We start from the raw sequence: 57,671 nt of genomic DNA, 5'->3' as shown, positions 1-57,671 counted from the left end.
AAAGCAGCGTAGCTGAAATAAAAACAGAGATAGCTAAGGAAATCAAGGCGGAAACTCCATTGTTACAACCCAATGCCGGCGATGGAAAAATGACAGTTTCCTCTCTCGTTTTTGCAGTATTGGTCATCTTGCTCTTGTTTTCTTTGGCTTATAACACTTACACATTGTTGAGCAACAATAGGCCTGTAGAGAAAGCGATACCACACACTGTGCCCGATTCGATCGCTAAGCCCGACAGTAGTCCACCGATAATTCAAAAAGAAGATAATACCGATTATCAAAACAAACGAAAACAGGCAGATTCTACTACACAAAGTGCGATTCAGGGTGTTATACGATCAGAGCAAAATAAAGCAGGAAATACGGACAGCACCAATACGGATACAACAAATAATAATCAGAATTAATGGACTCAAAACCTTCTATCTGGCAGCGTATCGGTATCCATGACTGGTTTTTAACCAGTGAAAATACCGGCAAAAATAAAAAGCAGCTTATGCTTAGCCCTGATGATGTTTATAATTATATTATCGACAAGTTTACCGATAGCATTCGCCAATTATCATTCGCGGGCCGCATCGTATTTTACCATGAATACATCATCAGCCTTAATGCTGAAGATTATAAGGAGTTTATTAATAACAAAACAGGCATCCTGGGGCTGATCGTAGATGAAAGTGTAAAAAGATTTTACGAGTTATTAAAGCAATATCGTGAAGCGGGCAAAACAGTTGAGCCTTCAAGTTCTAAATGGGTGTTCCGCTTGGTATCGCATCCTGATTATGCAAGGGGTGATATAGGTTTTATTGGTAAGCTATTGCCCGATAGTAATAAGAAAGAAGACAACCTGCGGGTAACTTTTATACCCAGGCAAACGGGTATAGCGCAAACATTTGATATTAGCGAGGACATACTTAAGGGCTTTAATTATTACAGTGAGGGGTATTATGAAATCCCTTATTTAGCGGACTTGTCATACGACGAAAAAGATGTGGTAAAGAAAAAGGAAAAATACCTGGCAAGGCTGGAAACCATTCTCCCTGAAAAACAGTTAGCCGGTAAAAAAGTAGAGTTCCTGATGAATGACGAGGAAATTATAGTTTCGGGCGGGGAGGAGGAAAGAGAAGAACCATACATCTTTCGGATTCCTTCGGAGTGGGTAAACACCCCGCATCTTTTGATCCGTTTTAATAAGGCGGATAGCAAATTTTACATGGCGTCTGTAGGTGAACAAACTATTTTGAATGAAGAAAGTGTGCCCAGGAGCGATATCAATTCACCCGCATGGCAGGAACTGCCTGTAAATTCTAAAATATTGTTGAACGGCATTGTTGGTATCAATATTTTCAAATCATAAATATGTCACAAGTACTATCCATAGGGTTATTAATTGTTAGCGTGGCATTGCTGGTTTCACATTTTTACGACATAAAAAAATCACGTGAGATAAATGAATGAGCAATTTTTCGGATTATCCGACACCGGCAAACAGCGTGAAAACAACGAGGACCTCTTTATTGCGCAACAGGTTCACGGCAGTAAATTTATACTGGCTTCGGTTATTGATGGTGTAGGCGGTTATGCCGGAGGCGAAATAGCAGCCGAACAGGCACAAACGGCTGTAATTGAGTGTGCCGGGAAACCTTTTAAAGAAGCTATCCCAATGCTTGTCGAATGCTTTCATTTAGCCAATAAACGTGTTATTGCTGAAAAGAAACGCAGTAACAAATACCAGGAAATGAGCTGCGTTGCTACTGTTGCACTGGCCGATATATCGGCTAACCGCTTTTACTATGCGCATGTGGGCGATACCCGGCTATATTTATTCCGTGATGGTTCGTTAGTGAAAATATCCCACGATCAGTCGTTCGTTGGTTTCCTGGAAGAATCCGGGCGTTTAACTGAACAAGCCGCGATGGAACATCCCCGCAGAAACGAAATTAACAAGGCTCTGGGATTTGAAGAAGACTTAAATCAGCATGCTGATTATATAGAAACCGGCCAATCGCCTTTCCTGCCCGGTGACATGTTGCTTTTGTGTAGCGATGGCTTGTCGGACATGTTGAACAGTACTGAAATTGTTTCCATTTTAAGCCGGCTAGGTTCCTTAAAAGAGAAAACCAGGTTGCTTATTGACATGGCCAATGAAAAAGGAGGTCGGGATAATGTTACTGTAGTATTAGTGCAAAATGACAAAACACCTCAACAGTATGCGGCAAATAAAGTCACGGAAAGTGTTACTAAATCGCAACCGGCTGTGCAACAATTCGAACAACCTGTGGCTAGCATAGCTGTTCATCAAAAGAAAAATAATATTGCCGCTATCCTTTTTGCTATCCTGGCATTGATATTCCTGAGTACCAGCATTTATTTATATAGTTTGCCCCCAGTTGTTAAAACAATTACCCCTGCTAAAAAGACCCTCAGCAAAGGGGAAATTAAATTGCAGCAGACGATAAATAATGTAAAAGGGCAATCAATTATACTTATAGATACCGCCTTTACCGGCCCGATTATTATTAGTCAGGCTATCAGGATTGATAAAGACTCATTATTACTTAAAGCAAAAGGAAATATTATACTGCAATGTGATAGCGGTTATAATGGCCCTGCTATTATCTTATCTTCAAAATGCAAACACATTGTGTTAGATAGCTTATCATTCGGCGGTTTTACTACCGCGATTGATGTAACAGGAAATGTCCTGTCGCTTAAAAACGTACGATTCAATAATTGCAAATCAGCAATCAGCCAGTCTTTTACACTGGCAGATAAAAAATACTTTAGCGGCCAGCTACCTGTATTAATGTTAAAGGCCGATTCATTACCTGTTAAAACCAAATAGACCGATGGAGCAGGCAAACACCACATCAGTTTCACGAAAAAAGGAACGTTTGTTCTTGTTGCTTGTGAGCGTGCTTTTGGGGCTGTTATTCCTGCGTTTATACCAGGTTAGCCAGCAGAGCTTTGCCGATGTAGATAAACGCCTGCAGGATGGCACAATGGTTAACCTGAATGCAAAGGACGCTGCGGGCAACTTTGAAAAATTGCTGCAAAAAGGTTTTTACTTTGACGACCCCAAGGACATAGAACTTATCGGGAACGTAGTCGCCAAACAAATAACAAGTACCGCGTTTGATAACATTGGCGATTTAAATAAATCAAGGTATAATATTGATGCCGATGAAGCCTTTGCTGTTGGCGGCCAATCGTTTAAAGACAGAGTTTTGGTATCCCGCGCCTTATTGGGTTATACCGGTAACGATTCTTTACGATTTTTACAGGAGAAAAATAATCCTCCGCAATTGCCGGAGCAAACCGATATAGGTTTAAGCGGTTACAGCATAAAGGGCGAAGTGTTCGATAAAAGATCGCCTGCTGGAGGTGTATTGATACGCCTGCAAATGGTTATTCCACAGGATAGTACATTCACCGATGAGGAAACGGATCAAACCAAAGTAAAAACAATAAGGGGTAAAGGCTACCAGCTAACTTATGTTGCCGATGTGCAGGGACAAAGCCACCTGCAAACTATCATCGCATATGCCCGTACAGGTTCAAATGGCGAATATGCATTTCACGATCTACCGGCGGGTAAAGCATTTGTTATACTGCCGCTTCAGCCCGGTTACCAGTTTGGCAGGTCGATGGGTACCGAAAGTTTGGATAAAGATCAGACTTTTAATTTCAACCGTTCACCACATACCATCAGGTTGTTATCAACTAAAGATTTCAATATCTTAAAAAAAGAAAAGGCGCTTATCATTCGGACGCCGTCCGAATTTAATTTTTGGTATGTAATTATAGTGGCCAGTTTTTTCCTGTGTTTTTTTATCATGCACGGCTTGTTAAGCTTGAAGTTTACTGCCACCGACCAGGTTATACTGCCATTAATAATGATACTTACCGGTATTTCTTTTTTAATGCTGCTTAGCATACAGGACCCTTTGCGTGATCGGTTTTTTGCTAAAGATTCACTTATATACTTAGCGCTTGGGTTTGTAGCTATGATCGCATTATTATGCTGTAATATCAGGCGGTTTAATGCCGATTCAGGTATTTACAGGCTGTTCATATTCAAGAATAATAAAAAAGCAGCAAACGGCTGGCCATGGATAATCGTTGCAATGGCTTTATTGATGCTAACAATTCTTTTTGGCTCAGGCCCTGAAGGCAGTGGTGTAAAAGTGAATCTGTTCGGCGTCCAACCCAGCGAAATAGTTAAATACCTCGTTATTATTTTCCTGGCAGGTTTCTTTGCCATCAATGAAAAATTCATCAGTGAATACGCCACCTGGCGAAAACGATGGTCGTTTTTTTCATTTGCATTAATAGCTATAGGTGCAACGCTTTTCCTGTTCCTGATACTGGGCGATATGGGGCCTGCTATTATTATTTGTTTCACTTTCATTATTCTCTTTTCCTTTTCACGCGGCGATTTTATTTCAATGGCAATGGCAGTGGTGTTTTATGTACTGCTTACCTGGTTATTTAAAAATGTTTGGTTATCTACCTTAATTACGGCTATTATGCTGGTTGTAGTTATGCTGTTTAAAGGCCGGCGATTAAGTGAATCTGCTATTATGGCGCTGATCATCATATCCGGATTTTTAACTATCGATAAAATACCGCACTTGGATAAGCTCATACCCGGCCCGGTAGAACGTTTGTCGGATCGTAAAGCGATATGGGAAGATGCATGGAATAACGAAGTTTACGGCGGCGACCAGGTAGCCAATGGTTTATGGGCCATGTCGGGCGGCGGGATCACCGGGCAGGGCGTAGGCCGGGGTTTTGCAAAAACCATCCCAGAGGCACACACAGATATGATATTGCCTGCCATTGGTGAAGAATTTGGCTGGACGGGCATAGTTGCTATATTTTTATTGTTCCTGTTATACCTGCACCGATCCATCATTATTGGCCGGCGAACCGGTGCGCCTTTTCTCTTTTATTTATGCTCAGGTATAGGTGTTTGCACATTCATCCAGTTTTTATTGATAGCGGGCGGCTCAACCGGGGCGTTACCATTATCGGGAGTAGCATTACCATTTGAAAGCTATGGCGGATCTTCCCTGGTTGCTAATTTTTTAGCCGCCGGATTTTTATTATCGGCATCGAGGGTTAAAGGAACCCCTGTGCAAATGTCGTTTATCACCAAACAACAGGACCATAACCTGGTGCCTGCTTTAATGGCCGCATGTATAGGCATTATATTGCTGGTAATTAATATATCAAGTTACTTGTTTGAAAGTAATAAATGGATAGTGAAGCCCGCGTTAGTAGCAGATAAAAGCGGCGCCCGTATGTTTAGTTATAATCCGCGCATCGCTATACTAATGAATAAACTACAGGCCGGTACCCTCTATGACAGGTTGGGGCTCATATTGGCGACGAGCGATCCTTCACTAATCAGGAAACAACAGAATTTATTAAATACCGCAGGGGCCGGTCAATATGACCTGGATTCGGCCATGCATAAACGGCTTACACGATATTATCCATTTGACGCGCAAATGTTCTTCTGGGTAGGCGATGCCAATACAGGTATTTTCAATGGCAGCATAAACGGCTATTTTGCCGAATATGAACATGCCGCTGAATTGCGTGGTTTTCAAATGCCGGTAACTAATTATAATGTACAGGCCAGTCATTACCAGGAGGATCGCTTTTTGCCACGTGGTGTAAAGGAGATGTCGGTTCAAAAACGGGATTACAGTGCGCTGGCGCCCTTGCTTATTGCAGGTATTAATAGCGATGAAGTAGCGCAATTCAAAAAACGTAATCGTGATGTACAATTGTCGGTTGATGCGGAACTGCAGACCGGTATACAGCAAACTATGGCTGCGGATACATCACTTGCAGATAATCGTGTATCGGTTGTAGTGATGGAAGCTGCAAGCGGTGATGTGCTGGCCTCTGCGGTTTACCCTTTGCCGCCAATACATAATTACGATCAGTTGACCATGCCTGTCCCTGAACAAAATAAGCTGTCGCAATGGATGACCACCAGCGATATTGGCTTTACTTATGCCACACAACCAGGCTCAACCGCTAAGGTGCTTACCGCTATGGCATCATTTAATAAATTTGGTATGGCTGCAGATGACGTTAAGTTTAATGTAAGCATGGCTGAGCGTATCCGGACAAAAGGTGTGGAACCGGATGAAACAGGGCTAATCACCCTTGAGCGCGCAATCGCCAAATCCAACAACGTTTACTTTATTAAGTTAGCTAACCAGGAACACCTGCAAGAACAAATGGGCGACCTTTATTTAAAAACGGGAATGTTCCTGCATGGGGTTGGTGGTTATTTTTACACCAAAGCGCCTGATAATGAACAACAGGAAGAAAAATGGAGAGACTTATGGCGCAAAACAGAATTTAACACCAAACCAAAGTATGACCCTGATAATATCCACCGCACCCGCGCTAAAGGTATATCGGGCATGGCATGGGGGCAGGGAGCGCTGATTGCTACACCTGCCGCGGTTGCGAGGCTGGTATCGGGTGTTGCTAATAATGGGACATTGATAGCTAACCGGTTCGTGTTAAAAGTTAATGGTATTCCGCAACCTGTGAAATCCGGTATAAAACTAGCTAATGATCCGCAGTATACGGCTACTATTACTAAATACATGATTGAGCAGAGTGCCCCTAAAGCTGAAATTTTAGGCATAAGTGTTGCTGGAAAAACAGGTACACCCGAACGCATCTGGAAACAGCAAAGCATAAATGATGGCTGGTATGTATTTTTTGCGCCTATGGCAAACGGTACGGGTAATTTAGTGGTTTGTATACGGATTGAAGCCACCAGAGGATCGTCAGACGCGGTGCACCTTGCCGGGCGAGATATTATACCATTATTGTTAAAAAAGGGTTATATAAAAAGTATTGCAGATAATTGATTTACCATGTTTGATCTATTTAAGAAGAATGAAAATAAAGGCCCGCAAGATGTAAAAAGCCTGCGCGACGCGTTGCTTCGTTTTATAAAAGCCGAATTACAAAAAGCGGAAGGCGGCGAGGGCAGTCACATTAAAGGAGTGAACCTGTTCATCACAGCGAATAGTAATGAAAAACATATTTACGAGGCCGCGATTTATGCCGCTGAACCGGATAAGTTTAAACAGGAAATTCAAAAGATAGCGGATGATTATGCCCTTGACCTGCCGGCAAACTGGGTATTGGAAGTTAGCTTTGATGAACCGATCCCGGCTGAGGCTTTAAAATCAAAAGAATTGGATGCTGCTTTATTTATTCGCACAAAAGAGCATACGCTGCTCAAAACAGGGAGCGCTTATATTGCTGTATTGAGCGGGGAGGCGGAGCAGACGGGCTACCAAATTACTTCCGATGCCGGTAAGATCAATATTGGCAGGGAGAGAAGGGCACAGGTAGCCGGTGGTTTTTTTCGTACCAATTACATTGCTTTCCCCGGCGATAGTGCTAATCCAAGTAATAAATTTATTAGCAGGCAGCACGCGCATATTGAATGGAATAATGACGATGGATATTTTATGCTTTACGCCGATGAGGGAGGGGTGCCCCCAGGTAATAAAATTAAGGTTAAAACATTAAAGGGTGATAACCTCATCAAACTGCACTCGACTGAAATAGGCCATTGTTTGGCTGGCGGAGACCAGATTATCTTAGGCGATTCAGCTGTACTGGAGTTTAGCTACCATTCTGTAAAAGAGGCATGATTCGGTGTTTGACCAGTGTCGGGAACCACCGTCCGTCTAAATCGAACGACTTAACTCAACTCATGAAAATGCAAATTATAGGCAGCCGTATGCTGCCTATTGCCACCATTTTAAAGGAAAGGTGATTTTGTCCACAGAGCTCGCAATCATGTCTGGTTTAAAAGCATGATAGCTCAATTGCTCTTTGCTGGCTATTCCTGACAATACTAAAATGGTTTTATAGCCCATTTGTACCCCTCCCTGTATATCTGTTTCCATCGTGTCGCCAATAACTGTTGTCTCAGCGGTTTCCAGCCCAAGAAATTTACGGGCCGACCGCATCATCACCGGGCTCGGTTTTCCCGTTACAAAAGCTTTTCTTCCTGTAGCTTCCTCTATCATCGCTGTAGTTGCCGCTATTCCTAAGTTATTCCAGCCCGGTTTCTTTGGTGAAGGGTCGCGATTAGTCGTAATAAACTTAGCACCTGCTAAAATCATATCAACGGCACGCTCCACCATTTCAAGTGTGAAATTTCGGCCTTCTCCTAGTACAACGAATTCAGGGTCAGAGTTCACTAATGTGATTCCATTTTCATGTAGACTCGTCAGCAGGCCACCTTCTCCAAGAACATAAGCTGTGCTGTTAGGGCTTTGATCTCCCAGAAATTTTCCGGTCGCCATTGCGCTTGTATAAACGTGACGGGTTTCAACTGTAATCCCAAGCCGCTTTAATTTTCTGACTACCTCAAGGCTTGTTCTTTGACTATTGTTGGTCATGAAGGCAAAAGGAATATCAGATTTGACCAGATCATTGATAAAGCGATCAGCACCTTGTATAAGTTGTTCGCCGCTGTATATGACACCGTCCATGTCAATTAAAAGACCATTTTTCATTTCGATAAGTGTTATAGGCCGCAAATGTATTGAAATATTTTACGGTTAATTGGATATTCAAATTCTTAATCAGAAACTGACTGCGCGATTTCCGATTTAAATCATTTCTATAAATACCTAAAATTGTTTGTAAACAAAAAATGACGCAGACAATTTGTGAATGCAAAATCCGTTTGTTAATTTTAAGCACATCACCTTTAAAATTTACGTTATGACAGATGACCGCAACTCCCTGCTAACTGTAATTTTGAGCAAGTTCAGCCCTGCTGATATTAGCTTGAAAGAGAATCGACTATTAATCGCTGAACGTATTGAAATATTACTGCGTCAGAACAGTTGGTCAAGGCGACATTTCGCCGTTTTGATGCGCCGGGAAATACGGCCGTTAAGAGCCTGGCTCGGTAACACATATACGCATACCTCCGAAAGCCTAAGCGAGTTATGCAGGCTGCTTAATGTGTCCCTGGGTGACCTTGTTGCTGAGTAACGCATACATTAAGAAAGAAAGGAGCACAAACATAGCTCAACAATATGCTATGTGATAATGGGGCAACCGTTTTGCTATTCCGGAACAAGGTAGGTGGTAAAACCTTCCGGAATATTCAAAATGGGAACCTCCATATTGAGAAATAGTATTCATGATTGTTATAATCTATCTTCTTTCTGGTTTTTAATATCTTGCGAAAATTGCGAAGGCGTTTTACCAAATTCTTTTTTAAATGCTTTTGTAAAATACGACTGCGTTTGTATCCCTACACGATACATTACATCAGTTAGCAAAATATCTTCGTGGGTGATAATGTTAGCAGCTTTTTTTAGTCTGAACGATCGTACAAACTCGCCAATTGAATAACCGGTGATGCCCTTTATTTTGTTATATAATTTTGTTTTACTCATGCCCATTTCCTTACATATATAGTCAACATCCAAATCAGAATTACTTAGTTGTAATTCAATAAGGCTTATTAATTGATCAAGAAAAACCTTATCGTTTTCCGAATCAGTGATTTCCTGGGCTTCTGAAAAATAATTTTTCAGATAACGTTCCTTTAAAGTGCTTCGTTGCTCAAAAATATTTTTAACAGAAAGTAATAATAGATGGATACTTACAGGTTTTGGGAAATACAGATCAGCTCCTGAATCTGCACCTTCTATTTTTGATTCAATAGCATCTTTTGCTGAAAGTATAATAAACGGAATCTGGCTGGTTTTTTTATCTTTTTTTAACGCCCTGCAAAAATCTATCCCATTCATCTTTGGCATCATCAGGTCACTGATAATTAAATCAGGCATTTCAGCTCTAGTTATGGCCAAAGCAGCAATTCCATCCGCGGCCTCAATTATTTGATAAAACTCAGCCAAGCTATGATGGATAAAGTTCCGGAGTTCTTCATTATCATCAACAATTAAAATCTTATAGGCCCTGTTATTGTTGCTTATAATATCAGCTTTAGTAAATTCCTGTAATTCTCTGTTTTCATTTTGATACGCAGGTGCGGTTAAGCTTTCTAATTGTATAGCCCCAGTTATTGATTTTGAAACCCAGGTTTCATTAATTGAATAATCGGTTTTATCAACAGGAAATCTTATTATAAAGTCACTTCCCGCATTTTTTTTACTATTAACATATATACTTCCTTTATGCAAAAGTGTAAGGCTTTTTACAAAAGCTAAACCTACGCCCGATCCCATATGTGCATCGGTAATTCGGTAATAGCGTTCAAATAAATGTTGTATCGAATCATTCGATATTCCTATTCCATTATCAGAAACACGTATGTATGCATACTTTTTACCCTTATAATTAGCGTTAATAGCAATTTGATGTTCATATACAGAGGTAAAGTCCCGGTCACTTTCGTAAAGCTCAATAGTGATGCTCCCACCGGTTTGGGTATATTTAAAGGCATTGTTCATCAAATTCAATATTATTTTCTCTATAATTTGACGGTCAAACCAGGTTTCACCTAAATCCTTATCTGTTTTTAAATATAAATTGATGTTTTTTTGTAGGGCCACGCTTTTAAAATCTTCGGCAATCTCTTCAATAAATAAATTTAAGTTTCCGGGCATAACCCTTAGTCTTAATACTCCTGTTTCTGCCTTTCTAAAATCCATCAGCTCATTAATTAATAACAATAGCCTGTTGGCATTACGACGTATAGTTTCATAATATTGATGAAAAATTAAACGGTCATCTTCCTTCATCATTTTTTCAACTGGCCCTAAAATAAGGCTGAGGGGTGTCCTGAATTCGTGAGAAATATTGGTGAAAAACTGCAATTGGATATTGTGCATTTCTTCTCGTTTTTTTTCATCAATCTTTTTAAGATCAAGATTTTTTTTGAAAAGGAGTAAAAAATAAGCCGATGTGAAAAATAACAGGAAAATTAATAATTTACACCACCACGTTTCCCAAAAAGGAGGACGTATATCTATTTCAACATAGGTGAGTTTATTATTCCATACACCATCGTTATTAGCAGCTTTTACATAAAATGTATAATGCCCAGGGTCAAGGTTAGTATAATTAGCATTGCGTTCTGTATGGCTATAATGCCATGTTTTTTCAAAGCCATCTAATTTATAGGCGTATTGATTATTCTCTGGCGCAGTATAATTTAACAGCGCAAACTCAAACGAAATTGATGACTGTTGATAGTTTAAATCAACATGGTGCGTAAAGCTAATATCATTCTGCAATGGAGAGTTTTTCTGGCCGGGTTGTACCGTTTGATTAAATAATTGAAAGTTAGTTATATAAACAGGGGCTATAAATTGATTGATTTTGATGTCACGAGGGTAAAATGTATTAAACCCGTTAATGCCGCCAAAATACATTTCACCATCTTTTGCTTGCATGTATGATCCGGCTTCAAACTCCAAGCCTTGCAAACCATCGGCGATGTTGTATTTTTTTATTGAATAATTATCCGGGTTTAATTTTGTTAATCCATTTGAGGTAGATATCCACAAATGACCTTCTTTATCCTCAGTAATCCCTTTAATAAATTCGGATGATAAGCCACCTTTATCAGTAAACAAATCAAATCGGTTAGCAAATTTATTATACAGATATAGCCCTGCATGGCCAACCCAAACCCTGCCTTTGCTATCAGTAAAAATTGTTCTTATATCTGGTATCTGTTGGCCATTAACAAAATAATGTGTGAACTTATTTTTTATTAGGTTATAGCAATTTAGGCCGCCGTCATCAGTACCTATCCATACATTCTTATCCTTATCTTCATTTAAGGAAACAACGTTGTTTCCAAACATACTGGTTTCCTGTTTCGGGTCACTGGTTACTCGCCTAAATGTATGTGTCTTAAGATCGAAAAGATTTAGTCCGCCGTAATAAGTTGCAACCCAAAAGTTCCCTTCGCTATCATCAAGTGTTGCTTGCACATAATTTGAGCTGATTGAATTTTTGTTGGCCGGGGTATTGGTGAAATGAACGAAAGTATTATTGTTTCTGTCCATTAGGTTTAAACCACCACCCCAGGTACCTACCCATAAATTGTTTTCATGGTCTTCATTAATACTTAAAATGGCATCAGAGCTAATGCTTTTGGTGTTATAAACATTATACTTATAATGCTGAAATGTATTGTTAGCGGTATTATATAAGTTTAAGCCTCCTCCATCAGTACCTACCCATATATTACCCAGATGATCCTGGCAAAAAGATTTAACATCATTATAGCTCAGGCTATTGTTGTTATCAGCTTGCGGTTGTACCAGTTTAAATTTATCAGCTAACGGGGCATAAAAATTAACACCTCCGCGATGTGTACCCACCCAAAGGTCATTCTGGTTATCTTCAAAAATAGCGGATATAGTTTTTTGAGATAAACTAAGTGGGTTGCCCGGTACGTTTTTACAATGGATGAAGGCATTAATGGCAGGGTTAAATAAATCAAGGCTGCCGTTAATTCCCCCCGCCCATATTTTACCTTTTTTATCAATAAATAAACTTCTTACCTGGTCGGTACTCAGGCTAAATGGTTCTTTATCATTATGGCGGAATTGTTTAACGGTCTGAGCTTTCTGATTAATTACAACTATTCCATCATCTAGTGTTCCTATCCAAATATTTCCTTGTTTATCTCTCTGTATTTTAGTTATAGCATAGCTGATATAAGAATTTGATTTTCCGTTTAATTTAAAAGCATTAAAAAAGGTATCGCTTTTTTGGTTATAAACCGATATTCCTTTATCTGTCCCAATCCATAAATTTCTATCGTCGTCTTCATACAAATCATTTATTTCATCATTTGCAGGCTTAAGCGGATCTTTTTTGTATTGAAACTGTTTAAATACGTCATTCTTAACATCGTAGTAGTTCAAATCACTGCTACTTGTGCCAACCCATAATTTACCTTCTTTATCACTATACAAACAATTTATTTCGCTACTCGATAGGCTATTTTTATTTGAAGGATCATGTTTATATACCGTAAATGAATTTTTATATGGATCAAATTTGTTCAGCCCATTTAAGGTGCCTATCCATATATTATGCCGGGCATCTTCACAAATACATTTAATATAATTATCGCTTATGCTTTTTAAATTGGTTGCATTGTTTCTAAATATCCTGATGTTATAACCATCGTATTGGTTTAATCCATCCCTTGTGCCAAACCAAATATATCCTCTGCTATCCTGAAAAATAGTTTCTACCGTATTTCCTGATAGTCCCTCCGTTGTCGTGATGTGCTTAAACCTCAAACTCATGCTTTGGGCCATCAACGGTAATGGCGTAATTACTTTAAAACAAACAAGTACACAAGCTACCCATAAGCATAATTTATTAACCACTCGATAGTAATAATCACTAAAATATTTATGAACCATTTCTTGGTTATCGGTTATAATTGGTTTTGGCAATCTGTGAGCAGATTGCATTATTGGCTAATTTATACATCCTTATTTAACAATGAGTTATATGGGGATGGAAATGTAATAAAATGACTAATCGGACTAAATATTTGACTAATTGAACAATTTAATTACGTCAAAATTGTCTGTTATTTGTCTAAGCCTAATTAACTGTACCTTTTACATTTGATGCTTCAAATATAAATAAACTGTTAATACAGTTGCCACTTTGTTCTCAGCAAAATGGCTCCGCTATAAACCAATTTAATTATTAAACCATTAATTATGCAAAAATTTACTTTTCATTATTGTAAAAGATTTATCTGGATGCTCGTTTTCCTGAGCGGATTGCAATCTTTTTCCGCACATGCTCAAAACGGGATAACCGTAAAAGGGATAGTCATTAGTAAGGATGATAATAATACGTTACCAGGGGTAACGGTTAGTATCAAAAACACCAGCACAGGTACTGTGGCAGATTTAAACGGCAAATATACAATCAATGCGCCGATAGGAGCAGTGCTAGTATTTTCCTTCGTTGGATACCAAACGCTGGAGCAAACTGTAACAGGGCCTACTTTAAATGCGACGTTAGCAACACAAGCGCATGGTTTGAATGAAGTAGTTGTTATTGGTTACGGAACAACAACCCGTGCAAATATCAGTACTGCAGTATCGAAAATCGATCCTAAAAATGTTCCTCAGGCCGCCAACAGTTCTGTAAACGATCTGTTGTTCGGGCGCGCAGCGGGCGTAGATGCTGTTCAGTCCAGTTCACAGCCAGGTGGTGCAGTTAATATATCTATTCGTGGCAGAACAGGTAACCCTTTATATGTAGTAGACGGGGTGGTTTACCCTAATAGCAGCCTGGACCCATCCAATGGTTCCATTGCAGGTGAGACAAATGGCGTGGATCGTGGCGGGTTGGCCAACATCAATCCGGACGATATTGAATCTATAGAAATTCTAAAAGATGCCAGCGCCGCCATTTATGGTGTGAACGCAGCCAATGGTGTGGTTTTAATAACTACTAAAAAAGGGAAAAATGGCAGAATGAATATTAACTACGACGGTAGCTACTCTGTCATAAAAAATTATCCTTATTTGACCCCATTAAACGCAACTCAATACGAAACCTTATTCGACGAATTTACCAAGGATCAGTATTTAGCTACAAATAACATGGAACCGTTTGGTACCGCAACGCCATCCGGCTTTACACCAAAATATTCTGATGCACAGATTGCATCCGCAGGTGTAGGCACTAATTGGCTTAGCAAAGTATTACAGACTGGTAACATTGATAATCAAAACTTGACTATCAATGGCGGAACCGAAAAAACAACCTACTTCTTTTCCGGTGGTTTCTTCGACCAGAATGGTACGGTAGCTAATTCAGCCCTGAAAAAATTTACCGGAAGATCAAATGTATCTTTCATACTAACCAAGTTTTTGACCCTGAATACCAATATATCGGGTAATACTAATCAGTATGGAAACGGATCGGTTGGAGGCCAGACCGGCGGCTCCGGAACACAGGGCTTCAGTATGCTTCAGGCTGCCTTGGGGTATCCGGCTAATGTACCCTTTACAGACGCTAACGGTAATAATTCTCAGTTTGGGTTAATTCCGAACCCGGTAGCTTTGCAAGAAGTTATAGATAATACTTATTATCATGCGTTAGACGTCAATATTTCAGCAGACGTTAAAATCTTACCTGGATTAACAGGGCATTTATTGTTTGGCGATCATTATGAGGCTGCTAACCGTGACTTTTTTGTTCCTAGCGATGTTTATTATTTCCAGCAGTATCTTTCCCGTGCCTCAGTTAACTACAATAACCGGGAAAACCAAACCTATGAAGGTACTTTATCTTATAAAAAGGATCTGGCCAGCTGGATCAACCTGGATGCTGTAGGTGGTATGGGACAGTATCTGAGTTCTTATAACACTGCTTCTAGCCAGGGTGCAGGAGCTCCCGATGCGTTTACCTATACAACGCTGGGTGCGGAAACTTCCAACATCGGCATCAGCTCTTCCGAATCAAGAACAGCGCTTAGGTCATATTTTGCCCGTGCGAATTTCAATATTTTAAATAGATACCTGATCGGAGCATCATGGCGATATGATGGCTATAGTTTCTTCTTCCCACAAAATAAATATGCCTCGTTCCCATCATTATCATTGGGCTGGAAAATTAATGAAGAACCATTTTTTAAAGACATAAAATCTGTTGATTTATTGAAATTGCGTGCAAGTATTGGTACCACAGGCCAAACCATATCTGGTGGTGCCGCTTATGGTTATTATGCTTCTGACGGTAATATTATTTATTTTAATAATGGCAGTACAGACTATGCAACTATCATTAAACAGCAAAATGATAATCCAAACTTGTCATGGCAAAAAACATCAAATAAAAATATTGGTTTGGATTTCGGATTGTTCAACGATCGCATCACAGGTTCAGTAGATGTGTTTAAGGACGACATTACGAATCTTTTGGCTTATGCGCCAACAGCGCCTTTGTCAATTTTCCCTAGTGCGCCGGTTAATGGAGGCCACGAGGTACGTACTGGTTATGAGTTTTCAATCAATACAGATAATGTCAGGTCTAAGAATTTCAGCTGGAGTACAGTAGTCAATATTTCGCATTACTTTTATAAATGGCAAACGCAATTTCCGTTTACCACCCTGCAACCTTATCAAAGTGTAACAGATCCTGTTGATGAAATTTACTTCTATAAAACAAACGGAATATTACAGATCGGCCAAACCGCACCGGCCTGGCAGCCAAAAGGCGCCACATTACCCGGGGATCCAATATATGTTGACAAAAATGGCGATGGAAAATTAACCGACGCGGATATTTATAAACTTAACCCTGATCCTAAAATTACCGGTGGTATCGGAAATACGTTTAAATATAAACAAATGGATCTGTCCATATTTTTCTACGCACAATTTGGTGGCACCGCAACAAACGAGAACTATGTTTGGGGAGATCCTACTGCAATAGCGTCCCAGTCTCAAAGCGGAACTATACAGGCTCTTGATGTTTGGACGCCAAATAACACTAGTGGTACCAGGCCCGGTGTAAATTATGTTGAAAGTGCTTTAGGCTTACCTGTCGGGACAAATATCAATCTGCAGAGTACGAATTTTGTTCGCTGCCGTAATATAACTTTTGGTTATACCTTTAATTCAGCGGCCATTAACAAATTTGCCAAATCAATAAGGGTATTCGTAGATGCCCAAAATCCGTTTATCATTACCAATTTCAAAGGTGGCGATCCGGAGCTTTATTATGATACTTCTTCAAAAGGCGGATATGCTCCATATCCGATGACCAGGACATTTTCAGTTGGCGTTCGCGCAGGATTTTAATTTAAAAAGACAATTAGTATGAAAAAGATATTCTTATTAACAAGTGTAGTTTTTATGGCCTTAACCAGCTGTAAAAAAGGATTAGAGCCTCAATTATATGGTGCTTTACAGACGACCAATTATCCCAAAACAGAGGCAGACTTTACTAATTATGTTTTAGAAGCTTACAAACCATTTCAATCGAAATGGGGGTATACAGATGCGGATGGTTCTTATCAAAGTGATTGGTTTAGCCCCGAATACGGCGATATTCAAATGTTCGATTATGGCACCGACATCATTAACACTTACACATTGTGGGGTGGTTTTTATACCCAGTTCAGTGAAGCGAATTATGCTTTCCTGGCTAGTTATGGCGTAGCGCAAGATCAGTTTACCAAAATTAGAACGGTAACCCGGATCACCCAAATTATAGCTGATATTGCTAATTCCAGCATTAGCGCTACCGCCAAAGCGGAGCTGACTGCCGAGGCGAAAATGGCTCGTGGTTGGAACATGTATTTCTTGTTGCAGTGTTATGGGCCTGTTCCTGTTATTTTGGACCCCACGTTAATCGGTACATCTGCAGAAAGCAATATGACCCGTCCTGCAAGAGCTGCTTTCGTTGCCGACATCGTTAGCGACCTCACTTTCGCGGCGGCAAACTTACCAGTTACGCCAGCAGAATATGGTAGGTTTAACCAGGGATTGGCACTGACCGTTCTGATGCGGACTTATATGAACGAAAAAGATTTCACCGATGCCGAAAAAGTAGGTCGTCAGATAATCGCGTTACCTTATACGCTGGTAACCAATTACGCAAGTTTGTTCCAGGAAGCGACCGAGCAAAATTCAGAAACAATCTGGGCGGTTTCCTGTATGGATAACCAGGATGGTGCAGAAAATCACGGAAGTTTCAATCCATGGGATTTTTATACTTACCCGGCTGATTATCCGGGCGACAAGGTAACTGCCTCTTATGCGCCGGGTATTGTCGCACCATATTCCGTAACCTGGGCATTCTACAATTCGTTTGATCCTGCCGACAAAAGAAGGATTCCTTTGATAGCGAGCTATACCAATAAAAGCGGTGGTACAACTAACCAGGCTTCCGGTCTTCCAGGCGCTGTGATTGCTAAGTATCCCGATCAGGGCGGCAATGTAGGGTCTTACCAGGGAAATGATATACCTAAAGCTCGTTTAGGAGAAGTGATGTTATATCTTGCTGAGGCTATCAATCAGAACAGTGGTCCTACCACTGAAGCTATTGGTTTCGTTAACCAGGTTAGAGCAGCCCATGGTGGTTTAGGCCCGGTTCCGGCAGCCGAAACTGTCGATAAAAATACTTTTGATCTTTGGTTACTGAAGGAGGAAAGCTGGGAAACCTATTTTGAAGGGGAACGCCGGATGGATCTGGTAAGGCATGGGCAATACACTCAGGCACTTACTACAGTCAATAAAACTACGGCCCCTTACTTGTTTCCAGTGCCAACCTTTGAACTTGTTGCAGGTAATAAGGCGCTAACTCAAACCCCTGGTTATTAATATATATATATCCAACCATCAGCCAGTATATCGGCTGATGGTTAATTTACTTTAAGTATTATAATGAAAAATATAATCTGGCTTATAGGTGTCATTTTGGTTTGTAACATAGGGTGTAAAAAAGGCGATAGCACTAAAACTACCAGTAATAATACACCAGTTATTGTAGTAAATAAGGATACTTCTTTTGCTAAAGGAGCTGATGTAAGCTGGCTCACCCAAATGGAAGCATCTGGCTATCAATTTTACAATAATAGCGGCACGCAACAGGATTGTATGCAAATACTAAAAGGTAAAGGCATGAATGCCATAAGGCTGCGGGTTTGGGTTAACCCGGTGGGTGGGTGGTGTAATACCGCGGATATGGTAACTAAAGCCAAAAGGGCTACAGCTCTTGGTATGAAGATATTGATCGATTTTCATTACAGTGATACCTGGGCCGATCCCGGCGACCAAACAAAACCGGCCGCATGGGCAAATATGGATTTTAATACATTGGTCACTACTGTTCATGATTATACAAAAGCAGTAATTGATACCTTAAAGCTAAATGGAATTACACCAACCTGGGTACAAGTTGGTAATGAAACAAGCGACGGCATGTTATGGGAGGATGGCCGTGCATCTACAAACATGGGGAATTTTGCCAAATTAATAGCAGCAGGATACCAGGGCGTAAAGGATGCAAGCAGCACAACTAAAGTTATTGTACACCTGGCAAACGGATATGATAATACCACATTCCGATGGCTGTTTGACGGACTTAAGAGCAACGGAGCTAAATGGGATATTATTGGCATGTCGCTTTATCCAACAGCGAGTAACTGGCAAACCTACGATACAGAGTGCCTGGCAAATATGAATGATATGGTTTCGCGTTACGGTACGCCGGTAATGATATGTGAATCGGGTTTTAGTGCCTCAGATGCAACAACAGCCAAAGCTTTTCTAACAGATCTTATTAGTAAAACAAGGTCGGTTAGCAATAACAATGGTTTGGGCGTTTTTTATTGGGAACCAGAGGCTTACAATTGGATGAATTATGGATTAGGGGCTTTTGATAATACGGGCAAGCCAACTGTTGCACTGGATGCTTTCGCGAACTGAATACTGCAATACAGAACAGCCACAATTTACTAACCAATAAACTAATATTATGAAAAAAATTATCATTCTTTCATCAGCTTTATGGCTTTGTTTGGGCATAAGTTGTACAAAAGATGCTACTCAAAAACAACTTACTTTAGTTAAGCCAGTAACGGCTACATCTTCATTTGCTACCAGTACATCATTTGCCTACGGATCTGATGTAAGCTGGGTTACACAAATGGAAGCGTCAAATTACAAGTTCTACAATAGCAGTGGTACACAACAGGACCTTTTTACTGTTTTGAAAGGTTTAGGCATCACTTCTATCAGGCTACGTGTTTGGGTTAACCCATCTGCCGGATGGAATAACATAACAGATGTGGTGGCAAAAGCAAAAAGGGCCGCCGCCGCCGGAATGAATATCCTGATCGATTTTCATTATAGCGATACCTGGGCCGATCCGGGCGATCAAACAAAACCCGCTGCGTGGACCAGCTATAGTACCAGTACATTAATAAGTACAGTTTATAGCTACACTTATGGCGCGTTAAATACGTTAAAATCAAACGGGATAACACCTACATGGGTGCAGGTAGGTAATGAAACTAGTGACGGTATGCTTTGGCAGGATGGGAGGGCCTCGGTATCAGCTACTAACTTTCAAACCTTTGCAAGCATGGTCTTAAACGGATATAACGCGGTTAAGGCGGTATTCCCATCAGCTAAAGTAATTGTACATGTGGCTAATGGGTTTAACAATACCACTACCCGCTGGATATTTGATGGGCTTACAACCTATGGCGCTAAATGGGATATTTGCGGCTTTTCTATATACCCTACAACAAGTAATTGGTCAACAATTGATAGTGAGTGTTTAACCAATATGAATGATATGGTTTCGAGATACGGCAAGCAGGTAATGATATGTGAAGCAGGTATGGATGTTACAGCACCAACTACCTGTAATGCTTTTTTAACCGATTTGATAGCTAAAGTTAAATCGGTATCAGGTGGTAATGGTTTAGGATTGTTTTACTGGGAGCCCGAAGCTTACAATAGCTGGCAGGGATATACTATGGGCGCGTTTGATGCTACAGGTAAACCAACCGCGGCTATGAATGCTTTTGCACATTAAAAAATGAAAACAGGTATGCGATATGTTGTGGGTCGCATACTTGTTTCATAAATTGAACTGTATATAATATAATATGTATATATGAAAAATAGGATCATACAAAGTTTGAAAATTTCATCCGGAATATTAATTTCTGCACTTATGGTGTATATGCTATTTGCATTTAAGCCATCACCGGCTAAAAAGCATATTCACTTTGACAAAATATTGGGGGCTGATATTTCTTTTCTTCCGGAGTTGGAAGCCGAAGGTCATAAATTTTATGATAACGGTATTCAGAAAGATCCCATACAGATACTTAAGGACCACGGATTTAATTATATAAGACTGCGGATATTTAATAATCCTTCAGCAGATAGCGGATACTCTAAGAAAGGCTATTGTGATCTGGAAAATACAAAGAAAATGGCCTTGCGTATTAAGGCTGCAGGTATGGGGTTTTTACTCGATTTTCATTACAGCGATAATTGGGCTGATCCCGGCAAACAGTTTAAACCCAAAGCCTGGGAATCGGCAAATTATCAACAATTACAGGATTCATTAAGAGCCTTTACAAAAAACACATTGCTGGCGCTAAAACAACAAGGTACATTACCCGATATGGTACAGGTTGGCAACGAAATAAGCCATGGTATGCTATGGCCTGACGGTAGATTGAAAAATTTAGATACCCTTGCCGCTTTTTTAAAAGCAGGTGTACAAGGAGTAAAAGATGTAGATAAGTCGATTAAAATAATGCTGCACATTGCCTGTGGTGGAGAAAATGCTGAATCGAGGTATTTTTTAGATAATATGCTAAAGCGTGATGTGAAATTTGATATCATAGGGGAGTCTTATTACCCCGAGTGGCATGGCCCACCGGATAGTTTAAGCAGAAACCTGGCAGATTTAAACCACCGCTATAAACAAGATGTTATCGTAGTTGAATACTCGCAACACAAACAGGCTGTAAATGATATTGAATTTTCCCTGCCGGGGAATAAAATGAAAGGCACCTTTATATGGGAACCCCTTAGTTATGGCGAAGCGGCGTTTGATGAAAAAGGTAATGCTAATGCGTTTATGAAAACTTATTCTGAGATCAGTAAAAAGTATAATATAACTCAATAAAGCCCCTGTAAACTTTAAAATAAATATGTTAATGGTGCATTGCGAATAAGCGATGAACCTGTTATTTAATTCTTATAAATGAAAAAATATCCATTTTACTTTTTGCTTATAATCGCTGGTACATTACAAGTTAAAGCACAAACTAATCTTCCTTCTGTTAAAAATTTCAATGCTGATTGGGCATTTGTAAAAGATATTGATACTGTTAATTGTGGACAGGTTTTAAGCAATGCTCAAGTAGTTAATATTAACTGGGAAAAAGTATCATTACCCCATACACCAAATATTGAACCGGTAGAAAAAGTTAATGAACAATGGCAGGGCACATGCTTTTACCGTAAGTTTTTTACAATTTCTCCAGAAAGTAATGGTAAGCATATCGCTATTCAGTTTGATGCCGCCATGCACGAGGCCGATGTGTATTTAAATGGTAAACATATCTATGAGCATTTGGGTGGTTTTCTTCCTTTTTATATTGATGTATCTAATTTTGTAAAAATCGGTCAGCAGAATTGTATCCTCGTAAAATTAAACAATCAGGATAATGCAGTTATCCCACCGGGTAAACCAATAAAGGATCTGGATTTTAATTATTATGGTGGAATCTATCGTAATGCATGGTTAATTATAAAAGATAAACTATATATAAGTAATGCCGTTCAAGCCAATCATTTGGCAGGTGGCGGGGTGCTTATTCATGATGAAGATGTAAGCGCTACAAATGCAAAGGTTGTTGTTAAAACCGAAGTAAATAATGATTATAAAATTGGAAAAGAATCATGGGTAAAAGCAACCTTATTTACAAATGATGGAAAAGTAGTAGCATCATCAGCATCCGGCAAACAATTAATTGCAGCTAAAAAGCACGGTATATTTATTCAATCGCTTACAATTACCAATCCCCAATTATGGTCACCATCCCAACCATATTTGTATCATGTTAAAGTACAGGTATTTAAAAATACAGAAGAAACGGATGAGGTAACTTTAAATGCGGGTATCAAAACAGTAAAATTTATAGCAGGCGGGTTTTATTTAAACGGAACAAAGTTAAATATAGTAGGCACTAACCGCCATCAGGAATACCCATACATAGGTTATGCTTTATCAGATAATGCGCAATACCGTGATGCCTGGAAAATTAAAAGCGCCGGTTTTAATTTTGTAAGATGTTCTCATTATCCTCCTTCGCCGGCTTTTTTAGATGCCTGCGACGAATTGGGTATAATGGTAATGGATGCCATACCCGGCTGGCAGTTTTTTGGCAACCAGCAATTTCAGGAAAATAGTTTTCAAAATATCCGGGATATGATCCATCGCGACCGCAATCATGCTGCTATTGTTTTATGGGAAGCTGCATTAAATGAAACCAATATGAGCAAGGATTACATGGATACTGCAAATAAAATTGTACATACTGAACTGCCTTTTAAAGATGTTTTTAGCTCGGGATGGATGGATTATGCTTATGATGTGTTTAACCCTGCCCGCCAGCATTTAAAGGCCCCTGATTACTTTAAAAAATACAATCATCCTAAACCACTGTTACTTGCAGAGTATGGAGATTGGGAATACTATGCCCAAAATGCCGGATTTAATCAAAAGGAATACGCAGGTTTAAAAAGCGAGGAACGCAGTTCAAGGCAATTAAGAACAGATGGGCAACAGCGAATGTTACAACAGGCGTTAAATTTTCAGGAATCACATAATGATAATTTATATGGCCCAGGCGTTGGGGATGCCAATTGGTTGATGTTTGATTACAAAAGAGGATATGCGGCTGATCTGGAAACATCGGGTATAATGGATATCTTCAGACTGCCTAAATTCAGTTTCTATTTTTACCAAAGCCAATACCGATCAGCTACCGATGCGAATGGATTTGGAAAACCAATGGTTTTTATTGCAAATTATTGGAATGAGGCTAAACAAAAAACTGTAAAAGTATTTAGCAATTGCGATGAAGTGGAATTATTCCTTAACGGTAAATCTCTTGGTGTTCAAAAGCCAGATACTGATTCGTTCTCGCATAACTTATCACATCCGCCATTTACTTTTACCCCGACAGCATATATACCCGGCAAATTAACTGCAATTGGTTATATAAAAGGCAAAAAGGTTGCTGTCAATACCATATCAACACACGGTAGTGCATTTAAAATACATATCCAGGCAGATTTAAGTGGCAAAAATCTTGTTGCAGGTAAAAATGATGTGATATTTATTCATGCCTATGTTACCGATAGTAATGGAACGGTAATACCTGATGCCGGTAATATCATAAGGTTTTCGATTAAAGGTAATGGTGAGCTTATTGGCAAACAATCAATTAATGCCGAAGCTGGTATTGCTACAATATTGCTTAAAGCAGGAGATAAGCCCGGATCTATTAAAATAGAAGCTTCGGCTGATAACCTAATTGCAGGAAACTTACTGTATGTTACCAAATGAACAGAGTAGCCATACTATAAATAGGGGAAAATGTCCCACTTTCTATTCAAATATTTATTGAATAGAAAGTGGGACATTCCAGAATGCCTCAAACACTATTTAGCTATTCTGATTACGTTTTGGTTGTCCTACACCAATTTATCAACCGATAAAAAGCTGTAGATAGCTGTGACTGTAAAAGTAAAGAACACAGCTGCTGTTGCCGGGAAAGAAGTCACTCAGCTATACATCAAAGCGAATATAAAATTATGGCTTCCACCTCGTCAAAAGATATCAGAAAGGTAATATTCTTTTATATTTGTTAATAAAAAAATAGCTTATTAAATGAGTGTTGATAAAAGTTCTCCAAAAGGAAAAAAGCTACTGTTATTTAAAATGCTGGCTATTTTATTCCCCTTTGTGCTATTGTTTTTCCTGGAAGTGGCTTTGCGTATTTTTAATTACGGGCACAATACTGCTTTGTTTGTTAAATACCCGAAGGACGACCGCTTTATGCAGATGAACTATTATGCATCTGATAAATTCTTTTCGGATACCATAAACGCCACCAAGGGCAACAGCGAGCTTTTTGCCATAGATAAGGCACCCAATACCTTCAGAATATTTGTTTTGGGTGAATCAACAACCATTGGTTATCCGTATTTTCATAACGGTTCATTTCATCGTTGGCTGCAATACCGCCTGGAACAGATGTACCCGGATAAGAATTTCGAGATCATAAACCTGTCATTAACTGCGGTAAACTCCTATACTGTGCTTGATTTTGGCAAACAGCTTGCCCAATACAAGCCGGATGCAGTTTTGATATATACCGGCCATAACGAATATTACGGAGCCTTAGGCATTGGCTCAACCAGTTATATTAGCAGCAATCGCTTTTTGGTTAAAACGTTACTTAAACTGCGCGAACTAAAGCTGACACAATTGCTAAATAACACCATGAAAAAAGTAGCGGGTGTGTTTTCTGGCAAAAAAATAGATGACCGCGAAACCCTGATGAAACGCATGGCTGCCCGGCAGGAGATAGCTTACGGATCAAATGATTACCGGGCAGGCATTAACCAGTTTGATAAAAATATGACCCAGTTGTGCAGTTTGTTCAACGAGGAAAAGATCCCTGTATTTTTAAGTACGGTGGTAAGCAATGAAAAGGACCTGCCACCATTTATCAGCAATGGTAGCGGGCCTGGTTCGGCAGCTTACATTTATAAGGCAGGGCAGCAGGCTTACGCTCAAGGTAACTTTGGCCTTGCCAAAGCCGATTTTGATAAAGCGAAGGAATTGGATGAACTGCGTTTCCGTGCGCCGGAGGCTATAAATACCATTATTAAAAAGATAGCTGCTGAATATACTGAAGTTCATTTAGTTGATACTAAGAAATTGTTTGAGCAGTATTCACCTCATGGTATTATTGGCAGCGAAACTATATTGGAGCATGTACACCCTAACCTATATGGTTATGCAATAATGTCGGAAGCATTTTACCAGGCATTTATGCAGCAACACCTGATAACAGACACTCCGCAAATGGTGATGACTTTTGACGAACTGCAAAGGGAAATGCCGCTAACCCGCATGGATTCATTAAGCGGGCAGTACCAGGTAATGATGCTAAAAACCGGCTGGCCGTTCAATCAACCAATACCAAAACAATTTAGGTTGGGTAATAACATCGAGGATACCCTGGCCGATAGAGTAGGCCTTGGTCACATGGAATGGATAGTCGCGATGGGGCAGGTTTATGAGCATAATAAATTGGCAGGCAATGTAAAGGGCAAGTTAAAGGTTATAGAAGCCATGACGCTTGAATTGCCGCAAAATGAGCAATTCTGTAGCTATGCGGCCAACTTAAACGCTTCTTTAAATAATTTTGATAAGGCCGCCTTCTATTATAAAAAATTATACATGCTTAGCCCTATTGATCAAACAGCCCAAAGCATAATACAATCATATCTGCGTGCCGATGAACCGCAGTATGCCCTTGCAAATGTAGGTTATCTTCCACAAGGCCAACAGGCCCAGCTTAGAAGTTTATTATTGCAGATAATAAGTGACAAAAAAATACTTAAAGCCGATCCCTATGAAAGTCAGGCCCTGGCACGCATAGCCGCATCTTATGCACAGCTAGGGATAGTGAAAAATAAGCAGGAGAGTAAACAATAATTTTTATCCGTCACACAACCCTGAAAATTGAATAAACATGACAAGAAGTTATGTTATGCCTATATGATTTTTAATATAGCAAATACACAATGAATTTAATTTGTAAAGCTTACAGGTTGTGTACACTGGGGGATGGGCAGCCATCATCGAATAATATATGCAATCGATTGTCGATATTGTTTTTATTTCTATATTAGCATCAATAAATAGGTGTTCGTTTCCATTACAGCATCTAAAATTATTCATTTTCCCAAACCAATTAGCCAACCATGATAAGAAAGTATCTTATAGCAATATTATGCGTTTTCGTTTGCTTGACAGCAGCGGCCCAAAGCACTAATAAGAAAAGAATCATTGATGTGAATGTCACTCAGATAAAGGGACAGTTGCCCAAAAGTATCAATTTATGCGTAGGTGCCGGGCGTGCCAACGAAGGTTTACGGGCCGATTGGCAAAGACAATTAAAGGTTGCGCATGATGAATGTGGGTTTAAATATATTCGCTTTCATGGCCTGTTATCTGACGATATGGGCGTTTATTTCGAGGATAAAAACGGAAAGCCCATTTATAACTGGCAATATATCGACGAATTATTTGACTATTTGCGATCTGTCGACATGAAACCCTTCGTTGAAGTAGGATTTATGCCCGGTGCCCTGGCAAGCGGCAGCCAAACCATTTTTTGGTGGAGAGGAAATGTTACACCGCCGAAAGATTATCAAAGATGGAACGACCTGATAAAAGCATTGGTTGAGCATTGGACAGAGCGCTATGGAGAAAAAGAAGTGGCCAGCTGGTATTTCGAGATATGGAACGAACCTAATCTAAAGGGTGGTTTCTTTACCGGTACGCAGCAGGATTATTTCAAGCTTTATAAAGAAACAGCTACGGCTATTAAAAGTGTATCGACCAGTTATCGCGTAGGCGGTCCTGCTACCGCGGGTAATGCATGGATACCTGAAATGATCGATTTCTGCGCGCAGCAAAAAGTACCGATAGATTTTATCAGCACTCATGATTACGGCGTAAAACAAGGGTTTCTGGATGCGACAGGTAACACCGGAACGGTGCTCAGCCAGGACAGGTACGCCGTGGCAGATCACATGCGTAATTCAAAAAAACAAATATTACAATCCACCATGCCGAACCTGGAACTGCATTACACCGAATGGAGCGCCTCTTATACCCCAAGTGACCCTATTCATGATAGTTACCACGAAGCCGCTTATATTTTGAATACGGTTAAACGCGCCGCGCCGGATGTAAACTCGATGTCATACTGGACATTTACCGACATCTTCGAAGAGGCAGGTCCAAGAGCTACGCCTTTTCATGGCGGTTTTGGCTTAATCAATTACGAGGATATTAAAAAGCCGGCTTTTTATGCTTATAAATACTTAAACGAACTGGGTAACACGGAACTTAAATGCGCGGATTCAAGTGCTATGATTTGTAAGGATGGAAATGGCGGCATACAGGCCCTGGTTTGGAACTTTACGATAGATCATCCGGGAGATAGCGTAAATAACCAGGTATTTTATAAAAGGCTTCTCCCTTCTAAAGCGTTAGCGCCGGTTGACCTTAAACTCCATGGGTTAAAGCCAGGTAAATATATGATCAGCATATACAAGACAGGTTTCCATGCAAACGACCCCTATTCGGCGTATTTCGAGATGGGTTCACCATCGCAGCTTTCGATAGCACAGGTAAAAAAGCTGAAGCAGCTGGATTCTGATGAGCCTATAGCGCAAAGTACCATAACAGTTAATGCATCCGGAAATTTTGAAAAACAGTTACCTATTCGACAGAATGATGTTTTTTTAATTAAAATAACAAGAGCAAACTAAGGAATAGAACCCAATCATATTACTATGATCATGTATAAGATAAAAAACACCGTTATAACAACAGTGCTCGTTTTGCTGGCGTTTTTAGCTAACGCACAAGATCAAACACAAAGTAATCCAAAAGGAAGAGCTTATTATGTCAATCCTGTTTTTGCAGGTGATTATCCTGACCCCAGCATCATGCGTGACGGCGACGATTATTACATCGTCCATTCCTCCTTCGAATATTACCCGGGCCTATTGATCTGGCATTCAAAAGATCTGATCAACTGGACGCCGGTCACACATGCCCTGCATAAATATGTTGGTTCGGTATGGGCGCCGAGTTTGATAAAGTACAAAAACAAATACTACATCTATTTCCCGGCTGGTAATACTAATTATGTGGTTACAGCAGATTCTATCAACGGTCCATGGAGTGATCCGATCGATTTGAAGATCGGCTTTATTGATCCGGGGCATTTTACCGATGCAGCAGGCAAACGCTATCTCTATTTCAGTAACGGCGGGTATGTTCCTTTGGCAGATGATGGGCTTTCAGTAACTGGCGAAGTTAAATCGGCTTACAGCGGTTGGAAAATACCACGCGAATGGTCGATAGAATGTTTCTGTATGGAGGGGCCTAAAATGCTTAAACGGGGTGATTATTATTACCTGACGGTAGCCGAGGGCGGAACAGCCGGGCCTGCAACAAGCCATATGGTAATTTCTGCACGTTCCAAGTCTCCATTCGGGCCGTGGGAAAATTCTCCTTACGATCCTATCATCCGTACCAAAGATAATTCAGAAAAATGGTGGTCTAAGGGGCACGGTACATTGTTTGAAGGGCCCAATGGCAAATGGTGGATGATTTTCCATGGCTATGAGAACGGTTATTACAATATGGGCCGCCAAACCTTGCTGGAGCCGGTTGAATGGACAAAAGATGGCTGGTTTAAAATACCCGATGGTATCAAAACCGATGCGCCGATCTTAAAACCGATAAAGTATGCTTCGGCAAGTACCTTTTCATTGAACGACGATTTTGGCGGTCATGATCTGAAAGCACAATGGCAATTCTTTGGAGAGTATGATACGGCCAGGTTCCATTTGTCTGATCAGAGCTTAACGATAAAAGGCAAAGGGAATTCGGTCGCTAATTGTGCACCATTATTGTGTATTCCTTCAAACCATTCCTATACAGCACAGGTAGAGTTATTTATTGAAGGCAATGCCACAGGTGGTTTAGTGCTTTTTTATGACAATAGGTATTATTCTGGAATTTTGGCAGATAAGGAAAATATCCTGGCCAACCTTCGCGGCTGGCAGTTCCCAACTGAAAAAGACGTGATAAAAAGGCATGTGTTTTTACGGATAAGAGACATCAAAAATACCGTTGATATGTATTATAGCATAGACGGACAAAAATGGAATAAAATAGAAAACTCTATCGAAGTTTCCGGTTATAATCATAATGTCCTTAGCGGATTTCTAAGTTTACGATTAGGGCTTTGTAGTATTGGTGATGGAAATGTTAAATTTAAGAATTTTATTTACAAACCATTGAACTGAAAAATCCTCCTAAACATAATGCCAACAGGTCTTGGAGAAAATACGGTTATCTAAGCAATCAATTAATTGTACCATCAACAGGAAGACGTATCGGGGTAATAATAAATTACATCACCGTTTTCAGGATCGAAGAAAAAAACATGGGTTGCTGACATCTTTCAAATAAAAATGCCGAATTCAAAAATATTGCTAGTATTGTAATGCCAAATTATTAACTGTATAAAAAACATTATATATGAAAAAAACACTGCTATTTATATTGCTATTTGCCGGATTTTTAACCGCCACTGCACAAAATGTTCCCCTGGTAGATGGCTGGAAGTTTAAAACCGGTGACTCAACCCAATGGGCCGCGCCCGGTTATAATGACAGGGACTGGCAACCTATCAGCATACTGCATAGCTGGGAATCACAGGGGCATGACAAGTATGATGGTTTCGGCTGGTACAGGCTACACACACTTATACCATCAACATTAAAGGATAAAGCTTTTTTTAAGGACAGTGTACGTTTTGAAATGGGATATGGTGATGATGGTTATGATGTTTACCTGAACGGCAAACTAATTGGCCGTAATAACAATGGCGATATAAAAACAGGCTTGTACGGACTATGCAAAATAGTAATTGGTGCCAATAACCCGGCTATTTTGTGGGATAAGGAAAATGTGATCTCAGTTCGCATTTTTGACAGCGGTGGTGACGGCGGTATTTATGGGGATAAGGATAAGTTTAAGATCAGTATGGTTGATGTTATGGACAACGCTTATTTAAATACTGATGGTGATTTTATTTATGGGGATAAAAACAGCTTGAGCAAGAGCATAAAAATTGCAACAAACAGTAATTACAGCTACAAAGGGAAATTGGATTTTAAAGTTACCGATCCAGAAACAAATGCCGTAGTCTATCAAAAAACAAACGATGTTGATTTTTCGGCAGGGAGGCCGTTTACTTATGCTTTCAGTATTGGTGAACTGGCGCAGAAATCATACCTGATCACTTATACTTTCACCGATGAAAAATCGGGTGAGAAATTAGTGAAGACTGAGGGTACGCCCTATATCCTAACACCATATGTGAGCGCCAAAGTTAAAATAAATGGTCCAGATGTGTATGGCGCGCGCCCCGGCAACGCGTTGTTATACAAAATACCGGCAACAGGTGTAAAGCCTTTGACTTATAAGGTTGATAATTTGCCCGCGGGTTTAACTTTAGACCCTGCAACGGGTATTATAACCGGATCGGTAGCTCAAAAAGGTGATTACCCGGTACTCATCAGCGTACATAACAGGCTGGGTACTGCATTTAAAAAATTTACCATTAAAATTGGAGACGTTATAGGTTTAACACCTGCTTTGGGATGGAATAGCTGGAACGCCTTTGGCCTGAGTGTGAATGATGCTAAAGTACGTGTAGCGGCTAAAACTATTGCCGATAAGCTAAGTGCGCACGGATGGGCTTATGTAAATATTGATGACGGTTGGGAAGCCCCTCAACGTGCTGCAACGGGTGAGATAGTAGCGAATGAAAAATTCCCGGATATGAAAGCGCTATCAGATTATGTGCATAGTCTGGGTTTAAAGTTTGGGATCTATTCATCGCCCGGGCCAAAAACCTGCGGTGGGTATTTGGGTAGCTATCAGCATGAAGAACAGGATGCCAAAACCTATGCCTACTGGGGCATTGATTATTTGAAATATGATTGGTGCTCTTATGGCGAGGTAGCGCCGAGCGAACCAAGTATTGACGATTACAAAAAACCTTACCAGGTAATGCGCGCGGCATTAGATAAAGTGAACCGTGATATTATGTTCAGCTTTTGCCAGTATGGTATGGGCGATAGCTGGAACTGGGCCGGCGAAGTTGGCGGTAACAGCTGGCGTACCACCGGTGATATAAACGATAGCTGGCGAAGTATGAGCGAGATTGGTTTCTATCAGCAACGAGAAACTCCACATGCTCGCCCCGGGCATTTTAACGACCCAGATATGCTGGTTGTAGGCAAAGTGGGTTGGGGTGATGCGCAGCACAATACAAAACTAACGCCTGATGAACAATATACCCACATCAGCTTATGGAGCTTACTGGCATCCCCATTGCTTATAGGCTGTGATCTTGGGCATCTGGACAGGTTTACACTTAACCTGCTTACCAATGATGAAGTTATAGCCATGAACCAGGATGACCTGGGTAAAGAGGCTGTACAGGTGCTTAAAAAGGATGGCTATTTGGTGTATGTAAAGGAGTTGCAGGATGGGAGTAAAGCTGTGGGAATATTTAATATATCAGACAAATTTCAAACAATAACCTTGAACTGGAGCGACTTGGGTATAAGTGGCTACACCAAAGTTCGTGATGTATGGCGCCAGAAATATTTAGTGACCGATAATAAGCTGTTTAAGGTTTTGGTGCCAACGCATGGAGTGGTGCTGGTGAGGCTTAGTAAATAGGAAGCAGGAAAGGAGTGATTTCGGTTCCCCTCTCAATAGGGGACCAATCGCTTACCTCATCATCTTATTCGCTAATCCCGCTGCGCCTTCAATTAATAAATTAGGATAAACTATGAATTTAAACCTGAAAAAAGTGGTCTTCAACGCTGACATTTTATTAAAATCAGTTACGTTTTGGGCCCCAAGTCCAAAGCTATCAACATGTTATTAAGTGGATTAAGTCATACTACGATCGATGGACATCCAATGCCCTCTTTCAGCTATTTGTCAGACAAGCAAATCGCCGATGTCCTTACCTATGTAAGAAGCGGCTTCGGAAACCGGGCAGCGGCTGTGAAAGCAATTGATGTAAAAAATGCAAAACTAAAGCTACATGAAAAATAGATCAATTTTATTCCTGATTGGTAGTTACCTGTTGGTAGCTACCACAGCCCGGGCGATCTCTCCCGGAACAACCAGTTATAATGTGAAGGACTACGGTGCCAAAGGCGATGGGATAGCCCTTGATTCAAAGGCGATAGATAACGCTATCGACGCTGCCGCTAAAGCCGGTGGGGGAACTGTTTTTTTACCTGCAGGCAATTATTTGTCTGGCTCCATCCATTTAAAAAGCAATATATCCCTTTACCTGGACCAGGGCGCAGTAATAATAGCTACAGAATCAGAAGCGAACGGTGAATATGACCCCGCAGAAGAAACCGTTAGTACAACCTATCAGGACTACGGGCACAGTCATTTTCATAATAGCTTGATTTGGGGTGAAGACCTTCATGATGTTTCCATACTGGGACCCGGGACGATCTGGGGTAAGGGGCTGCTTAGAGACTGGAAAAAGGATAGCAAACTTGGAAATAAGGCGATAGCACTTCTGCGATGCAGGAATGTCATTATCCGGGATGTTTCCATTCTCACTGGTGGCTGGTTCGGAATACTCGCTACCGGCACAGACAATCTTACTATTGATAACGTTAAGGAGGATACCAACCGTGATGGCATGGACATTGATTGCTGTAAAAATGTTAGGGTGTCGAATTGTTTTGTTAATTCTCCATATGATGATGGGATATGTCTGAAAAGCACTTATGCTTTGGGATATGCCCGTAATACCGAAAATGTAACGATTACCAATTGCCAGGTTAGCGGTTATAATGTGGGATCGCTTTTAGACGGAACTTTCAAGCATTCTGTATCCCACCCCACAGGCCGGATTAAATTAGGGACAGAGTCCAATGGAGGTTTTAAAAATATTACGATATCTAACTGTGTATTCGATTATTGCAGGGGACTGGCCCTCGAAACGGTTGATGGTGCAGAGCTCGAAGATGTTGCGGTAACTAACATCACAATGCGGGACGTTGTAAGCGACCCAATATTTCTTCGCTTAGGCTCACGCATGCGGGGCCCTGCCGGCACACCTGTTGGCCAGCTACGGAGAATATTAATTAGTAATGTAGTGATTTATAACGCCGACCCTCATTACGTATGTACCATAAGCGGAATCCCTGGTCATGATATAGAGGATGTTACATTAAGCAATATAAAACTCTATGTAAAAGGAGGATTGACCCCGAATAGTACCCAGGCGGATCCGCCGGAAAATGAAAACATGTACCCGGAGCCAGGAATGTTCGGCGAAGCCCCGGCCTATGGATTTTTTATACGGCACGCCAAAAACATAAAAATCACAGCGGTCGAAATCAACATGATCAAATCAGATGCGCGGCCTATTCTCATAGCTAATGATGTACAAGGTCTATATTTAAGAGAATTGAACGCACCCGGAATGACTCTTGATAATAAGCCGGTCTTCAATAAGGTATCAGATTTACAACTTACAGATTGTGCTATAATTAAATAATCAAGTCGTAATGAAAATGATTAGTGATTGGCAAAAAATTTGGTACTCATTGCTTTCTTCCTTTTTTAGTTCGAAAGGCTGGAAGTCAATAAGCATTTTATAGCATTTATTACAATGCAAAAAAATAAAGCTTACGACTGTATTGTCGGTACAATTACTTGCTTGAATATTTTTGAAAAGTTCTTCTGGCCCTATTAAACATTCATGCAAAATGAAATTGTTTGATAGTACTATTGTTGGGCCGTGGATAGCGGATGAAAATTCAACGTTTTTTGATGGTTTTTACAGATGAACACACGTGTCAAAATTCAATTCAGTGGTATAAAAAGAAGCGGATAATGTGATTATTTCAAATACATCTCCTCAATGTGGCGTAACGATTCCTGTAACTTTTAGTACAACTTATATGCAGCTAATCAATAAAGCCAATACAAGCCGGTATTTTTGCTATGAGATAACCGGTTTGACTAATTCGTCATTAGTATTTAGAAGTGTTGATATGGGACCAGTCAGGCTATTTTACAGGCCATAAAATCCATTGAGTTTTGATGTTTTGCAATAATGATTCAATTTTTATAAACCATTTTTTTAAGTTAAATCATAGTTCTTTATATTGAAAATCAACAAGTTGTAACTAAGTCCGGATAAATTCGGTAACGTAATTTCGGCAAAAGGAATAGGTTACCGATTACTTTGCGTTACATTGATCTGTATTGAGTTATGAAAAGTGGGTTTTAAACGAAAAAAGCCACTTTTTCAAGTGGCTTTAGTTCTTTTGAGATGGTTTGGTGACCATTCTGTGATCCCGCTGGGATTCGAACCCAGGACCCCAACATTAAAAGTGTTATGCTCTACCAGCTGAGCTACGGAATCAACTTTAAACGTTTCCGTTTTAAGTGGTGCAAATATAGGACTATTTGCTATTTGGTGCAAGTCTTATTTTGAATTATTTTCAAGTAAATAATAAGCGCTTCATTGTCAACTTTCTATGGTTTGTAAATCGCTATTTTACCATTATTCCCGGCTAATAGAATTATTTTTTTATGCATTGAACTACGGCAAACGTTAAAACTTGCGTTGTTAATCTTATGCCATGTTCGCCCATTATCGTTAGTTATATTAGATCCTGATGTGCCGGTAGATAAAAAAGTGCCAGCATTAATAAATTCTACACATGATTGATAGCCGGCTGGTGGTACTGTCGCTAAATGCCAAATATATCCGCCATCAGTTGAATAGCAGGCTGTTGAATCACTATTGGTATCATGTTGATAGTCGCCGCCAACCACAACCAGGTGATTGTTATTTATTGCAATTGAAAATGCACCTTTACTTAGCTTACCTTTAAAAATAGGAATTTGATGATGGGCCCATCCGCCATTTTGGTTTGATATATCAACCTCTGCAAATAATCCTCCAGTGGCTATATATTTATTTTTTGATGTAATGCGGAGGCAAGTGTTGCTTGCCGCAAAAGCCGCTTCATTTGGTAAGGCAACAGGATTCTGAGTGTAATTACCCCAGGTTTCACCACCGTCAACGGTTTCCAGCATGAAAAACTTATTATTAATGGGATCGCCCAAAATAAAACCATGTTTTGGATCTATGAAACTAATTGCATCCATAAAACAAGAGGAGTCTGTGTTTTTATATTCAAGCTTCCAGTTTGCACCACCGTCAACCGTTTTCAATATTAAAGCCGGTGTTCCTGAACTCATAATAATGGCTTCCTTATCTGAGAATGCTTCGATGCCTCTGAAATCAGCAGTTTCATAACCTTTTACTTGTTGCCATGCCCATGTTCTACCGGCATTGGTAGTAATAGCTATATAGCCTTTACTGCCACTTATCCAAGCTGTATTATCGTTTACAACGCATAATCCTCTTATGTTGGTTGGCTTACCTTGTTGTAATAATGTGATGTGTTGGGCTTTCGAAATAGATGCAAACAAAAGCATCGAAAGTAAAATTAATGGCCTGATTTGTTTATCAATCATTATACGAGGTTGTGAGGATTATTCCGAAATTAGACCTTCGGAAATTAAGTTACAAGGTATCGCCAATAATTATATTTTTTAAGGCACATTTTAGTTGAAAAAAGTATATTTGCAACCCTGTATAAGTTTAGCCGAAAGCTTAAATATATACTTGAATGCCCGGATGGCGAAATTGGTAAACGTTGCGGTCTCAGAAGCCGTTGAGAATTGTCTCTTGAGAGTTCGAGTCTCTCTTCGGGCACATCCTTTAATAAGTTAAAAGTCTTTAGTTTAAAGTGTATTTTGCTTAAACTAAAGACTTTGTATTGTAAAGCCTGGGTGGCGAAATTGGTAGACGCACCATCTTGAGGGGGTGGCATTCGCAAGGATGTACGAGTTCGAATCTCGTTCCAGGCACATAATTAGTTAAGCAGCTGCTTTATCCACATTCTGGTAGTACCACTCTAAAATATATACGCCATCGCCCCACGTTAATTTTCCATCGGCAGCTACTTGAGCTACTAATATGGAGATATTGTGTAGAAAGGCGCTTTTAATATCTCCGTCTAATCCCTGTAACATCGTTATAGCACAAGCTGTAATTTGAGCAGGATCAGTAAGGCTGCCACAACTGTCTGCGAGCTTTAATTCGGTTAATATCGCCGGTAGTTTTGCACGAAGTAAGTTTTTAATATCATCATCAATACTGCCGGGTATAATGTCGGTTAGTATATCTGCTTCGGGACTGTCAACAAAAGTTTTAATGGCTTCGGTTACTATTACACCGATGTGCACGGCAATTTTTAATTCTGATGGAAAGCCATCGAACAGATTTTTTATCCCTGCCCATATTTTTGTAAGAAATGTTGTTAAACTCATGATTTTGGTGTTAATTGTTTGTTGTATTTTATTTCCTGAACTTGTTGCTGTAGAATATTTACCTGACTTTCTAAAACCTTCAAGCGTATTTCGTTAACCCTGTCTGTGGTTTCTTGCCGGTCGCGTAGCTGGGACATATCATTTTTTAAATTGAAATATGTTGTCATTACCGATGCAACTATGCTGGCGGTGCTCACTATGGTTACAATAATATTCTTAATTGTAATGCCCTTTAGTTCGTGTTGTTCAATGGCTGTCATGATGATTTAGGTATAGTTTATCAATCTTTTTGCCCATACTTTCCCCCATTCAGTGTAACCAACATCGGTGCGATAGCTTGCTTCACGTTCGAGGTTTATTTCAGCATTCAGCATTGCGGCGGGAAGAGCATTAAATGCAAGCAATGTGGCAGGGCCTATGTGATTGTCAATTATTAGAGGTTTTATTATTGATTTTTGAGAAGCGATAACATAATTGCATGCTATCTGCATAAATCGCCGTGCCCGACCCTCACCCTGGTTAACTGAGCAGTCAAACAGATTATTTGCCAGCTGTTGATCTGTTATGCTATCCAGATTAATGGTATCCCAATAATTCACTTTATAGAATTTTTCTATATTGTGTTGTAAGGCAATGTTTTGAGATAGCAGTACGTCCATTTTTTCGATACTTAAATTGGGGTTATTTTTTTTAATGCCGTCGATAATTGGCCAGCCATCCCACCTTGGATTGGCTCCTCGGTCAATGCCCCTATAAGTTTCTTTTTCGCCTATGCCAGGGTTGTAACCACCCTCGTTGCCCATGATGGTTATTTTATATGCTTTAGTAAAATCGGCCATCATTAATTATTTACAGGGGTTTTGATGGATGGTGCCGTAAAGAAATTTTTACTGATATAAGCTATTCCAGCGCCTAAGGCCACAGTGCCAATCAGTTTCCAGTTAAAACTTAACGAGCCAGCCTGTAAACTGGTTTGAATGGTTGCAATTACTGCACTTCCTACGGCTACTATTAGTCCTTTTGCAAGATCTTTTAAATCGATGCTGTATAAGTTTGATGTTTTCATGTTATTTTAAGAGTTGATTAATATTATTGTTAATTATTAGAAAGTATTGTTATGCTTTTGCATGGGGATACGCAAATAATCAAGTTGATAGCCTTATATGTTTAAATAGCTAGGCAATATTAAAACTAAGCTGTTTGTTGAGATTACAGGTGCCCCCGAAATATTCAAGCATTAGCATTTAAGGGGTTTAGATGGTACGGGGTATGTCAATAATTATAGGGATTATTGGACATACCTTTTGGAACAACAAATTCGAATACCTTTCGATTGGCTCTGTTGACGTTGACCTTTTCTTTGTGATTAAAGGATTTCTAATAGCAACTTTGTTGCTCAAAGAGAAAGTGAATAGCGGGGCTATCTCTCTTAAAGGGTTTATATTAGAAGAGTGCTAAGGATTATACCGGTAGCTTATCTTTATTTGATAATGTATCTAAATTTTATAGATTGATCATGGTTATTATTACCACTCAGATACCTTACCCCAACTTAATATTTGAACCGTCTTGAAGTGGAGAGAAGTTATAGGTTCTCGAACTTTCAAGGGTAAGCCAAGTAAAAAGATTTTCATTTGTTAAGAGATTATTGTCTACGCCATTATTATAGTTTGCTTGTATCTCAATATCATGTAATATTTTATTATAAATTCTAAACTCGTCGAATGTTTGTTATCATACAGTCTAATTTTTCAAGGAAATGTTACAATTAGTTGACTTACATATTCAGGATTAATGGACTCAATATTTTTACCTTCAAAATCGGTTATTTTTCCTCCAAGCTGTTTTATTTTTTCAAATACATAAACTGGATTACCTACATTGTTAAATCCTAAAGGGTGCATTTCAATAATAAATTTTTTGTTAGATAGGTTTTCTACATCAGCTATATCAGTAATAACAGCGGCTTCAAACCCTTCTATATCAATCTTAACAAATGACTTATAATCACTATATCGATTTAATACTTTAGATAATTTAATAGATTGTATTTCTTTACCGAATTCTGATACATGCCCTGTAACTGAACCTGTTTCATCAAATTTTACATAGCCATCGGTAATGCCTATAGCAGCATTAATTACCTCACAACGTTGTTTAAACATATTGTATGTCAACGATTTTTTGAGCAACTTAATTGCTGCCACATTTGGATCAACTGCAACTGCTTTGATTTCATTATTTGCAAGAAGCACGCCTATTGTCATTACTCCTATGTTGCTGCCTATGTCAATAAAGTAATCAAATCCTTTTGATGTTTTGTAAATAAAATCTTGCAATTCAGCATCGAAATTATTATAGTTTCTTTCTCCGGTCCACGCCCAAGAATGTTCAACAGCATTTAAAAAAATATATCCACCATGAAACTTTTGCCTGATGTTTATTTTTCTACCTATTTTCTTTGCTATTAACCTTAAAGTCTTTGACCGATGAAAGAGCTTTACAATTTTCATATTTTGTTAAAATTATATTATCAACAAGTATAAATAATTTAATTAGAAAGGTTTTAAGTTATAGCCAATTTGCGTTGGGTCTGTTATCATATTTATAGGCAATCCATGCCGATTATTACCACTCATGTCCCTTATGCCAATTTGCATGTTTGAACCGTCTTGATTTTTTGAAAAGTCTAACAACTCAAACTTTTCAAACGTATACCATACCATTGAATACTCGGTTATAGCGGGATTATTACCTATACCATTATTCCAATCTTGTGTAATCTGGGACTCTGATATAGCACTTTTATATATTCTGAACTCATCAGTTAATGCTGTAGCATACACACCCTGACTGGTCAATGCAAATAGATTGAAAAGTTCAAAAATTCCGTTATATGACGTAACCAATAACTCACAATTTCCACGTACTGCACCTTGTATATTGCCATTAAGATATCCAGCAGATACTTGGTTTATAAAATCAAATGTGAAAACCAAATGGTTTCTTTGATTTAATGGTATGCCACCTATATTTAATTGGCCGAAATTAATTCCAGCTGTCTGACCCAAAATAAAAAAAACGTTACCATACACCTGCGATCTTATCTCAGCTCCATTACCTTCACCGCTTCCTGTCGGGTAATTATCATTGAACTGCAACCAACCTTCATTACTAGCAAATCCATCACCAGGGTTAACCCATAATTCAAATGTCAATTGTTCCGGTATTGAAACACCTACAAGCCCTGGTATTGTGATATATTGAGCGCTACCATTAGGCTTTATTCCGTTTCCAAATCCAAATGCATTGGGCAAAGCTCTGCCAAACCCAACTCCTTTCGGTCCTCTTATTTTGGGGTTTAATCCGTTTCTGCTTGCCATAATTATGCTGCGTATGAACCTCCTGAGGTTGTTACTGTAATTGTTTCTCCTGATGCTAATGCACCTAATAATCTCATTTCTATGTTCATGTTTAAATTTAGATCAATGAATGGATTGCCATCATTGTCTATTTGTATCCAGGGTAAATTGCCACGATTTAAGCCGGATACTATTTGTACTGAGCCATTTGTTCCCGAACCGGCGGGTACTGTAATTGTGCCTAACGGTGCTACTGTTGTGCCGTTATTTATTTGTAATGTCAAATACTGCTGGGTGGCAGATGTTGAGGATATGGCTAAAAAGTTGATCCTGCTGGCTGGATCATCAGGGGCATAAATTTGTTTTGCTGTGGTGCCGTCGGTACTGGTAAAGGATACCGGCCTTACGCCAACGCCTTTTGTAAAGGCTACTATTTCGTTATAATCTGCCATTTGGTTATGAGTAATTAGATTTTTTAAAGATTTTTAGGATAACATTATCCTGATTTAGTGATGAAAGGCCCTCGGAAACTTCATTAATTGCTTCTACCAGATTATTCTTGTCATCTGTTACCAGTGTAGTTTTGTCACCAATAATGCTGTTGAATGTGGCCGATGTAACATAATCTGCGCTCGGGGCATTTCCGGTTGTACTACCGGTGGGGCTGACTAGTGCAAAACCTACCTCGACACAACTTGAGGGTAAGGAGGGTTTTACAGGGTTAGCTGATGGTGATCCCTCTAAAACCTGAATTGCATTGCTTGTATTTGCGTAGATCAGATCTATACGATTATTTACAGGATCGGCGGTTGCCAGTGTGATGTTTGTTGCTATTGTTGTTTGATATACTACACTACTAATACGCCATGAGCCAGCAGCCACACTTAAAATAGAACTTGCTACAGTTAGTGCCAGACCGGTTAATATCCCGTCTGCTGCGGGTGCGCCTGTGGCTGGTGGGTTGATCCATTCAGTATTATAATCGTTTGCATCAATTTTAGACAATACCTGGCCTGCTGCACCATCAGCTATTACACCTGGACCGGTTGGGCCTGTCGCTCCCGCTGCGCCATTTGCTCCGGTCGCTCCGGTAGGACCCTGCAATCCGGTTGCGCCTGTCGCACCCACTACACCATTTGCTCCCGCTGCTCCGGTGGCACCTTGTGGTCCAGTTGCGCCTGTTGGGCCTTGTGACCCGGCTGGACCTGTGTCGCCGATTAATGAAACTCCTGTTCCCCAGGCGCCAGATGCTTTAGGGCCGAATAATGCATAAGTTGAAAGGTTTATGTAATAATCGCCATTATTGCCAATAGTGTTGGATGGATCGGTAGTACCGCTTAATAGTGTATTGCCGTTGGTGCCATCTGTTCCGTTAATACCTGCCGTTCCCTGTGGTCCTTGCGGGCCTGTCGCCATTGAGAAAACTTGCGACCAGATACCTGATGTTCGTAAATAGAATATACCGGTTGTAGTATTGATATAACTATCGTTATCGGCACCAATTGTACTACCGGGGATACCCTCACCATAAAGTAAAGCACTCCCGGTGTTTGTTGATGCTGCCGGGCTGTAACTTTGTGCCCAGGTACCGTTTGTTTTCTGATAAAATGCAGTTGTATCGGTCTTGAAAAATACATCGCCATTTTTACCAGAGTTGTTTTGAGGAATAACGGCCCCGAAAGTGATAACAGCGCCAGTACTGATGTTTGATGATATGAATTGCAATAATAAGGCGAAGTCAAACTGATAATCGACATTGTTGCTGACTAATACAGATACATCTGTTATACCTATGGCGGAGGCTACGGGAAGTTCGGTTATTGTTTTATCTGCCATTAGTTTAAGAATTGGGTTATGGGTAAAAAGCCATCATTTTGACTAAAGCTGCCGCCAGGATAATTAAAATCATTTTTATCAATGCCACGGATGCGCGGGCCTGCTTGTCTTGCGCTCCGGTTTTTGCCATTGTAGTTCCAAAGCGGAAAATCGGCGCGGTTATCCCATAAAAACTTTTCAACCTCGTTGGCATGCGCGTTGGCTACGCTGCGGTGCTGTTGTACGAGTTTGGTTATTTCCTGCGGCGATAACGTATCGCCATTATCATGATGTTTGATGATAGGGCCGGTTGCGGTATAATGTATCGCGTCAGCTTCAATAAAGCGGGCGAAGGTGAAGTATACCAACATAGGTAATAAGCCTTCATATAGTACAACATGGCCATAGCGGTCGAGATATTCGGAGCCGTTCAGCAGGTCTTTGTATTGTTGCGGTGTATTGTCCTGCAGGGTGCCATCTACGTTAAAATATTGAATAAAATCGTAGTACAGGGAATGGCCTAAAAAGGGTTTCAGGTCGAGTTCCTGGGCTTTTTTAACGAATACTCTTATACGTTCGGGTTTAATGTTTACAGAAAGATCCTCGTAATTCTGAAATGTGATCTGGTCGATCAGGTATATTTGGTTCATTTTTTAGTGAGTGATGGAGTGGATTAGTGATTGAGTGAATAGTTAGGAAGAATAGTGATTAGTATTACAACCAATCAACCTATTCAACATACTCACTACTCACCTAAAGAGACCATTGCTTCAGCTTCGGCTTGTTTGAAACCGTAGGCATAAATCAGCACGGCAATTTTGTTCTCGGCAGGGATGTCGGATAGAATTAACTGGTTAATGCTTGCACCTGCGGTTATTCCCGCGTTGTCATCAGCCACGTTTGTTGAAACCGGAATAATATTCCAATTGCCAGATGGGTTGATATTGGTAAAGAATAGGCCGAATATATCGGCAAAGGTTTCTGATAGTTCGAGCCTGTCAGCTTCGGTACTGTCATTAAATTCTTTGATCGCTTCTTTTTTTTCGCTGCCGTTACTCAGGCCTGATGCTTTTTCGGAATTGATGAGCTCTTTTGGTATTGAAAAACCTTTGATGATACGTGCTTCAACTGATTTCTCTGTGCTTTCAAAAAGTTTGTCGTTATTCTGAATAGAATAAGGCTGAAATTCTGGTTTTGAATTTTCATCTTCGTACTCAATCACGATGATCTTCTGGGAGCTTTTTGTTCCCTGAAATGCACCCAAATCTTGTTCCAATTGTGACGGGGTATTATAATAGTGCTGTTCATCGCTGTCAGGCCGGGTATTGTCGGCTTCCTCTCTTCTGCTTTGCATAAACAGCATTGTCGATGGGAGAAATCCTGTCGAAACCTCTCGGTTATTGAAAATTTTAATACCTGCTTCGGTTTCAAAATCTTCCCAAACGCTGTCTGCTTCAATTAGTGGATAGTCGTTTATCTCGGGGTTGCAGTAAAGCAATTGGCCCTTGTAATTTTCCCAGCCCCCGGCATCCATTACCTGCTGTTTTATTGCTTCAGGATTTGGATCATAAGCATCAAGAAAAGTGATCTTGTTGCGCATGATGTTTTTCCAGGTTTTGCGTCCCCAGTCGGAATAGATAGCGAACTTACCGGTGGTATTCGGGCAATCTGTATCACCCATACGGATATCCTCGAACTTGATATAATTTACAGATGCTATCTTAAAATTTGCATTGTAATTTACATGAATGCCGAAACCGGTGAAGAGTGCTTTATCGGTAGCAATGGCTTTTAGTAATTTGGCAAGTGTTAAACCGTTTGAGTTGATGATCTGCTTACCTAAATCCGATTGTTCGAAACCATTACCGGCAATGAACTTGGCGCGTTTATTCCAGCAGTCTTTTGCCGTTGGCGAACTTGCCACTAGTTCCAGCATACGTTGTGGATAGGCGTTATCCATATCGTAATTAAGTATGCCGAAAGTTTGGTTTGGCCTTACTAATATGCGGCGTTCAATTTGTGGTAGATAGGTCTTCATTGTTCCTCCCGCCCCCCTGAAGGGGGAGTTAGCAATTCAGCCGGATAATCGGTTTGAATTTGGTTGTCATTTGATTCTGTTTTTTCTTGTAGCATATCTAAGTTTTTAGTATGTGTAATTGAATGTGATGATTCGAATAACATGACTATATGCGGGTATTTTTCCAGGTACCACTCTGCTTCGGTATCGCTTAGATTATCATTGTGGTGTATGGCTGCTGAACCGGGTGCGAATTGGTGTTTGCCGGGTTTTAGTATATATTTCTTTTTTATGTTGGTCATTGTGTCATTAGTCATTAGGTCATTTGTTTAGGTTTTTTAGGCAGGTCATTAGCCATATCGATGACTAATGACCAATGACTTCTGACTAAGAAGTTGCTACCAATGCTACCAATGCTTCCAATGCCGCTATTGTGCTGGCGAATGTTGCGGTACCGCTTGTTGGTGCAATAGATACTGCGCGCGGTGGGTATGGCTCCCTTAATTTATCAGGGTTGGTTAGTTTTAATTTGTAACCACCATCCATAGTTTCGTCGGCTGCAGTGCGTTCGGCATCGGTTAATATTAAGCCGTTTACCGCGCCGAATAGTTCGATTGCTGTATCGCTGGAGTTGTAGTTGTTTACCGAGATAGCGCATACACGACCGTAGCCCATTGCTTGTAGTTGAGTTTTAATGTCGACAGAAAAACCAGCCACATTAAAATCTATTTCCTCAGTATAACGTGGGCCGACAGCTGTTTTTGCCAGTTTTGAGGTGGTATTAAAACTGTTGTTAGTGCCTTCGAATTTGTAAACCTTAGCCGCGTTTACAGCAGTAAGTCCGGTAACGATCAAAGGGTTGGTTGTATCAAAAGTAAGGGTGAAATCATCCTGGTTAAAGACGTAGATCAGATCCTCTATCCCAGCGGTTACGGGTTCATCGGTTCCTAAAGCGAAACCTGCGTTTATTTTATTGTAGATTGACATTTTTGTTTTAGTATTTAGTAGCTAGTATCAAGTAGCTAGTATTTTTGATTTTTTTGGAGAGATTAGCATCAAGTAAAAAGAAAAGAATCTTGCTACTTGATACTATGTACTTGCTACTTCACTTATGCTGACAGGTAGAATATTTCGTTAGCGAATTTGAAGTTTACGGCAGCTTTCATGCGGGCCTTCATGCGGACAACGTTATCGTTAGTGTAGGGCTTCATGTAGACTGTTGACAGTTCGGATTCATCGCCTAACAGATCGACACCTAAGAATAGGTTTGATGCGCGGGCGCCTAAAATGGTGTTTGCCTGCCAGTGATTCATTAATTGCAGGGGCATGCCTAAGTAATCCATTTGTTTGCTATCGGTAAATGCGTTTAATACGTTAACCGCTTTATTTGCTTGCGCTTGGGCATAAGCGTAGCCTACGTGTAAAGGGATTTGCAGGTTGAAATCATCCTGACTACGATCGGCAGGGTCAAGCTGGGAATAAACGCTTGATAAAACTGATAATACGTTGCTTGCGTTGATATAGCTTACTGTAGCATCTGTTGACGTACCGGTGAAAGTTGCTGCTTTACGGGTATTGATCTCGTTGTAATTACGTACCAGCTTAAAGCTTGTTGCGCTTGCAATCTGGATGAAATATGACTGCCCTTGTAAGCTGATGCCCGGCGTGCCGTTAGTAGTGTCTTTGCTGGTACCTGTAACATTGGTAATGGTTACTACATCACCATCAGATAGGGTAGAGGTATCGGATACGGTTACTAGGCCTGTCGCATCAATCGCGCTGGCTTCTATTGAGGTTGCCGGTTTGCCTAAGCCTACTTTGTAAACGCCTGAAGCTGCTGAAATAGATGGTAATAAACCAGTGAAACCTGCGGTAAATGCCGCCTCTTTGGTTGCTGATTTGCCCAGCCAGTACAAACGCTCATTAGCTATTTGTATTTTGGTTAGATAGCGCTGAACCATAAAGTCGGACAGGTCGACTACGCCTTCGTAATCCATAAAGGCGCCGGGTTGCAGGCTTTGGGCTTCCCATGATTGTACGAGTTTGTCCCATTGTTCCTGTTTCATAAATTCGTAAACTACCGGGTCCAGATAGCTTTCGTTTTGGAGGGCGGTTGTGCCCTGATCGGCAAATATGCCTGATGGGTCCTGGAGCACTACGTCGTCATCCACATCAAGTATTACCTTGCGTGATTTTACGTCGTTAATAACTGTTAGTAAGCCGCGTTTTACCGAGTCGGCTTCCAGCAGCGTGCTGGCCATGAACCCGGCCAGCGCTTCGCCGGCATAGGTGTTGTTTGTAAATGTAAATTGAGCCATTTATTTTGAATTGGTTTTTTTGAGAGTATCAAGTAGTTAGTATCAAGTAGCTAGTACTTGGTTGGGTTGATAAGGCTTGATTTAGAATCTTGATACCAGATACTTGCTACTAGTATCTATTTAGAAATTGCTTTTTTAACTGCGTTTTTTGCCAGGGTGCTGGTAGGGGCGAAGAAGGGTGTTTGTTCGGTTTTGGCTTTGTTGCTGCGTTTGGAACCTTCGGGGGTGAAGTTGGATTGGATCTCGTTCTTTACTTCTTCGCGGGTTTTGCTAAGGCGATCGTTAGCTACTTTTAGGGCTGCCTGTGCTTCGCTTAATAGAGCGTTTTGGGCATGCAGTTTTGCTTTGATGGATTGAATTTTGTTTTGTACATCACCAGGCTTCGCTTTTTTGAATTTGTCTGACGGCGCATCATCGTCATCATCCTGAAAAGTATCGGGATCTGGATCAGCATCTGGGTCAGACAGGGGTGGGGTAACCTGTTGCACCGTGCCGCCTTTAACCGCGATTTTGCTGCCGCTTGCAGTGGTGTAGGTGTCGGCCGGGGCCGGGGTGGTCATGTCGGCATCCTGGTAAACTTCGGTGCCTTCGTCCATTTGGCCAGCGTGATGCAGGGTGCCTTTGTCGGTAATGGTTTGTTTGTTCACTACTTTTTTAAAGTAGTTCATAATCTTATCCAAAACCGATGAGGTTTTTTCGATAAGTTCTCTGTTCTCCATGTTCATGTTGTTTTTACTGTGTTTATTATTGTTGTTTAAGAGCTTGTTGATGCAGCGTTGGTAAACCGCTGGCGCGGCGCTGGTGTAGTTTTTAATCAGTGCGCTATTGGTGATTTCGGTGTTGTAATCTTCGATGACGTCTATAAAGCCAAGGTCGAGCGCTTGATCGGCGGATAACCAGGTGACGGAGTTGATTAGACTGTTGATAGTAACTCCGTCCAACCCGGTTTTATCCATGTAGATTTGCGCAAGGCGCGATTGCACTACATTTAGCATTTGCACATCTTTTAGCAGCTCATCGGCATTACCGCCGGAGCCTACCATGGGTTTGTGGATCATGAGGAGCGCATATTTGCTCATCACCACGCTATGGCCGCCCATGGCGACAATGGAAGCGGCAGAGGCAGCGAGCGCATCGATGTAGGTTGTTACGTTGCCGGTGTATTTTTTTAGCAAATCGTAAATGGCTATGGCATCAAAAGCGCTGCCACCAACAGAGCTTATGTGCACTTCTACATCCTGGCCGTTTGCTGCCTCTAATTGCCACTGAATATAGGATGATGACAGGCTGCCGGAGCCTATGCAATCAGTATCGGTATCGTATAGGTAAATTTTGTAGGGTGTGTTTTGGTTCATAGTTTTTAGTTGATGGTTTATAGTTCATGGTTGATAGTCCATGAATCATAAATGAAAGTATTTATCAGATTTGATTGCCTATCTTTTAGATGGCTTTAATATGCCGATTGGCATAATTCAAAGGTCGGTATTAGTTTTTTAATTAGTGCTGACACTGTTTTGTCAGTAGTGTTGGTTTTGGATTTCACCGATGGTGATTTGGTTTATTCAAAGATCGGGATAAGGTTTTAATAAAGTGCTGACACTGTTTTGTCAGCACTTTATTTGTGTTAGGGATAGGAACGGATACCAGCCTCGTGGCTAAGGCTAGTGCAGTATGAGTGGATAGCCCGGGCCGGAGGTAACGCCCAAATAGTTTGCTTTTGCGCGCTTCGTTGACTCACCCCGACTACGCTTCGCTAGTCGACCCTCTCTCCGCCTTTGGCGTAAAGAGGGTGAGCTGCAAATTAATTTATAGGCCTCAAAATCCTGCTCCAGCGAATTTTGTTGAATAAGCCTTTGTTAGGATCTGTGCTGAACCAGGTGATCATGGCTTTGCCGATGATGTGGTCTTCGGGTACATAGCCCCAGAAACGTGAATCCAGTGAATCATGACGGTTATCGCCCATCATCCAGTAGTAATTCATTCTGAAGGTGTAGGTGTCGGCTTTTTGGCCATTTAGCGTATAACCATTGCCTGATTTGCCTAAGCGGTTACCTTCATACTTCTCAATTGCTGTGCTGTATAAGGTAACTGTAGAATCATTTAGTTTGATGGTCATGCCTTTTTTAGGTAAGGTGAGTGGGCCAAAATTGTCAATGTTCCACTTGAATTTTGGATTACTCGGGAATACCTCAGCATCATACTGACCTGCGGGGGCAACTACCGGGGTTATGCTCTTTATGTTTGAATAGCTTTTTAAAGCAGCCAAATTATCAACCGGAATAATCATCTCGTAAGTATTGGCGGCTGACTGGTTGACTATGGTGATATTCAAGTCCTGGAATATTTGCGGATTCATGTCGGCGCCATCAGTAACTACAGTGTATGATGTTTGCGCTTTTGGCGCACTGGGAACTATTTTGCCATTTATATAAACCTGCGCATTAACAATGGTTAATACATCGCCGGGGACTGCAATACAACGTTTTATTAAGGTTGTTTGCTGATCTACCGGGGTGCCGGTTTCTGATGGTTTGTTAAATACTACAATATCGCCATTTTTTACTGTTGTAAAGCCCGGTAAACGGAAGTAGGGTAGTTGTACACCACTCCAGTAGGTTTTCGCACCGTACATTTCGGGCTCGGTAAATGGTATGGAAAACAAGGTAATCGGCATACGTGCACCGTAGCTGAACTTGCTTACGAAAAGATAGTCGCCGGTTAATTCAGTGCCTTCCATTGATCCTGAAGGGATTGCATACGCAGAAAACAATAAACCACGGATAATAGTAGCTGCTATAAAGGCAAAAATTAAGGCATCAACCCACTCGCGTGTTTTTGATTTTTTAACTGTTGGTGTAGTTTTTTTGTTTTTTGAGAAGAATTTCCAGTTCATGATAAACAAGTTTATCACTTTAGATTGAAACAGACAAATCTTGTTACAAAATAATCTCGTTAATTATCATCAAAGCTGTTTAATGCACGCCAAATGGTACGTTCATCTTTCTTAAATTTTACTTCGGCTTCCAGTACTGCCTGGCGTTTGCTGAGGTTACGGGTTTTAATCTGTGCTTGGATCCAAAGGTAGATTTCGCGATAAATGAAAACTTTGGTAGTGATAAAGCCGGCTTTGTACATGGCTGAGAATGTTCCTTCATCGAAGAGGAGGTTTGCAGTTGTTATATTCATTTTAAAGTGATTTCGTATAGGTCTATGGTATCGCTGACGCTAAGTCGTCACGTTTTTCGGTTGTTTGTTTTCAATGGCTCTCAAGAGGGCTCCGCCGTTCTTTTTCCGCAAAAGAAAGTAAACAAAGAAAACTCCTCGCTGTGCCTGCCTCTATTATTGTTGGTGCTTTTAGTTGGGTCTGTGTTTACCGAGCCAAACAATGCCGGTTTGGGGCGGTAAAAGCAGGCCTGTGCTTTTGAGGTATTAACTTAACTAGGTACTGATTTTTAGGAACTATATAGTATTTGATACTATGTACTAGCTACTTGATACTAAAACTAAAGGTTCACCCTGTTGATGGTTTGGGCGAGGATGTTTTGCTGTACCGTTATGAAACTCAAATATCCTGTCGGTTTTATTATAGTTTTTGACCAGGTTTTTTAACTGGTCGGAACTGTTATAAATATTCAAGGCATCGCGTAGGGCACCTGCTTTAAGATTGGGAATATCTTGGCCAACAACAGTTATCACCTGTTTATGATTTTCGCAGGCGAGGCAAAATAGAACCTGCTCGATAGCATAGGTTTTGCCGGAGCTGGTGCCGCCCTGGTTTACGACGGTTTGGGCTGTGGAATGATAGTTTTGTGTGAAGAGGATGGTTGAGGTCATTGGGTCATTGGGTCATTGGGTCATTGGGTCATTGGGTCATTGGGTCATTGGGTCATTGGGTCATTGGGTCATTGGGTCATTGGGTCATTGGGTCATTGGTATGATTTTGATGCTGAATGGCATTGTTTGGCGGTGGTTCTATTGTTTCTTGGATGATGACTTCTTTTTCGGAGCTGACCGGTTTTGGGCCGCTTTCGATGATTTTTATGCTGATGGTTTTTAATGTGGTATCATCGGTTGGCTTGCTTTCGTGCTTTTCGTTCCATCCCATGCTTTTCAGGGCGAAGATGGCTCCGCTGGTGGAGTGCTGGTGTAAACGGCTTTCGTAAAATGCTTCAACCCGCAGGCAGCCACGTTTTAGTATATCGGAGTATTTGCCCCTGCGCATGCAATCGTCAAAAACCTGCCGGCTACTGAAGCCGAGGAAGAGTGCGAGGCCGCTAATAGTAGCAAATTCAGGCTCGCGGTCCCAGGTTTTGGTGCGGGTTGGTTTGTCGCCTTCTTTTTTTGGTGGCGTTTTGGTCATGCGGTATTTTCCTTTGATGCAGATAAAATATTGGTCAATAAGGTTAGTGAGTTCATTGGCTGTGAACTTCGGATATTTAGGCTTCATGAAATTTATGATTAAAATGCCGGATGGCATAAAAGACAATCAAAGATAACTAAAATAATTAGCATTTGCAAGGGTTAGAAAGAAAATAACTGGAGAAAATATTGGTTTTGATTTTAATTAATTATTAGCCAGCTTTTTGGCTGATTTTTTGTAGCATTTTTTTTACGTGTTAAAAGTTGTTAAAAAACACTTAGCGTAATTTATACACAACTATTTTAACTATTTTTACGTATAATTATAAGCGCTATAGAAAATAAAGGTCCGGCATGAGAAATAAGAGGTTTACTCAATATTTCATTTTAATTTTTTTGCTGCTTTCGGGGGTGATCGCATCATGCCAAAAAGATCAGGAAGTTAAGGATGATGCTTCGGGCAAACCTGACACCACCTTTACCGCACCAGACAATTATCTTGCTACTAAAGGAACTCTAAAAATAACCTTACAAGACTCTACTTATAGCTTTGACGCTGCTATCGACTCCATAGCTTTTGTGAATGTGCATAATGGCAACAACCAGTACTTCGGTATCACTGCGATTAATAAAGCCCATAACATGAGCTTTGGCATAAGCAGCAGCGGATATGCCCTAAGTAACATTAATACTAATGTTGCAGGCAGTCAGTTTATTTTGAAGCCAGATAAAGGAGATGCCGATCAATACGCGCTAACCGATAGTGCCACTGTTCAGGATTACGGCAAGATAAACCTTAGCGCTTACAAGCAAGATAGCGTACTGGCAAAAGGCACATTTTATACTTACCTGGTTAAAGCGGGTTTAGGCAAACCTACTACCTATAAGGTTAAAGGTACATTCAGCTTACGGTTGAAATAACTTACCAAGGTGCCGGCGCGGGCTTGCAAGTGTGGACTCTTTTTTTATTTCCGCTCATCTTTACAGCCATCATTTTTCACTTAGTAACCCTTAAGTCAAAAAGCGTTTAGTACAGCCTTATTAGTGGCGCAGATAGCGTAAATACGGCCTTTTTTGTGTATCTTTGACTAAATTTTAAAACATTGATGAAAGTATTTATTGCAGGCTTGCCACTTGAAGTGGATGAGGCCGAATTAACAGCTGTGTTTGGTGATTTTGGGCCGGTTAAGTCCCTCAGGATCATTAAGGACCGCGAAACAAAAGAGAGTAAGGGTTTTGGATTTGTGGAGATGGTGAACGAGGATGAAGCTAAAGAAGCTATCAGGTGCATGAATGGCGCCAGCTACTACGGTCGTCGTATTACTGTAAACGTTGCTGAGGACAAAGGCTTTAGCGGCGGTGGCGGCAAAGGTGGTTTTAGACACAATTAAGCTATTATAACATATTATTCTTTTTTGAAAAGCCGGGCATTGCCCGGCTTTTTGCGTTTATGCTGTTTTGGAATGTTATTTATAAAACGATGATAACAAAAAAGCCATCCGTTAGCTAACGGATGGCTTTTTTGTTTGTTAATTTTATTTTGGACCGCTATCCGGAGTTTTGTTAGGCGTTGTTGTATCGTCGGGTACATCTTCCTTGGCAGGTTTCTTGAAGTCGAGCTTGCCAAACTTGTAGGTTAGGCTGATGCCGAATGAACGGAACGGAACCTCGCGTGTGCTGGTTTCATATGAGTTGCCGGTGTTTGTGGTAGCGGTTTGCTTGATATAGTTACTGAAGGGATTTGCAGCGGTTAAGCCAATGCTTGCTGTTTTTTTCCATAGCTGCTTACGTACCGCGAAATTGTAAAAGGCAAATGCCGGGCTTGTGCCCTGTATAGTACGTTGTGATGATCGATAGTTGCCAAATACCTCGGCAGCAAAGCTTGGTGCAAACTCGTACGAAGCATTCAGGTTAAGGCGGTAAGCAAAACCGCTAACTCTTGTTGGGTCACCCGGGTTCAACGGATCAAACGGGTTTTTCGAGATCCTATCTGCAAAAAAGTTGTTTGACCTTAGACTGAATTTGCCGGTAACCGGGATGGAGATGAACAGGTTAGCGCCTTCGTTAATTTCGGAGCCGATGTTTGAACGGGTTGTTAGTTCTACATCATTATAATCGGTGCCATTTACATTGTAAGTATTGTAATAGGTAGTTAATGATTGGATATCGTTGGTATTATACCTGTAAAAAGCCGACAGGTAAATGCTTGGGCCGTTGTTGAATGATTTGTTATAGCCTAACTCGAAGTTGTGGCCAAGTTCAGGTTTTAGGTTAGGGTTACCGGTGCTGATATTATGCGGATCGGAAACATTGTAAAATGGATCCACGTCGCTATATTCCGGGCGTTGTAAACGGTAGCTATAACTAAATTTAATAGACTGGTCATCACTCAATTTATGCTGTAACACAAAGGAAGGGGCCAGTATACCATAACCTGGAACATTTGTGTTTGCATAACTGGAACTGGTGCTAGTATATTCATAACGAAGGCCAGCCATACCATTTATAAAATCATGGAAGAGCGAAAATGTGCCTGATATATAATAGGCAAAAACATCGCGGTTATAATTGAAGTTGTAGGTTTGTCCGGCGTCCGGAGAATATCCACCATTATTTAATAAGGTGTCGGTAGCTACACTATTACTTATATCCTCAATAACCGCTTTTGCACCTGTTTCTAAAGTGAAGGTTTTGCTAAATGGATAAGTATAATCCAGGGATATATCAGTTTCCCTGTCGGTACCCGGATTTGTACTCATTGAGCCAGATGTTGGCAAGCTTCCATCTAAATAAGATTGTTGCTGCGAGGCATAGTTATAGTTACTACCAAGACTTGATGAAACCAGGAAATCAAGCTCTTCATCTTTCTTGTCAAATGTTTTTTTGTATCCAAGGCTAACGTCCGATGAATTAGCATGAAAATGGCTAACCGAGTTTAGCGTACTAAACTGATCTTTTAAAATATCATTTGAGACCCCGGTTTCTAACTGTTCCTGGTTGGTTGTACCTACATTGTCGTTACCAAAATGGTTATAACTAAATGAGGCTGTTAACTGGTCCTTTTTAGTAACATCCCATTGGAAATTAATACCCGACTGGTAGCCGCTCCTTTTAAAAGCGCTGGAACCGTTCTGCAATAAATCTGTTGTGGTACCGGTAGTGGCATCGGTTGATTTGGTTGTCGCGTTAGTAAGTGTTGTGGTGTTTATACGTTCGTTACCATTAAAAAAGGCGCCTACACCAAAATTGCCTTTTTTTGCATTTATATTAAAGGAGCCGTTCTCGAGCCTGGTTCCTGCCGATAGATTAACAGAACCATTTACACCCTGTACATTGTTTTGTTTTAAGATGATGTTGATGATACCGCCTGTACCTGTAGCATCATACTTAGCACCGGGGTTAGTGATTACCTCGATGCTTTGGATCTGGCTGGCTGGGATAGATTGCAATGCCTCGGTAAGGCTTGACCCAAATATGCTGGATGGTTTACCATTTATCAGGAAGCGGATATTTGAGTTTCCCTGCAATTCCACGTTGCCATCAATATCAACAGATATTTGCGGTACTTTTTGTAAAATGTCGATAGCCATACCTCCCTGAGCAGTAAGATCGTTTTGTGGATTGTAAACCATCTTGTCGATCTTGTTTTCCACTGTAGGCCGTTTGGCGGTTATCACTACATCCTGTAGTTGATTTTGCACCGGAGCCAAAAATATATTACCTAATGCAGCAGTAGGGGCGGCATCGGTTATTACCGCGTGCGCTATTACTTTTTGTTGATAGCCAATAAAGTCAATTTTTACAACATAATCGCCCGTTGCGAGCCCTTGTACAGTAAAGTTGCCTTTCTCATCCGTAACAACGCCATTAAAAGGAGCGGTAGCACCTTGTTTGTATAAGCTAATAGTGGCGTAATCAATTACTTGCTTGGTTGTGGCATCGGTGACCTTGCCGGTGATCTTCCCTTTGTTTTGAGCGTTAGCAAAAAAGGTAGAAATGGTTAAGGCTATGAAAAGAACTATGGTACGCATGAGGGAGTTTAATTTCCGCAAAGGTGTAATTTAAGTTTGAAGAAAAACTGTATATAATGTATATGTTACAATTTAATTGGTTTAAGATTACCAAACACACTTGATGTTTAAAAGAAAATGCCGACGGTAAGGCGCATTTTACTTTAAATTTTTCAGAAGAGTTATTTCATAGCACCCATTATAGATTTTGTATCATAGTACTGACCATAGGAGACTATTTTACCATCTTTATTAAAAGTATCAAAAAAAACTCTTCAAAGGCAGCTGTTTTTTTAGTTTTCTTATTCACCGCCGTAATTGACCACCAAGATTGTATTGTGAACGGATCGGCGCTGTATTCACGAGCGTCAGAATAATCTACCTTTTTAATTGTGATTTGTTCCCACTGGATCTGCTTTTGAATACAATCTGGTCAATTGTTCAACAGCAGTAATGTAGGTGATGCTCCTTATAAATAGTTCCGTTTTTAACGATTTCCTGAGAAAAGGGAGCTGCGGAAATGGCTACTAAGCCAATTGTGATTGACTTTTTCATGTGCCTTCTATTTAATAAATTAAAAAGAATGTAAATAAATTTTAAAGAAATTTATTGGATATTATTAACGTATTGTAAATCAATATTATAGTAAATTATTGGTAACAATAAATAGCAAGTTGCTTAACATGAATAATTAAGTCGATTGGCTTATTTAACTAGTACGTTAGTCTGTTTTGCTTTATGATAGATAGATTATCTGTTCATTTTAATCATTGTGTAAATTCCGTTAAATATCACAACTTATAGCTGTAATATTGCTTTATAGTAAAAAACTCGTTGTCGATAAACTTCTACACCGATGCCTTATAGTGTAAATAGATACCAACCTCGAAACCTTCGGTTTTTATTAAAGATACTTTTTAGTGGATTGTTCTTTCTGTTGCATAACATTTACAAAGCATCAACTAAACTTGATTCCAAGTTTTATGCAGATGATTTACCTGTTTGTTTTTCATTCAATAAGTTTTGTATATGAAAAAACAATTACTGAAATTTCTGTTCACCTGTATATTATTAACGTGCTTTTTTCAAAGCAATAAAAGTTACGGGGCGGTATATGATTGGGTAGGTGGTGTAAGTAGCGATATAACCGATCCACATAATTACCTAATTAACGGAAGTCCTGCCCCGATTTTGTTTGCTACTGCTCCGGGTTCTAGTGATAATATAAGAATAGGTGTGATTCCGTATCCAACCGCCAATAACCAGCCGGCTCTTTTATCAACGAGTGGTAATATTACGTTTGCTACGATGGAATTTGGCCCGAATAGTAATAATAATACTAGTTTAACCATTGACAATATTGTACAAGGGTTGGGTTCTGCCAGCTATACACCACTAACCTTATCGCAAGGGTTAATTGTTGATGCTGGTGCTAACCCGGTTTTACAAAGTTATAGTTTGAACTACTCCTATATTCTTTTGGGCATCACTATCTATGTCAACTACTATATCCCCAATATTAGCGTAGGAGGTACTTCAAGTATCGCCTCAACAGCGTCATTAACATTAAATAAGCAAATAACAGTTACCAATACAGGTGTTTTTACATTAATGTCCGATGCAAGCGGATCTGCAAGTATAGGTTATAATTCTTCCGGTGGAACATCTTATTTCGCGGGTACTTATAATGTGCAGCGTTATATAACGGGCGGATCGTTGGCTTATCGGGGGTATCGCTTGCTATCCTCTCCTGTAAATATCAGCGGCAGCTTAAACCAGACATCCATTCAGGCGAATATCGGTTTAATATATTTGGGTGGCGGGATATTGACGGGGGGGCCGGGTACGGGTTTTACAATCTATACACTTAACCCGCTTACCTATTTATATAATGAAACCCGGACTGTAAACCATACGGCTTATAGCGGTGGGCAGAATGTTGGCGTTACTTCGGTAACAGGAGCTGTAACGAGGCCGGGAGTAACACCTTATTCGGTATCCACCCTGGCCACGGACCTGGTTACGGTAACCTCCAATGTAGTGGTCCCGGTAGGAAACTCTTACCTGGTATACTTTGTAGGGAATAATAGCAGCCCTTACAGCGTTGCTGCATCGCGTATACCTGAAACCACTTGTGTGGTAACAGATACAGGTTATCTTAACCAGGGTAATATCTTATTACACTTTTTTGATGGCCAAGCAGGTAATAATACATTGATGACCTATACAACGACATCAGGAGCTGCGACCCCCGGCTTGCACCAGGTTGGTAATCCGTATGCGAGCACGATAGATATTGATAAAGTATATACTGATAACGCGACCTCCATTAGCTCTACTTTTTGGGAGTTTAAACAAACAAGCCAGGCCTATTATGCTATTAATGCAATAAGTAACGCTACACAAACAATGTCATCTGCTATCAGTCGTTATATAGCAAGCGGTCAGGGCTTTTTTGTTGGGGCTATAGCTTCTGGTGGTACAGTAACATTTCAAGAAGGTGAAAAAGTTGCATCACAACAGCTGGTTTCTGGTGGTACGCCATTATTATTACTCAACCAAAAACAAGGCTCATCAATATCGGCAGCTCAAGTAGAACCTACAAATGTTCTTAGCGGCCTGCACTTGCAGATAACAGAAACACAAGATACGCTTATCTCTACGCAAACGGGCATTTACTTTAGTAAATTATGGTCTGATAGCTACAACCCCAAGGAAGATGCTATAGATCTTGACGGAACAAGCGTATACCTTTCGAGTTATTCATCAGATAATAAAAGGTTAGGCATAAACGAAATGAGTGATTATAGTACTACAAGCAGAAAGGTTGTAAGATTATTTGTATCAGCAGCAAGTTACGGCGCCTATAGTTTAAGTTTGGCCGATATTTTTAATATCGATCCGC

42 protein-coding genes and 3 tRNA genes (1 of these 45 only partly in view) are annotated in these 57,671 nt (G+C 40.3%); 22 read left to right on the top strand and 23 right to left on the bottom strand.

All coding sequences use genetic code 11. The features are described 5' to 3' along the window. The 5 genes from GSQ74_RS01620 to GSQ74_RS01600 form a co-directional block, all read left to right on the top strand. Positions 1–407: the end of a serine/threonine-protein kinase gene (locus GSQ74_RS01620; protein WP_158989382.1), read on the top strand. The gene continues 892 nt to the left of window position 1, outside the view; the window shows 407 of its 1,299 coding nt (coding positions 893–1,299); its start codon lies off the left edge, out of view; the stop codon is at positions 405–407. Further along, on the top strand, positions 407–1,357 hold the full coding sequence (locus tag GSQ74_RS01615; RefSeq protein ID WP_158989380.1) for a hypothetical protein: 951 nt from the start codon (positions 407–409) through the stop codon (positions 1,355–1,357). Before GSQ74_RS01620 ends, GSQ74_RS01615 begins: the two co-directional genes overlap by 1 nt. Before the next feature lie 93 nt (positions 1,358–1,450). Then, positions 1,451–2,845, top strand: coding sequence for a PP2C family serine/threonine-protein phosphatase (locus GSQ74_RS01610; RefSeq protein WP_158989378.1), 1,395 nt, complete (start codon positions 1,451–1,453; stop codon positions 2,843–2,845). 4 nt (positions 2,846–2,849) lie between these two features. Next, positions 2,850–6,908 carry an FtsW/RodA/SpoVE family cell cycle protein gene (locus GSQ74_RS01605; protein ID WP_158989376.1) on the top strand — a complete coding sequence of 1,353 codons (4,059 nt, stop codon included), beginning with the start codon at positions 2,850–2,852 and terminating at the stop codon, positions 6,906–6,908. A 6-nt stretch (positions 6,909–6,914) separates the two neighbouring features. After that, the gene (locus tag GSQ74_RS01600) at positions 6,915–7,706 is read left to right on the top strand and encodes an FHA domain-containing protein (protein WP_158989374.1); all 792 of its coding nucleotides are present in this window, start codon (positions 6,915–6,917) and stop codon (positions 7,704–7,706) included. Between the two features lie 96 nt (positions 7,707–7,802). On the opposite strand, the gene GSQ74_RS01595 is transcribed toward GSQ74_RS01600, so the two are convergent. After that, positions 7,803–8,579, bottom strand: coding sequence for an HAD-IIA family hydrolase (locus GSQ74_RS01595; protein ID WP_158989372.1), 777 nt, complete (start codon positions 8,577–8,579; stop codon positions 7,803–7,805). Between the two features lie 211 nt (positions 8,580–8,790). Between GSQ74_RS01595 and GSQ74_RS01590 the strand changes: the two genes are divergently transcribed. After that, on the top strand, positions 8,791–9,066 hold the full coding sequence (locus GSQ74_RS01590) for a hypothetical protein (protein ID WP_158989370.1): 276 nt from the start codon (positions 8,791–8,793) through the stop codon (positions 9,064–9,066). A gap of 158 nt (positions 9,067–9,224) precedes the next feature. Here the strand turns inward: GSQ74_RS01590 and GSQ74_RS01585 are convergent, their stop codons facing one another. Beyond that, complete coding sequence (locus tag GSQ74_RS01585) at positions 9,225–13,439, bottom strand: two-component regulator propeller domain-containing protein (protein WP_254060785.1); 4,215 nt, start codon at positions 13,437–13,439, stop codon at positions 9,225–9,227. Between the two features lie 309 nt (positions 13,440–13,748). Here GSQ74_RS01585 and GSQ74_RS01580 point away from each other — a divergent pair, with 309 nt between their 5' ends. The 11 genes from GSQ74_RS01580 (at position 13,749) to GSQ74_RS01530 (ending at position 34,030) form a co-directional block, all read left to right on the top strand. Beyond that, positions 13,749–16,850, top strand: coding sequence for a SusC/RagA family TonB-linked outer membrane protein (locus GSQ74_RS01580; protein WP_254060784.1), 3,102 nt, complete (start codon positions 13,749–13,751; stop codon positions 16,848–16,850). Positions 16,851–16,868: 18 nt separating this feature from the next. Further along, a complete protein-coding gene (locus tag GSQ74_RS01575; RefSeq protein ID WP_158989368.1) occupies positions 16,869–18,374 on the top strand; it encodes a RagB/SusD family nutrient uptake outer membrane protein in 1,506 nt (501 codons plus the stop codon). A 63-nt stretch (positions 18,375–18,437) separates the two neighbouring features. Then, the gene (locus GSQ74_RS01570; protein ID WP_158989366.1) at positions 18,438–19,481 is read left to right on the top strand and encodes a glycosyl hydrolase 53 family protein; all 1,044 of its coding nucleotides are present in this window, start codon (positions 18,438–18,440) and stop codon (positions 19,479–19,481) included. Positions 19,482–19,530: 49 nt separating this feature from the next. Then, complete coding sequence (locus GSQ74_RS01565) at positions 19,531–20,598, top strand: glycosyl hydrolase 53 family protein (RefSeq protein ID WP_158989364.1); 1,068 nt, start codon at positions 19,531–19,533, stop codon at positions 20,596–20,598. 81 nt (positions 20,599–20,679) lie between these two features. Then, complete coding sequence (locus tag GSQ74_RS01560) at positions 20,680–21,708, top strand: glycosyl hydrolase 53 family protein (protein ID WP_158989362.1); 1,029 nt, start codon at positions 20,680–20,682, stop codon at positions 21,706–21,708. Between the two features lie 78 nt (positions 21,709–21,786). Continuing rightward, complete coding sequence (locus GSQ74_RS01555) at positions 21,787–24,159, top strand: glycoside hydrolase family 2 TIM barrel-domain containing protein (RefSeq protein ID WP_158989360.1); 2,373 nt, start codon at positions 21,787–21,789, stop codon at positions 24,157–24,159. A gap of 324 nt (positions 24,160–24,483) precedes the next feature. Then, positions 24,484–26,322, top strand: coding sequence for a GDSL-type esterase/lipase family protein (locus GSQ74_RS01550; protein WP_158989358.1), 1,839 nt, complete (start codon positions 24,484–24,486; stop codon positions 26,320–26,322). A 269-nt stretch (positions 26,323–26,591) separates the two neighbouring features. Then, entirely contained in the window at positions 26,592–28,169 is a 1,578-nt protein-coding gene (locus GSQ74_RS01545) for a glycoside hydrolase (RefSeq protein ID WP_158989356.1), read from the top strand. A gap of 30 nt (positions 28,170–28,199) precedes the next feature. Then, positions 28,200–29,720 carry a family 43 glycosylhydrolase gene (locus GSQ74_RS01540; protein ID WP_158989354.1) on the top strand — a complete coding sequence of 507 codons (1,521 nt, stop codon included), beginning with the start codon at positions 28,200–28,202 and terminating at the stop codon, positions 29,718–29,720. Positions 29,721–29,955: 235 nt separating this feature from the next. After that, entirely contained in the window at positions 29,956–32,172 is a 2,217-nt protein-coding gene (locus GSQ74_RS01535) for a putative Ig domain-containing protein (protein ID WP_158989352.1), read from the top strand. Between the two features lie 373 nt (positions 32,173–32,545). Continuing rightward, positions 32,546–34,030, top strand: a complete 1,485-nt coding sequence (locus GSQ74_RS01530; RefSeq protein WP_158989350.1) for a glycoside hydrolase family 28 protein — start codon at positions 32,546–32,548, stop codon at positions 34,028–34,030. A gap of 800 nt (positions 34,031–34,830) precedes the next feature. Here the strand turns inward: GSQ74_RS01530 and GSQ74_RS01525 are convergent. Then, a tRNA-Lys gene (locus tag GSQ74_RS01525) sits at positions 34,831–34,903 on the bottom strand. A gap of 113 nt (positions 34,904–35,016) precedes the next feature. Continuing rightward, entirely contained in the window at positions 35,017–36,027 is a 1,011-nt protein-coding gene (locus GSQ74_RS01520) for a YCF48-related protein (RefSeq protein ID WP_158989348.1), read from the bottom strand. A 157-nt stretch (positions 36,028–36,184) separates the two neighbouring features. Here GSQ74_RS01520 and GSQ74_RS01515 point away from each other — a divergent pair. Together GSQ74_RS01515 and GSQ74_RS01510 are read left to right on the top strand one after the other, a co-directional pair. Beyond that, positions 36,185–36,268 (top strand) — tRNA-Leu (locus GSQ74_RS01515). Positions 36,269–36,339: 71 nt separating this feature from the next. Then, positions 36,340–36,423 (top strand) — tRNA-Leu (locus tag GSQ74_RS01510). Positions 36,424–36,432: 9 nt separating this feature from the next. On the opposite strand, the gene GSQ74_RS01505 is transcribed toward GSQ74_RS01510, so the two are convergent. From GSQ74_RS01505 to GSQ74_RS01420, 18 genes are all read right to left on the bottom strand, one after another. Beyond that, positions 36,433–36,885, bottom strand: coding sequence for a hypothetical protein (locus tag GSQ74_RS01505; protein ID WP_158989346.1), 453 nt, complete (start codon positions 36,883–36,885; stop codon positions 36,433–36,435). After that, complete coding sequence (locus GSQ74_RS01500) at positions 36,882–37,145, bottom strand: hypothetical protein (protein WP_158989344.1); 264 nt, start codon at positions 37,143–37,145, stop codon at positions 36,882–36,884. Before GSQ74_RS01500 ends, GSQ74_RS01505 begins: the two co-directional genes overlap by 4 nt. Before the next feature lie 6 nt (positions 37,146–37,151). Continuing rightward, on the bottom strand, positions 37,152–37,727 hold the full coding sequence (locus GSQ74_RS01495; RefSeq protein ID WP_158989342.1) for a glycosyl hydrolase 108 family protein: 576 nt from the start codon (positions 37,725–37,727) through the stop codon (positions 37,152–37,154). Then, the gene (locus tag GSQ74_RS01490; protein ID WP_158989340.1) at positions 37,727–37,951 is read right to left on the bottom strand and encodes a hypothetical protein; all 225 of its coding nucleotides are present in this window, start codon (positions 37,949–37,951) and stop codon (positions 37,727–37,729) included. The genes GSQ74_RS01495 and GSQ74_RS01490 overlap by 1 nt, the downstream gene beginning before the upstream one ends. Before the next feature lie 685 nt (positions 37,952–38,636). After that, positions 38,637–39,398 (bottom strand): FkbM family methyltransferase, encoded by a 762-nt coding sequence (locus GSQ74_RS01485; RefSeq protein ID WP_158989338.1) that lies wholly within the window; start codon positions 39,396–39,398, stop codon positions 38,637–38,639. Between the two features lie 42 nt (positions 39,399–39,440). Then, positions 39,441–40,268 carry a LamG-like jellyroll fold domain-containing protein gene (locus tag GSQ74_RS01480; RefSeq protein ID WP_158989336.1) on the bottom strand — a complete coding sequence of 276 codons (828 nt, stop codon included), beginning with the start codon at positions 40,266–40,268 and terminating at the stop codon, positions 39,441–39,443. Positions 40,269–40,270: 2 nt separating this feature from the next. Beyond that, positions 40,271–40,699: a hypothetical protein gene (locus GSQ74_RS01475; RefSeq protein WP_158989334.1), complete on the bottom strand. Its 429-nt coding sequence runs from the start codon at positions 40,697–40,699 to the stop codon at positions 40,271–40,273. Positions 40,700–40,703: 4 nt separating this feature from the next. After that, a complete protein-coding gene (locus tag GSQ74_RS01470) occupies positions 40,704–42,083 on the bottom strand; it encodes a hypothetical protein (protein ID WP_158989332.1) in 1,380 nt (459 codons plus the stop codon). Further along, positions 42,083–42,712 (bottom strand): hypothetical protein, encoded by a 630-nt coding sequence (locus GSQ74_RS01465; protein WP_158989330.1) that lies wholly within the window; start codon positions 42,710–42,712, stop codon positions 42,083–42,085. Before GSQ74_RS01465 ends, GSQ74_RS01470 begins: the two co-directional genes overlap by 1 nt. A 95-nt stretch (positions 42,713–42,807) precedes the next feature. Then, positions 42,808–44,100, bottom strand: a complete 1,293-nt coding sequence (locus GSQ74_RS01460) for a hypothetical protein (protein ID WP_158989328.1) — start codon at positions 44,098–44,100, stop codon at positions 42,808–42,810. Continuing rightward, on the bottom strand, positions 44,097–44,396 hold the full coding sequence (locus tag GSQ74_RS01455) for a hypothetical protein (protein WP_158989326.1): 300 nt from the start codon (positions 44,394–44,396) through the stop codon (positions 44,097–44,099). The genes GSQ74_RS01460 and GSQ74_RS01455 overlap by 4 nt, the downstream gene beginning before the upstream one ends. 70 nt (positions 44,397–44,466) lie before the next feature. Then, positions 44,467–45,066: a hypothetical protein gene (locus tag GSQ74_RS01450; RefSeq protein ID WP_158989324.1), complete on the bottom strand. Its 600-nt coding sequence runs from the start codon at positions 45,064–45,066 to the stop codon at positions 44,467–44,469. Between the two features lie 122 nt (positions 45,067–45,188). Further along, on the bottom strand, positions 45,189–46,397 hold the full coding sequence (locus GSQ74_RS01445) for a hypothetical protein (RefSeq protein WP_158989322.1): 1,209 nt from the start codon (positions 46,395–46,397) through the stop codon (positions 45,189–45,191). Positions 46,398–46,513: 116 nt separating this feature from the next. Then, the gene (locus tag GSQ74_RS01440; RefSeq protein ID WP_158989320.1) at positions 46,514–47,752 is read right to left on the bottom strand and encodes a head maturation protease, ClpP-related; all 1,239 of its coding nucleotides are present in this window, start codon (positions 47,750–47,752) and stop codon (positions 46,514–46,516) included. Between the two features lie 446 nt (positions 47,753–48,198). Beyond that, entirely contained in the window at positions 48,199–49,290 is a 1,092-nt protein-coding gene (gene lepB, locus GSQ74_RS01435; RefSeq protein WP_158989318.1) for a signal peptidase I, read from the bottom strand. A gap of 59 nt (positions 49,291–49,349) precedes the next feature. Beyond that, positions 49,350–49,583: a hypothetical protein gene (locus GSQ74_RS01430; RefSeq protein ID WP_158989316.1), complete on the bottom strand. Its 234-nt coding sequence runs from the start codon at positions 49,581–49,583 to the stop codon at positions 49,350–49,352. Between the two features lie 297 nt (positions 49,584–49,880). Then, a complete protein-coding gene (locus GSQ74_RS01425; protein ID WP_158989314.1) occupies positions 49,881–50,231 on the bottom strand; it encodes a hypothetical protein in 351 nt (116 codons plus the stop codon). A 76-nt stretch (positions 50,232–50,307) separates the two neighbouring features. Beyond that, complete coding sequence (locus GSQ74_RS01420) at positions 50,308–50,844, bottom strand: terminase small subunit (protein ID WP_158989312.1); 537 nt, start codon at positions 50,842–50,844, stop codon at positions 50,308–50,310. 266 nt (positions 50,845–51,110) lie between these two features. On the opposite strand from GSQ74_RS01420, the gene GSQ74_RS01415 reads away from it, so the two are divergent. Together GSQ74_RS01415 and GSQ74_RS01410 are read left to right on the top strand one after the other, a co-directional pair. Next, on the top strand, positions 51,111–51,677 hold the full coding sequence (locus GSQ74_RS01415; RefSeq protein ID WP_158989310.1) for a hypothetical protein: 567 nt from the start codon (positions 51,111–51,113) through the stop codon (positions 51,675–51,677). A gap of 185 nt (positions 51,678–51,862) precedes the next feature. Next, complete coding sequence (locus tag GSQ74_RS01410) at positions 51,863–52,147, top strand: RNA-binding protein (RefSeq protein ID WP_158989308.1); 285 nt, start codon at positions 51,863–51,865, stop codon at positions 52,145–52,147. Positions 52,148–52,291: 144 nt separating this feature from the next. On the opposite strand, the gene GSQ74_RS01405 is transcribed toward GSQ74_RS01410, so the two are convergent. Further along, positions 52,292–54,787, bottom strand: coding sequence for an outer membrane beta-barrel family protein (locus GSQ74_RS01405; protein ID WP_158989306.1), 2,496 nt, complete (start codon positions 54,785–54,787; stop codon positions 52,292–52,294). Positions 54,788–55,795: 1,008 nt separating this feature from the next. Between GSQ74_RS01405 and GSQ74_RS01400 the strand changes: the two genes are divergently transcribed. Beyond that, positions 55,796–57,671 (top strand): hypothetical protein (locus GSQ74_RS01400; RefSeq protein WP_216846659.1); only part of this gene is annotated, 1,876 nt, incomplete at its 3' end.

This window comes from Mucilaginibacter sp. L196 (genome assembly GCF_009765905.1).
Taxonomy (GTDB): Bacteria; Bacteroidota; Bacteroidia; order Sphingobacteriales; family Sphingobacteriaceae; genus Mucilaginibacter.
The sequence above is the reverse complement of the archived record's forward strand: the minus strand, read 5'-3'. Positions and strand labels throughout refer to the sequence as shown.

Coding starts and splice junctions, on each gene's coding strand:
- GSQ74_RS01545 (WP_158989356.1), top strand. CDS start 26,592: ATGATAAGAAAGTATCTTATAGCAATATTATGCGTTTTCGTTTGCTTG.
- GSQ74_RS01405 (WP_158989306.1), bottom strand. CDS start 54,787: ATGCGTACCATAGTTCTTTTCATAGCCTTAACCATTTCTACCTTTTTT.
- GSQ74_RS01540 (WP_158989354.1), top strand. CDS start 28,200: ATGTATAAGATAAAAAACACCGTTATAACAACAGTGCTCGTTTTGCTG.
- GSQ74_RS01445 (WP_158989322.1), bottom strand. CDS start 46,397: ATGGCTCAATTTACATTTACAAACAACACCTATGCCGGCGAAGCGCTG.
- GSQ74_RS01565 (WP_158989364.1), top strand. CDS start 19,531: ATGAAAAAAATTATCATTCTTTCATCAGCTTTATGGCTTTGTTTGGGC.
- GSQ74_RS01610 (WP_158989378.1), top strand. CDS start 1,451: ATGAATGAGCAATTTTTCGGATTATCCGACACCGGCAAACAGCGTGAA.
- GSQ74_RS01570 (WP_158989366.1), top strand. CDS start 18,438: ATGAAAAATATAATCTGGCTTATAGGTGTCATTTTGGTTTGTAACATA.
- GSQ74_RS01475 (WP_158989334.1), bottom strand. CDS start 40,699: ATGGCAGATTATAACGAAATAGTAGCCTTTACAAAAGGCGTTGGCGTA.
- GSQ74_RS01420 (WP_158989312.1), bottom strand. CDS start 50,844: ATGAAGCCTAAATATCCGAAGTTCACAGCCAATGAACTCACTAACCTT.
- GSQ74_RS01425 (WP_158989314.1), bottom strand. CDS start 50,231: ATGACCTCAACCATCCTCTTCACACAAAACTATCATTCCACAGCCCAA.
- GSQ74_RS01480 (WP_158989336.1), bottom strand. CDS start 40,268: ATGGCAAGCAGAAACGGATTAAACCCCAAAATAAGAGGACCGAAAGGA.
- GSQ74_RS01490 (WP_158989340.1), bottom strand. CDS start 37,951: ATGAAAACATCAAACTTATACAGCATCGATTTAAAAGATCTTGCAAAA.
- GSQ74_RS01505 (WP_158989346.1), bottom strand. CDS start 36,885: ATGAGTTTAACAACATTTCTTACAAAAATATGGGCAGGGATAAAAAAT.
- GSQ74_RS01600 (WP_158989374.1), top strand. CDS start 6,915: ATGTTTGATCTATTTAAGAAGAATGAAAATAAAGGCCCGCAAGATGTA.
- GSQ74_RS01530 (WP_158989350.1), top strand. CDS start 32,546: ATGAAAAATAGATCAATTTTATTCCTGATTGGTAGTTACCTGTTGGTA.
- GSQ74_RS01470 (WP_158989332.1), bottom strand. CDS start 42,083: ATGGCAGATAAAACAATAACCGAACTTCCCGTAGCCTCCGCCATAGGT.
- GSQ74_RS01535 (WP_158989352.1), top strand. CDS start 29,956: ATGAAAAAAACACTGCTATTTATATTGCTATTTGCCGGATTTTTAACC.
- GSQ74_RS01560 (WP_158989362.1), top strand. CDS start 20,680: ATGAAAAATAGGATCATACAAAGTTTGAAAATTTCATCCGGAATATTA.
- GSQ74_RS01485 (WP_158989338.1), bottom strand. CDS start 39,398: ATGAAAATTGTAAAGCTCTTTCATCGGTCAAAGACTTTAAGGTTAATA.
- GSQ74_RS01495 (WP_158989342.1), bottom strand. CDS start 37,727: ATGATGGCCGATTTTACTAAAGCATATAAAATAACCATCATGGGCAAC.
- GSQ74_RS01590 (WP_158989370.1), top strand. CDS start 8,791: ATGACAGATGACCGCAACTCCCTGCTAACTGTAATTTTGAGCAAGTTC.
- GSQ74_RS01450 (WP_158989324.1), bottom strand. CDS start 45,066: ATGTCAATCTACAATAAAATAAACGCAGGTTTCGCTTTAGGAACCGAT.
- GSQ74_RS01440 (WP_158989320.1), bottom strand. CDS start 47,752: ATGAACCAAAACACACCCTACAAAATTTACCTATACGATACCGATACT.
- GSQ74_RS01410 (WP_158989308.1), top strand. CDS start 51,863: ATGAAAGTATTTATTGCAGGCTTGCCACTTGAAGTGGATGAGGCCGAA.
- GSQ74_RS01585 (WP_254060785.1), bottom strand. CDS start 13,439: ATGGTTCATAAATATTTTAGTGATTATTACTATCGAGTGGTTAATAAA.
- GSQ74_RS01575 (WP_158989368.1), top strand. CDS start 16,869: ATGAAAAAGATATTCTTATTAACAAGTGTAGTTTTTATGGCCTTAACC.
- GSQ74_RS01460 (WP_158989328.1), bottom strand. CDS start 44,100: ATGAAGACCTATCTACCACAAATTGAACGCCGCATATTAGTAAGGCCA.
- GSQ74_RS01605 (WP_158989376.1), top strand. CDS start 2,850: ATGGAGCAGGCAAACACCACATCAGTTTCACGAAAAAAGGAACGTTTG.
- GSQ74_RS01550 (WP_158989358.1), top strand. CDS start 24,484: ATGAGTGTTGATAAAAGTTCTCCAAAAGGAAAAAAGCTACTGTTATTT.
- GSQ74_RS01615 (WP_158989380.1), top strand. CDS start 407: ATGGACTCAAAACCTTCTATCTGGCAGCGTATCGGTATCCATGACTGG.
- GSQ74_RS01415 (WP_158989310.1), top strand. CDS start 51,111: ATGAGAAATAAGAGGTTTACTCAATATTTCATTTTAATTTTTTTGCTG.
- GSQ74_RS01455 (WP_158989326.1), bottom strand. CDS start 44,396: ATGACTAATGACACAATGACCAACATAAAAAAGAAATATATACTAAAA.
- GSQ74_RS01580 (WP_254060784.1), top strand. CDS start 13,749: ATGCAAAAATTTACTTTTCATTATTGTAAAAGATTTATCTGGATGCTC.
- GSQ74_RS01555 (WP_158989360.1), top strand. CDS start 21,787: ATGAAAAAATATCCATTTTACTTTTTGCTTATAATCGCTGGTACATTA.
- GSQ74_RS01520 (WP_158989348.1), bottom strand. CDS start 36,027: ATGATTGATAAACAAATCAGGCCATTAATTTTACTTTCGATGCTTTTG.
- GSQ74_RS01465 (WP_158989330.1), bottom strand. CDS start 42,712: ATGAACCAAATATACCTGATCGACCAGATCACATTTCAGAATTACGAG.
- GSQ74_RS01430 (WP_158989316.1), bottom strand. CDS start 49,583: ATGAATATAACAACTGCAAACCTCCTCTTCGATGAAGGAACATTCTCA.
- lepB (WP_158989318.1), bottom strand. CDS start 49,290: ATGAACTGGAAATTCTTCTCAAAAAACAAAAAAACTACACCAACAGTT.
- GSQ74_RS01595 (WP_158989372.1), bottom strand. CDS start 8,579: ATGAAAAATGGTCTTTTAATTGACATGGACGGTGTCATATACAGCGGC.
- GSQ74_RS01500 (WP_158989344.1), bottom strand. CDS start 37,145: ATGACAGCCATTGAACAACACGAACTAAAGGGCATTACAATTAAGAAT.